Below are 57,671 nucleotides of genomic sequence, written 5' to 3'. Positions count from 1 at the left end.
TTTAATGGCTTTGGATTGTCTTTTAGTAACGTTGTAGCGTTACTTGAGAAGTCATCTGGAATGCGCACTAACATGTAATACTTTCTACCTTCCATTCCTTTCTTTGCTTCTTTTTCACTTACGAACTCCCATTTAAAACTTTTATTATCTTTTAAATTATCAACGAGCCCTTTTCCGACCTCAATTGGTTTCCCATCAAATACTGCGCCTTTATCTAAATTGACTACTGCAACTGGTAAGTCATCTAACTGCTTATACGGATCCCAAAAGGCCCACAAAAACATCCCTGCATATAAAATCGGTACGAATAAGACCGCAATAATTGGAATTAATATTTTTTTATTTTTTATAATTTCCGTGAACTCTTTCCGAAGTAACTGATTCCCTTTCATAATTTCTCCCCTTTTATAAAATGACCAAAATGTTCATATAGTCATTTTTACCCAAACAAAAAGGCTATACTTGTTCATACATATGCCTTATCCCCGAATTTATTACTATGCAACTTTTTCTCATTATGATTATAATTTTTCTATACCCCTCCTTAACTTAAATATATGACCATATTGTTCATTCGGTCATTTTTTTATAAAATTAAAAGGATTATCTTAGTTTGACAATCCTTTTAGTAAATAAAGTTCAAATAACTCTGCAATTTTTTCTTTTTCTAGCGGTTCGTGATTTTTTTCCCAATCAAAAATAAGCGATACATATAGACGAAGCATAATAAATGCTGTAATTTCTGGATCACATTTGCTAATTTCACCTTTTTCAATCGCAATCTTTAAATACGATTGAATAACAGAAACGATTTCCACATCAACTTGTTGCATAACTTCTTGTACTTCTTTCGTTCCCATATCGCGCTCTTCTTGAATTAATTTAATCATGAGCTGATGTTCTTTTCTAAATTCCAAGATGCTATATAATGCTCTATGTACATTTTCAAAAAATGAAACATCTGAACGAATTGCACCTTCTGCAACTTGCTTCATTTCTGTAATTAAATTAGAAATAATTTCACCAAATAGCTCTTCTTTATTTTTGAAAAAAGTATAAATCGTTCCTTTTCCTACATTCGCTAACTTCGCTACTTGATCCATCGTTGTTGCTTTATAACCGAACGCTGAAAAAGACTTTGTTGCAGCTTCAATAATAGAACGTTTTCGATCTATCGCCACATTGTCACCTCCAAAAATGACCAATTGGATAATATAGTCAATCAGTACATCTTTGATATTACCACACGCTTACATTCTATACAAGTTCTCTTTTTATTATTTCCAGTATAAAAGATTTCAGTCAAGTTATATCATACTGTCCATAGTGTATCAAAAAGTATACTTGTATGGAAAGCTAGAATATATTCATAATAATTGCTGGCTAGATCCCACTAGAAATTTAATAAAATAGACAGTGTTCTTAAAACTAAAAGTTTAAGAACACTGTCTATTATTTTGACATAGAAAGTAATATTTTCTCCATTTCTTTCTTAGTTAGCTCATCATCGATTATCTCTTCGTATATCTTTGTATCTCTTGTAAAAATATCATTTACTATGACAATCTGATACTCACTATTCTTTCCTTGTTCTGGTACAAACATTTTGAGCCCTTTTAACTTACCCTCTCCATGAGAAGATTTATTATAGACCATTCCTTTCCCGTCTAAATTATAACTTTCTAGATTCTCTTCTCCAGGCATCATGTAGTGAAGTGGATCCTTATTACCACCTGCATAAATCCTTGATTGGTAAATTGTAAAACCATATTTTCCATTTGTATATTCTGATTTAATAACTAACTCTACATCTCTTCCAAAATATGAATCAGCCCATTCTCTTTTCAACTCATAACCTTCAAGCATATAAGACGGGTGCTTAATTTGAAATGGTACATGTTCGTTTGCTTCTTCTATAGTATATGTTAAAGACTTCTCCACCCTTTCCGAAAGTGGAACTAATTTCTTCTCAATACTAGCTAATCTTTCTTGATCAGCTTTATTCAAACGTTCACGTTTAAATTCCTTTGTATCTCTATCATAATTCTCAGGTACTTTTTTATTAACCATTGCTTTTTTATGAATTTCTTTAGCTTCTTTAAATAATTGAACATACTGCTCAAATTCTTCTTTTGTAAAATTCTTTTCTGCCAAATACAAAAAATCTGTATCCCTTTTATATGACTTTATTGACATACCCCATTCTCTACTTGCATTCTCTGGTGTACCTAATACTGTTTCTATCGCTTTTTCAAAAGCTGCTTTAGATTGCTTTTTTTCTATAACCTTTTCTTCCTGTCTTTCATCTCCCTCAGTTATCTTTGCATTTAATAAAAATCCGCCTGCTATAGCTGCTATAGCAATAATCCCAAGTAAAGAAAGACGATACGATTTCTTTTGAAACTTTTTAATCATAACGATTCTCCTTTTTAGTGTTCGTTTATTTCTACTTAAATTTGCTAGGCTTGGTACTTGATAGGAATAGTGTTCTAAAAGGGTAATAATTGTATGACCGTATGCAATTTGTTCCTCTTTATCTATAAAAGTAAGTGCATATGCATCACAGGCTAATTCTTGATCTTCTCGCATACAAAAATAGGCATACCGAAGAATCGGATTGAACCAATTTAATAGGATTAAACTGTACATAATCCAATTTACAGCTACGTCGTTTCTTTTAATATGAGCTAACTCATGGTAAAAGACATATCGTAATTGTTGCTCATTTAATACTTTCATATGTTTTTTTGATAGTAATACTTTTGGGCGGAAGAAACTAAACACAGTTGGGCTCGCAATCTTTCCCGCTAGACGTAACGAAACTGCCTTCTTCATTTTCATAGATTGCTTACAGCGATTAAACACTGTAGCGACCTGTTCATCCGTAATATCCGGTTGTTTCTTTATGTACGAATATAAACGTCTATTTGTAAGAAACGTTATGACTGCTAATACGATTACCCCAGCTAGCCAAACATACAAAGCAATTTTGTATAAAGAAAATGTAGTCTGTTTTTCCGAACTGACTTTTACTTCCGGTTCGCTAGTTTTTGTCACCATTTTAGAATTTGATTCCAATTCCACTTTTCGGTCGCTTTCTATGTTCACTATATTCTCAGTAGCCGGCATATTTTTTGGAATAACTTCCGATACGCTAGAACGATAGGAAAATAATGAATAAATACTATAAGAGCTATCCGGTGACCATGGTAAAAGGAGTCTTATCATTAATACAATCCACAGCATATATTGCCACCGGGGTGTTAATTTATTTCTAAATAGAACTTTTATACATAAAATAAATCCAACTAATATGCTAGCCATAAGTGACGTTTCTATAAGCCAATCAAAAAAATGAGGAAGGTATACATTTATAAGCGTGTTTATCATTTTTATCGATCCTTCCTCTTATTCTCCTCTGTCTTCTCATCTAAAATGCGTTTTAATTCATTAATATCTTCTGAAGTTAATTTCTCCTCTTTTAAGAAATTAACAAGTAATGGTTTAAAAGCTGCACCGCAAAAACGCTTTAGTAAAGATTTCGTTTCCACTTGCAAATAATTATCTTGTGATACTAACGGATAATAAGCATACATCCGCCCTTTATCTTGATGGTAAGAAACGGCTTCCTTTTGCACTAATCGATTAATTAATGTGCGGATTGTTTTCGGTTTCCAGTCCATTGCATCTTCCAGTTCTTCTATAATTTCATTCGCTGTTTGCGGAGAACTCGACCAAAGTACTTTCATAATTTCTAATTCCGCTTCAGATATTTTAGGTAATTGATTTGTCATCGTATGTTTCACTCCTAAGTATTACATTTGTAATCTATAATTAAGATTACAAATGTAATACTTAATTGTCAACCATATTTTAGAAAAATTAATTTCAGCTAAACCTTACTTCACAACAACAAAATTCCTCTTTTTCAAATAATCAAATAAAAAAACAAGAAAATCTTTACAATTAATAGTAATATAGAAAATAGACAAGTTTATCAAAACAGTGGAGGCTTTTTCAGTCATGATGCGTGCACTTCGTTTAAATATAAAGCAAGCTTTTTGTAATCGTGTTTCTTTAATTATTATGTTTAGTGGACTAGCTCTTATTTTTATTTACCATTATTATTATGTAATTCGTTACATTGGGGATGGAACGGATGCCTTTGTAACAACAGCTTTTAAATGGATTGGATTTCGCGACAATGAAATGGATGTTTATTTATTATTAATGCCCGTTATTGCTAGTTTCCCCTTTAGTACAAGTTACAATTCGGATAAATCAGATGGTTTTAAACCGTTTGTAAGTAAAGGGATTTCTTTGTTCCCTTATTCAGTAACGAAATATATCGTTACATTCTTTTGTGGCGGATTTCTTTATACATTTCCATTCATCTTATCGTTATTATTTTGCAAATTAACCATTCCAGATGGAGAACCGACGGCTGGTTCAGGCATTATAAATGATAATGGGATGTTTGCAAACTTATATTACGAATCTCCCCTCACTTACATTACTGTATATATCGGAATTAATTTTTTATTTGCAGGTTTAATGGCCCTTTTAGGACTTGCAGCATCTGCGTGGTCACAAAAGGACTATATGGCGATTCTTTTCCCATTTGCAGTTGCCTCCATTCCATACGTCCTGCTAAATACGATATTCCCTACAATAGGCGGAGCGCCTTTTCATTTATATGACCCAAAACAACCGTTACATGGCATGTCGCCGTATATTTTAACGATGCAATGCACTTTCTTCCTTCTCGTTAGCTTAATTATGTATATACAAGGAGTAAAACGTGATAGAAAAAAATATAGAAGAAGGTTGCAAAAAAGGGAGCGCTGTAGAAAAGCGTTTCAAACAATTTCAGACTAAATGATTAAACGAATAAGAGCGTAATTCCCTAAGTTAGCATAGAGAATTACGCTCTTATTATCATTACATATAATCATCCTCCACTTTACGGTGTACCTGCCAATCCCCATAAGATAACGAACACCGCAAAATAAATCGCTTTAATACCTATCACTGAACATAATAAAATAATTGCATATTTACTTAATTCTCTTCTTGCACCTATTAAAGTAAAAATAACCGCCAAGCTAAAAGTTATATAAGAAGCTGTTGTATTAATTAAGTTATACGTAATATCTAGATTACTTGTAAGTCCTGTTATATCAGCTACAAACTGAAGCATGACGATTGTACTAAAGAAAATTGCAAGCTGATTCATTAACTTTCCATTTATTCGTGCTTGCATCACTGCCCTCCCGACGACTGAATATTCTATTAATTTTATCATCAGATTACAAAAAAAGGAATCATCTCTTTATACTATTGATTCAGAAACAAAAAAGAACGCTTAGTCACCTAAGCGTTCCCCACTTTAAGAAGCCTTCTTCAAATCAATTTGAGCAAGTACTGGGTCGTGGTCACTTACACGTCCGTGCTCTTTCATTATGTTTGAGTTTAAGTGCACTGGATCTACAATTGTGTGCGGTGCGATGTTGTTTGTTACTAAAATATGATCTAACACTTGTGCATTTCCTTCGTGAATGTACGTGTAACGATTCTCTTTCGGCACTGTGTTTAACATATCTTTTAAGATTGTTCCCTCTAGTGTTTTTAATGGTTTAGAGAATTCGAAATCGTTCATATCACCTAACACAACAACTGGTGCATTCGTATTCTTTTTCTGAATTCCTTGCACAAAATGATTTACTTCTTGTGCTAACTGAATTCGTTTGTCTTCACTTTTTAATACGAGCGGTTGCACTTTTCCAAATGGCGTTGCATCTCCTAGTTTTGAGTTTAAGTGATTTGCAACGACAACAATGTTTTGTCCTTGGAACGTAAATTCTGCCGCTAACGGTTTACGTGTACTTTCAAATAATGGATTTTCGTCTCCAATACGAACAACATTTTTATCAAGTAACTTCGGTACCGTCGCTAATTTCACGCGTGATGGATTATAGAAGAAGCCGACGCGAATATTCGCTCCTGGTGCTCCTCCGTCTTGATTATTGTTTGGAGCGATTTCGACATACTCATACTTCGGTCCACGAATTTCTAGAACTGCATCAATGATACGTTTTGCGCTTAATGACGCATCTGTTGTACCGTCATTAATTGATCCGTTATTATCTTGCATTTCCTCTACACCGATAATATCTGGCATTTTTAAGTTGTATTTAATAGAATACGCTAACGCTTTTACCTTTTCATCTGTTGTTTCTTTTTTATTCGCTGAGAAGTTTTCAATGTTATATGTAGCAACCGTTAACTTATCAAGACGTGGCTGAATATTTGCCCCTACTTGCTTAAATACACCATCCAATACAGCTGGCAATTCTGTTATTGGCGAAATACGGAAAGAACCGTAATCATATCCTACTACCCCTATTATATCTCCAGTGAAAGTATCTCCTACTTTTGCTACATAATCGCGAGGTACTTTTACAGAAAGACGCTCTGGGTTTAATTGATTTTCATCTAATAGAGGTGTGCCATATTGTGTTACTATTTTATCTCCACCATTTTTTACTGTTACATATAAATTTCCGTTTTTCTGAGGTGCAATAATTTTTGGTGTTGGCATCGTAACACGCATACCTTCTATACTTTCATAGAAGTCGATTGCATCTTCATTTGGATCAAATAAACCAAATGCATCATTATCAATAATCTGGTCCGGGATTTTCACACCGTTTTCCCCAAGTACAATCGGTGCCGGCAAAGATTGATCTTTTGCGATTACAGCAACGCGACTCGCCTTAATTTCTGTCGTCGTTAAGTCTGTTTCAAATCGCTCTGCATATCCTGGTCCAACATATTCTTCTACTACTCCATCAACTTGAATAAGATCTCCTACTGCTACATTCGCATCTTTTTTATATACGTACATACCTTCTGAAGTAGCTGGATCATTATCCGGCTGATTATCTTCTATATAAAAGCCGTTTTTATCAAGCGCTGTGACAACGCCTTCCACATTGTTTACTTTCTTCCCGTTGTAAGAAGACATATGTGATTTCCCTTGAATGTCATGAATACGAACCGGTTCATTATTTACGATAATAAATGAAAATGTCGAAATTGCTGAAGAAGTAAGCCCTTCTTTTTCCGCGATTGCTTTCACTACACTATTTTCATTCACTACAATTTGTCCATTATAACGAACACTCTTATTAGTAGGATTAGAGCCATCTAACGTATAGTAGATTGTTGCGCCTTCTGTATTCGTCGTTAATGTTACCGCTGTTCCTCTAGCAACTTCTCCGCCGTTCGGTGAAGCTAATACATCGCTAACACGGTCTTGTCCTTCACCTTGAAACTTATAAGCTGTTACTGATTTTAGACCTGGGTTACTAAAATATAATTCAAGAGTCCCTGTTAAATTAACTTTCTTCCCGATATTTTCAGGATGATCTTTTACATTCACTGCCGTTCTCACATCACCTTTTGGCAACTGAACGGGCATGATTTTGTCTGGATTCGTTTCGTTTGGCGAATCTGCAATTGCTACGTTTGTATCATCAAACTTAGCTGGATCCTTCGTATATTTAGAAGAACTTTGCGTATATCCAACAATATATCCTTCTACTATCCCCTTCGTTTTCCCTTGCTGCTTAAATACTTGAATTGCTTTTTCTACTGACATAGAAGCAGTTTCTTCTGCTTGCGCTAAAGTTCCAGTAAATGAAAGCAATAGCAAGAATGATAAAAAGACACTTAACAATTTCTTCACAGCCATTTTCCTCTCTCTATTTCATATTTTCTCAGCATTTCTATCATAACAAATGATTCGTTATATAGAACTATATTTCGACAAATTTTACAAAAGATTTATTTAATTTACAAGCTTTCAAACTATAATACAAAATAATAATTTTACACCTTCTACAAATGCACTCTATAATGTTAGAGAGAGAAAACAGAAAATATCGACATTTAATTGGCATGTAAAATGGATTCATTTGAATAGGAGTGATTGGATGGAAGTACAAACAGAAACATACCGCGCAGCTATGAATGGAACATTAGAACGTCATTTTTCAGATATGATTGCCGTTATACCAACTAGAATTACAATTGAGCAGTTAAAACAGCGACTAGAAACTATCGCTACTAAAGTTGATGATTTAAAAATTGTTTATAGTGATAAGACAAGCCTTATTGTTGAATTACATATGGGTGAAACAGTCATACCGTATGAACTGCATATTGATGAACCGAACGATCCAGAAGGATATAAAATGTACAATAGACAAGATTCTACAATTGTAGATCGTAATTTTGAAGATGCGGCTTTCGGCACTGAAATTTTCACTCGTACGCTATTTGTAGGCGATGTACTGGACTGCTTTTTCCAGCAGTTACAGTTTTTATGGAATCTCGCCCCAGATTTGTTATTTGTAATCGATTCAAGTGCAGCAATGAAAGTGATATCTAGAAGCTATATTGAATATCACGTTGAAAATGAATTATTACCTGACATTCCTGACTTATACGTTATTCATTCCGTTTATGAAGACGATAAAGACGGTGAGCCTACGCAATATTGGTTTCATACACATGGTCTTTTAAGAGCAGGCGTAACTGAAATAGAGTTAATTATTCCAAATCGCATTTCTTCCTACTACGGCATTAGCGATCTCTTTCAAACATTTGCTAATAATGCCGTTGAGAATGGACAAGTCCCTATGAATGAGCCTATCGTTATCGCACATAGTCAGCAAGGTTCTATACATACAGTCGCTGTTCCGTGGGAAAAAGGATTATCTTATATAGGGCATAAAACGAGTATGGACCAATTATCTTCAATCGAGGATGAAGAAGTGAAACTACAACCAATAGATACACAAAATACATTCTTAGGCGGAATGGATGCCCGAGATGAATACCATCAATCTCCATCCGTTCTCTTATTCAAATTTAATACTTCAGAAAAATATATTGAAAGTTTTTTCAAAGAACACGAGGAAGCTACAGGGCTCATGTTCTATAAAACAAATAGTGAAACCAATCGTATGGCTTACAATGCGAAAAATACTTTCGGGTATTTCAGCAACATTTTTCACATTGAACAATCAAATGAAGATTTTCGTTTCCTTGCTAAGTTTGGTGTCTCCTACGAAGAAGGAAAAAGTGAACATATGTGGTTTGAAATGCAAAACATTACGGAAGATTTCATTCAAGGAATACTCATTAATGAACCATATTTTATAGAAGATATGAGTGAAGGAAATCGTTATCATTTAGATTTTGATAACTTAACAGAGTGGGTTATTTATGCAGGAGATGCCGTTATAAAGCCAAATAGCTTATATATGTTTATTGGCGAATAAGTATTTTATATAACAAACGAAATGCCTTCAATATGATTGAAGGCGTTTCTTATAGTTTATTGTGCGATTAATTCAGCATCTATTACTTTCTCCAAATGAGATAATACACGCTTTGCAGCTTCCTCACCTTGATTAATACAATCTGGAAGTCCAGCACCAGCATAGGAGCTACCTGCCAAGTATATACCAGGCAACTCTTTCTGCATAAATGTTGTGAGCTTTTTCATTCGCTCGTTATGGCCTACTGTATATTGAGGCATCGCTTCTTTCCAGCGGCTTACAATTGTAAACTCTGGATCCTCTGTAATATCCATCGTCTTTCTTAAATCTTCTAGTACGAGCTGAACGAGTTCTTCTTCAGTTTGTTCTACAACCGCTTCATCACCAGCACGTCCAACGTAACAGCGAAGGAGTGTTTTTCCTTCTGGCGTTGTATGTGGCCATTTTTTATGCGTCCACGTACATGCTGTAATCGTGTAATCGCTATTTCGTGATACGACAAATCCTGTACCATTAATATCGCGCTTGATTGCGGACTTTTGGAAAGCAAGTGCGACATTCGCAACGGATGTGGATGGAATATTACGGAAGAAACGAAACTGCTTGTACTGAGCAAACATGGACGGCAATACTTTATGCGAAGTTGCCACTACGATGGCGTCCGCTTCTATTTCTTTTCCGTTACTAAGAGTAATCGTATAACCATCACCCTGTTTTGCAACTTTTTCAATGCGAGTTCCCTTTATTATCGTACCTTCATGCATCTTTGCTTCGAGAGATTCTACGATAGATTCTAAACCTGTTTTCACTGTTTGGAAGATTCCTTTTTTCGGTTCAGCTTTCTCTTCTTTCGGAACGAGCGTACGCATACCGAGTGAAATACTGCGATGTTTCTGCTCAATCTGATACATTTGCGGGAATGTTGACATTAAGCTCATTTCATCAATATCCCCTGCATAAATACCCGATAGTAATGGTTCTATTAAGTTTTCAACCACTTCGTTTCCGAGACGGTGTCTGAAAAATTGACCGAGTGATTGATCAGATACTGGCTTTGACCTCGGCATTAATAGATCAAAACCAGCTCTTAGTTTACCAATTGGGGAGAACAGCCCGGAAAATAGAAACGGCGTAATTTGCGTTGGAATTCCCATCATTGATCCATTCGGCATTTTATGTAACCGATTGTTTACGAGGATAAATGATTGACCGGCCTGATTATTTACAAGTTCATCGCCAAGACCTAATTCTTTCACTAATCTAGCTGCACTTTCTTTTCGTGCTAAGAAAGAATCTGGCCCACGTTCAATTGTAAATCCATCTTTTCGAACGGTTTGAATTTTCCCGCCAAGTTTACCCGATGCTTCTATAAGTAATGTATCGATCGGCAAGTTTTTTTCATGAATATTTTTTTGTAAGTTATACATTGCTGTTAATCCAGTGATGCCTCCGCCGACGATCACAACTTTTTTCCTCAAGCAGGCTCCCCCTTTCTTCTTACAGTACAGATTCTTTTTTCTTTAATACAACATCTGTTAAGCAATCAATAAATGCGTCTGATGCATTTGGCATTTCTGGACGATAATATTTCGCGCCAATTTCATCCGTTACAACTTTACACTCAAAGTCATTGTCATATAAAACTTCTAAATGTTCAGCAACAAATCCAACTGGTGCATATACGAATGAAGTATAACCGTGCTTTTCATTTAGTTCCCTCGTTAAATCTTGTACATCTGGACCAATCCAAGGATCTGGTGTGTTTCCTGCACTTTGCCAGCCTACTGCATAGTTTGCTACTTCAGCTCCGCGCGCGATATAATCAGCTGTTTCACTTAATTGATCTGGATATGGATCGCCCATTGCAATAATTTTCTCTGGTAAGCTATGTGCAGATACGATTAATACTGCTTTTTCACGCTCTGCATCTGACATACCGTTATATATACCTTTCACTGCATCAACCCAGTACTGGATGAATTTCGGCTCTTTATACCAGCTATCAATGCCGTGAATTGTTAAGTTTCCAAGTTTCTCAGCTTCTTCTTGTGCTCGTCCAACGTATGATTTCACGCTAAACGTAGAATAGTGAGGTGCAAGAACAAGTGCGATTGCATCTTGTATTCCGTCGTTATGCATATCTTTCACCGCATCTTCAATAAACGGTTCAATATGTTTTAAACCAAGATACATATGGTACTCTACTTCATCTTGTACTTCATTTAAACGCTGTTCTAACTTCTTAGCTTGCTCTAATGTAATAGTAGCTAAAGGAGAAATACCACCAATTGCACGGTAACGCTCTGTTAAATCTTCCAGCATTTCAGGACTTGGCTTTCTTCCTCTACGAATATGTGTATAGTAACGTTCAATATCTTCTTCTTTATATGGCGTTCCGTATGCCATTACAAGCAAACCAATTTTCTTTTTCATACAGCAATTCTCCTTTACTTCGCTAACTGCCCTTTAGAGTATTCATGAATAAATGTAGTTAAACGTTTTAATGTATCCGGATTTACTTCTGGGAATACACCGTGACCTAAGTTAAAGATATAACCCGGCTGTTTCATCCCTTGATCTAAAATACCTTTTACATGTTCTTCAATAACAGACCATGGTGCAAGTAAGAACGAAGGGTCCATATTTCCTTGTACCGCCTTATGAACGCCGCGTGCACGTGCTTCTTCGATCGGTAAGCGCCAATCTAAGCCAACTACATCAAGCGGTAAGTCGTGCCATTCATTTACTAAGTGTGCAGCTCCTACGCCATGCATAATCATCGGTACACCCATCGTGCGAACTTCTGCAAAAATACGCTCCATTGCTGGTTTAATAAATACGCGGTAATCTGCTACGTTTACTGTTCCAACCCAAGAATCGAAAATTTGAACTGCTTTTGCTCCTGCGTTAATTTGCGCTTTTAAATATGTAATAACCATATCTGCTAGCTTATCCATTAATGCGAACCAAGCTTTCGGCTCTGCATACATAAACGCTTTCGTATTATGGTAGTTACGAGATGGACCACCTTCAATCATATAGCTCGCTAATGTAAATGGAGCTCCTGAAAAACCGATTAACGGTACGTCTAACATTTCTGTCGTTAATAAACGAATTGTATCTAGTATGTACGGTACGTCATCTTCTGGATTGATTTCCCCTAGTTTTTCTACGTCTTGTAAAGAACGGATTGGGTTATCGATAACTGGGCCAATACCAGATTTAATTTCTACATCCACACCAATTGCAGGTAGTGGTGACATAATATCTTTATAAAGAATTGCTGCGTCTACGTTATATTGATCAACCGGCAATTTTGTAACGTAAGCACATAACTCTGGATTGTGTGTAATTTCAAATAAAGAATACTTTTCTTTAATCTTTCTATATTCCGGCTGTGAACGACCTGCTTGACGCATATACCATGCTGGTACATAATCGGTACGTTCCCCCCTACATGCTTTTAAAAATGTCTCATTTATAGTTCTTACCAAGACCCTTGCTCCCTTCCTTACCAATGCTTCGAATACGTTCGATATTTATCTTTTTTTACTATACAGCTTGTAAAAACAAAATGCATAATATTATGTACGTTGTTCATTAAATTGACACAAACATTCGTAAAAACGCTTACTATTTTCACAACATTCTTATTATAACACAGAGAAAAACTATGGTTTAGCTACTTTTGACTTTTCTCCTTCACGATTCGTTTGTGTATTATATGGTACAACGTAAAAGCTCGGTTTTGAAAATATGTTAACGAACTTTTCCTCATATTCCCCAGCGCCATTTACAGTGCTAACATGCGTATGAATTCCGTTCTCCACTCTATAGATTCGGTACATAATTCTGTTATCTGGAAGTGGCGTCCAGCTTAATTTTGCTTTAAATAAACCGAAAGGGCTAAATGATAGTTTCATTTTTACATCTTCAATTTTGCGCAGCCGAATCGGAGCACCGATTGTTTCCACACCTTCAGGCTTCATAAACTTCTCTTTATGTTCTACATTAGCCTTCGTTAAAATTTTCTTAAACAATTTTGTTGCAGACGCACTTTCTCCTTGCAACTGATGCTCCTTATCCGTGCGGTCATAACCAATCCAAACAGCGCCTACTAATTTCGGTGTATAGCCGACGAACCACATATCTCTTGCTCCCTTATCGTCATTTGGCAATGAAGTTGTACCCGTTTTTCCAGCTAACGCACCGTTATATACACCAACTCTCGCTGTTCCTTCCTTCACAACTCCTTCTAACATTTTTGTCATATACCATGCTGTCTGCTTCGAGAAGATTTTCGTCTCTACTTTTGGAGATTCCCCAATGACTGCACCGTGTCTATTTAATACTTTATCAATAACGTACGGCTCGATAATATTTCCATTTGCTAAAAACGAACGATACATTTTTACAAGATCAAATGTTGAAACACCATTTTTCAATCCGCCAAGCGCTGTACTTAAACCAGCATCTGCAATATGGACATTTCCTTTTTCTAAATATTGCTTTCCTTCTTCTACCCCTAACTCATTTAATAAAGAAACTGCCGGTACGTTTGCCGACTCTAAAATCGCATCATACATCGTCATTTCTTTTGAATACTCATGATTATAATTTCGAGGTTCATACCCTTCAAAAGAATTTCTTTCATTCGTTAATAAAGAATACGGATTATACTTTTTCGTTTCTAGTGCTGGTGCATAAACGATAAGTGGTTTTAAAACAGATCCAGGCTGCCTTTTGGCAAAAACACGATTAAATCCTCTCGGGACGTACTTTCTTCCCCCAATCGCCGCTTTAATCCCTCCCGTACGATTATCCATTAATAAAAATGCACCTTGCGCCCCTTCTTCTTTCCCAGGAAAATTCCTTGCATCTTGAAACTGGTTATACGCTACCTTTTGAATTTTTTCATCCATAGGTACGACAAACGTATATCCTCCGCGAAGTACTTCTTGATGAGACAACCCGTATAAACGAGCGGCTTCATCTATGACCATATCAATATACGGCATATATGCAAGCTCATTCTCATCTAAGTTTTTATATAGAGCAATTATCTTCCCTTGATAACGAACGCTTTCTTCTGCAGTCAAATAGCCTTGTTTATGCATAAGTGACAACACGAGATCGCGGCGTTCCTTACTCTTCTCTGCAGAGTAGTACGGTGAATATCCGTTTGGTGACTTCGGAAGACCTGCAAGCATTGCCCCTTCCTCTACTGTTAAATCCTCAACATTTTTATTAAAATACAGCTTTGCTGCTGCTTGAATACCGTAAGCCCCATGACCAAAATAAATATGATTCATATACATTTCAAGAATTTGTTGCTTCGTATATTTTTGCTCTAATTGAAGAGAGATTGCGACTTCCTTCAATTTGCGCGTAAATGTTTTTTCACGAGTTAAAAAGACATTTTTAGCGAGTTGCTGCGTAATGGTACTACCGCCCTCTACCTTTTCTCCAGCTAACGTATCTTTATAAAGAGCACGGAATATAGACGGATAATCAATTCCTTGATGCTCATAAAAACGAGAATCTTCCACCGCAACAAACGCCTGCTGCACATACTTCGGAATTTGCTCGATCGGTACGAGCTCCCTATTTTCTACGTATAATTTCGTAATTTCTTTCCCTTTCTGGTCAACGATACGTGATGAAGAGTGGAAAACGAGCTGCTTTTCATCCATCATATAGCCACCAGCTAACACGATAAGTTTATAGAGTACAATCGCTACTACGAACGTTGCGACGCCACCTAATAAAGTCCACTTTACTTTCTTCATACATCGTCCTTCTTTCCAAATGATGGTACATTTATTATTTGAAAAAGAAGTATCTTTATGTATATAATCTTCGAAGTTTTTTAAGAGAGTTGATATAATAGAAACAAACTATTAAGGGGGCACTAAAATGAAGGCTATTATTTCATACGAAACACCTCTAGAACAAGCACATTTCACTGCAAAAAATGATGAGAAAAATATGTTTTATAAAGAAAATACAGAAGAATCTGTAGAAGGCTCACTTAAGTATGACGTACTAGATGCTGTCGGTGAATTTAAAGGACAACCTGGCTATATCGTTTGTAACAACATTTCTGTCACAGACGAAGGTCGCCCAGTATTCGAAAACCGGTTTAAAAACCGCGCAGGCCTTATTGAAAACGAACCAGGATTCCAAGCAATCCGTGTTCTACGCCCATTAAGTAACGATACATATGTCATCTTAACGATGTGGGAAACAGAGCAAAACTTTAAAGATTGGACAGAATCACGTTCATTCGAAAACGCTCATAAAAAACGCCCCACGCAAGCAGAAGGACAACCTCAGGCTCAAGCGCATCCACATGCAGAACAGCAAAAGAGTATTTTCTCTCGTCCTTCTTTTGTGACTACTTTTGATGTGTTAGTTTAATTAAAAAGTGATACAACACTGACAGTACGTGAAATTATATTAACGATTTTTCGAATATATCTATCATATCTTTGAATATATCAACGATTTTTTCAATTTATCTATCACATCTTGAAATATATCAACGATTCGACTAAAGATATCGATTTAATGACAAAAAGGAAACACCATTACACACCGGTGTTTCCTTTTTCTTTGTACCAATTATATATACGAAGTGAATCTTTTTTTCTCATATGCTTTACTTCATAACCGCGCCCGGCTACCGCTACAAGAGTTGTACATAATTCATCTTTTCTTTGAAAATACGATTGATCATAACCTACTACTTGAACATGTCTTCTTCGCATTATTCCTGTATATTTCGAAAAATTACGATATACAACCGTTAGTTGATTTTCTCTTAATTCATAACCGCCACTTTTATATCTAGCATACGCAAGTAACGAAAACACGATAAATAACGGTAAAATAACAAACAACGCAATATATTGTTTAAAATATATACTCACGCTGGCAATTAGAACTGTGAGTATGATACTTATTAACCAGCCCATAATGAAATAACGACGCAACGCTGTTTTTGGTAAGTGAACGATCTCCGCTTCGATTTCATAAGGTAACTCTAAATATGTGAGCAGATGCTGTACATCTTTTTTCTTCATAAATGGATGCAACATTACTTCGTTACTTGCTGCTCCAATACTTTGAATTGCTTCCACTTCAACAGCACAATAGCCAAACGGCTGGCGAAGCATACCTTCTTTTACAGTAATCGCTTGAATGCGGTGCAATTTTAAGACAAACTCTTTCTTTTCAAATAATCCTTGAACGATACGAATCTCTTCCCCTTTTCGCTCAATTTTAAAGTTTGCATATTTCAACACATATCCAGCCGTGGAAATAATCCACGAAATTGCCATTAAAATTAATGCAATTACAATTAGTTTATAAACACCGTTTCCCATCACATACGCTTCTACTTTACTTGTGAATCCTTCAGGAAGAACAAAATCAAACTTTGTGTAAAGAAGTACTAGTCCAGAGAACACTAGTCCGAACCGACCAGATGTAATCGCTGCGGCTAAAACCTCTTTCGCTGTTAACTGATAAACCGTCTTGCTTTCTTCCTCTTCTATTTCTTCTTTTACAGTAGTTTCTTTCTTATGTAATAAAGAGATTAAATGTTTTGCCTCGTCTTCTTTAATACCAGCCAACATCACTTCTGGTTCATTACCACCACCGGCTACTTCTATATTTAACTTCATAAGTCCGAGCATTTGATAAATGATGTTAGAAGACGTACTAATATTTTGTACACGCTCTTTATTTAAATAGCTTTCCTTCTTTACAAAAACACCGTGCTTTATATGTAAAATATTATTCTCAATCCAGTACACTTTAAAATACCATTTAATTGCTGAAAAAATAGCCATGATGAATAAAACAACCAGAAGGAAAAGATAAAATAAATACCAAGGTTCCACTTGTTCATCAGGTTTAAATAAAACAAGAATAATAAGTGGCAACAAACTCGCAACCCTAATACCTAACAATATCGTGATCGGATGTTGCCTCTTATACATCCTCATCACTCACTTTCGCAAGTTCTCCAATTTGTCTTTTCAGCTGTTCTGCTTCTTCTTTCGTTAAACCTGGGATACTATGAGAAGTTGCGGCTGTTGAAATGTGTAATTCTGCTAAATTATACTTTCTCATAATTGGCCCTTGCTCAATCGTTACGTGCTGCACACGGATCATCGGAATAAGTACGCGTTTTACAACGAACATTCCCTTTTGAATCTCAATCTCTTCTTCATTTAATCTGTAACTATAATAGCGCTGACGTAAATTTGGAAACACAAAATAATCAAGTGGAATAAACATAATGGCTCCTGTTACTAATAGTCCAAACAACCAGCCCCACCAGTTAAAGTTAATCATAAAAAAGAAATACGCAATTACGACTGTTAGTATAACTGCCGCCCCAATTAAAGCGTGAATCCTCCACACTTTCAGCATATTAGAATGAATCTCCCTTTCTAACGGCTGCATCTCATCACTCCAATTCTATGAATTTATTACTTATATATTATCAAAAAATAAGGTTTTATATACATTTTTGTAAATTTATAGTCAAATAAAAATAGTTGAATCAAAAGCATATTAAAGAAAAACATACCCAGTTTTGAAAATTATATATTATAAATATGAATTATATTGAACTAAAATAAACCTTACATGATTCATGCAAGGTTTATCGTTTTATACACAATATATTTCATCATTGTTGAGATATACTAGCATCGCTTTCAATTCGCTTTTCTTTTTGGCTCAGTTTTTTATCTTTAGATTTTTTTAATGTTAAAGTCATGCCAATAAAAATAAAAAGAATTCCTGTTATTTGCATTAAAGTTGGACGGAATCCAGTAAGTACAGTATCTAATAATATTGCCACTGCCGGATCTAAAAAAACTAATATTGAGATTGTTTTTGTAGATAAATGGCGTAAACTATCAAAAAACAGATAATACACTATCCCTGTGTGAATAAAACCAGTAGCTATAATATATGTCCAATTACTTTGAGTGAGGCCACTAAAAGCATCTAAATCTATAAATGGTATTAAAAGAAATATCCCCAAGAATGTTTGTAAAAATGTCATTGCATACGCACTCATTTTATTAATCCCTTTACCAAATAAAGTTGTAAATGCATAAAAGAGAGCTGCAAGAAATCCCCATATCATACCTGAAGACATTAATGAACCGAAAGAGAAGCTTCCATCGATACCAGCAATTAATAAAGCTCCTGCAAAACACACAATTATTGAAATAATAGATATTAATGTTAATTTTTCTTTAAAGACGATACTTCCAATTAACAGTACAATTACTGGTGCAAGATGATAAACTGAGATAGCAATTGTAACTGACATATTTTCAAAGGCTTTAAATAAGAAAACCCAATTAAATACTAAGAAAAAGCCACATATTAAAACTTGAATAACTTCTTTTCGTTCCCATTTATCTTGTTTATATTGCCCTGTAAGCAACCAGCATACACTTAAAAATATTGTCGCAAAAATACACCTTACAAACACTAATTCAAACGAAGGTAAGTTTGTTTGAACTGAAAAAAATCCAACTGATCCAAAGATAACCATTGATGCTATCATCTTTAAAGCCGGTACCGTTTTCTCTTGCTTAAAACTTTTTTGAAGCAAATTAATCCCCCTCCAATAAAAAATCGGTTTATAGTGAGAAAAACACCAGCCTTAAAAAAGGACAGGTGCTTTTCCTCAAAAACACTCAATTACAAGTTTTTCCCAGCGGTCCAACCACCATCAATTACAAAATTAGAACCAGTAATAAAGCGGGCCTGATCAGAAATCAAGTACTCAATACATGAAACAATATCCTGCGGCAACCCCCAAGTATCTAAAGATTGATTACTTTTTATCATAGACATCAAGGCTGTATTACTAAAGTATTCTTCTGTAAGTTCAGTTCTAATAACACCGGGAGAAATACTATTTACTCTTATATTTTGCTTCCCAAATTCCATAGCCATCTGTTTAGTCAATCCGATTAAGGCATGCTTTGATGCCACATAAGCAGCTCGCTCTGGTTCAGCCATTAATCCAGAAACCGATGCTATATTCACAATACAACCTTTTATTTTTGATTCACACCATCGCTTCGCTACTTCCCTAGAAAGGATAAATGGGGCTACTAAATTTACATCAATTACTTTTTTAAACATATCATCGGATAAATTTAAAACGGGTGTTATCTCTCGAATACCAGCAGCATTTATTAATATATCAGGAGAAAGGTTTTCTAAATCTAATTGAGTAAAAAGATTATGAATCGCTTCGCTATTACTTAAATCAATTTGCACTACTTTCAAAGGCATGTCTGTTTTCATATAATCTATTAAATTATTATTATTAATATCAAGCGCTATTACATGAAAGGATTTTTCTAAAAAGTATTTTATACAAGCATGACCTATACCACTATTGGCTCCAGAAATCATAATTATTTTATTCTCTCTCATTTTGTCTCCTTATAAGAAAATGTTACTAATAAAATATCACGAAAAGCCTCAGTACTACATTCTGTTCCAAGTGGCGTTACGGCATGGAAAACCTTTTGTCCAAATACTAAAGTTTCTAAAGGCTCCTTCAAACTTATAAACTGATTAATTTCCCTTGGAGAATTGGCTATTAAATTATCTCCGCCAATAGCTGTATTACTTAAATTCATAAGGTGTAAAAACACTACTGGTTCATCATCTTTATGTAACCAAATAGGTGAACTAAAAGATGGTCTTTCTTTAGTAGCTTTATATCTTACTTGATGTAAACCTATAATTAAATCTTTACTTGTATCTATTATATTTGTTTTAAATGCAAATTCAGTATCGAAACGCACGATATTTTGAATTAAAGGATTATATAAAAAACTATCATTTATGCTATGGAACTGTCTAACTTTACCGCCATCATCATAGTTATATTCTTTAGATTGGAAGTAATCATTACTATTATCTAAAATATAATCTGGTGAATCAACATACTTTATATACCTTGAATAAGATCTAGCACGGCATTCACCGTACGCATCATCTTCCAAATTATAATAATCTAACTGTGCTTGTGTTAATAAACGATGATTCTCTTCCTCTTGTAAAAAGATTTCATTTGAGATTTCAAGGAATCCTTTAGATTCAAATTCATGTACCTTTTCTTCTATGCTAAAGCCACTCATTTTACTAAGAACAAACGTCATTATAAAAACCTCCACACTATTGTATTTTTCTTTCTCACCCTATGTTAGAAATGCAATACGTAACCGAGATTCTTGCTTAATAAAATTAAAAATTATGATATTCAATTAATACACCAAATGAACTATATGTAATCCATTAAAACTATTTCTTAAGCAATATTATATATCCTTTTGATTATTTTTTCTAATTATCTGAAGATTTATCAATATTAGTCTTAATATTCTAAATTAAAGAAATGTATTTTTTGGAAAGAGAAAACTGCGAGTATTGCAATTATTTATGTATATAACTTTTTTTAAAATTATATTTTAAATATAGCTAGTTTTTTATAAATTTTTTGATATAATTACATACGGGAAACGGGAAGAATTTTGTCTTCCCATGTGTTTTTATTTGCATCTAGTTCTTTTGCTAGATGCTTTTTTTATGCTAAAAAAGGTATCCTCAAATACTTTGAGGATACCTTTTCACTTTTATTATCTCTGCTGTTTTCTACCTAATACGAATAATCCAAAACTCATCATTACAAGAAGTGCTCCCATATATGGTTCCACAGGCATTTTCTGCCCTGTCTTCGGTAATTCTTTTTCCGGTTTTTCTGAATTCGGTGTTCCAGGTTTCTCTGGATTTGGTGTTCCAGGTTTTTCTGGATTCGGTGTTCCAGGTTTTTCTGGATTCGGTGTTCCAGGTTTTTCTGGATTCGGTGTTCCAGGCTTTTCTGCATCTGGTGTTCCAGGTTTTTCTGGATCTGGTGTTCCAGGTTTCTCTGGATCTGGTTTTTCTGGACCTGGTGGTGCTAAATGATTCAATTTGTTTAATACTTCTAATTGAACTGCATTTATCATTCCATTTGTAATTTCAAATGGAATTGGATTAGTTAATTTTTCATATCCTTTTGGTGCTTCTACTTCTACTAGTGTGTAGTTACCTACAGATAGATCTGCGATTTTTGCCTTTCCATCTTTATCTGTTGTTACTTTCACTACTACTTTGCCCGCTTCATCATGAACTTCAAACACAGCTCCTGATAAGACTTCCTTGCTTTCAGCGGCCATTTTTGTAATCTCCACTGAACCTTTGTCTAACTTTTCATTCTCTACTTTCAATGATAAGACTTTTGTCATACCTTTTTTAATTTCGAATGATACTGGTTCCGTTAACTTCTTGTAACCTGGTAAGCTCTTCGTCTCTACTAATTTGTATTTTCCTACTGAAAGATCTGAAACTTTTGCTTTTCCTTCTTTATCTGTCGTTACTTCTGTTACTACTTTGCCTTGCTCATCTTGTACTTCGAAGACTACGCCTTCTAATACTTTTTGGCTATCTTTATCTACTTTTGTAATTTCTACATTTCCTACATCCACTAATTCATTTTCTACAGTCAATTGTAATGCTGTAACTCTACCTTTTTCAATTTCGAATGAAACTGGCTTTTCTAGTGGCTTGTATCCTGTCGGTGTTTCTACTTCTACTAACTCATACTTTCCAATAGATAAATCTGAAACGTTTGCTTTTCCTTCTTTATCCGTTGTTACTTTTGCAACTACTTTTCCTTTTGAGTCACGTACTTCAAATACAACATTTTCTAATGGAGCTTTACTGTCTTTATCTATTTTTGTGATTTCTACATTCCCCGTATCTACCATTTCATTTTCTACAGTGAACGTTAAAGATTTTGTCATACCTTTTGTAATTTCAAATGGTACAGGCTTTTCTAATTTTTTGTAGCCTGGTAAACTCTCTACTTCTACTAGCTTGTACTTTCCTACTGATAAATCTGAAACTGTTGCTTTTCCAGCTTTATCTGTCGTTACTTTCGTTACTACCTTGCCTTTGTCGTCTTGAACTTCAAAGACTACACCTGCTAACGGTGCCTTATTATCTTTATCTATTTTTGTAATTTCTACATTTCCCTTATCTACCATTTCATTTTCTATTTTTAATGATAGAACTTCTGTCATTCCTTTTTTGATTTCAAACGATACTGGTTCTGTTAATTGTTTGTAACCTGGTAAGCTTTCTTTCTCTACTAATTTGTACTTTCCTACAGATAAGTCTGAGATTTTTGCTTTACCATTTTTATCTGTTTTTACTTCCGTTACTACTTTGCCTTGCTCATCTTGTACTTCGAAGACTACGCCTTCTAATACTTTTTGACTATCTTTATCTACTTTTGTGATTTCTACTGAACCTTTGTCTAACTGTTCATTCTCTACTTTTAATGATAAGACTTCTGTCATACCCTTTTTAATTTCGAATGATACTGGCTCTGTTAGCTTTTTGTAGCCTGGTAAGCTTTCTGCTTCTACTAGTTTGTAATTTCCTACAGATAGATCTGAAATTTTCGCTTTTCCTTCTTTATCTGTTTTTACTTTCGCTACTACTTTTCCTTTTTCATCTTGCACTTCGAATGTTACGCCTTCTAATGCCTTCTGGCTGTCTTTGTCCACTTTTGTAATATCTACTGAACCTTTATCTAACTGTTCATTCTCTACTTTTAATGATAAAACTTCTGTCATACCTTTTTTAATTTCAAACGATACTGGTTTTGCTAATTTTTTATATCCTGGTAAGCTTTCTACCTCTACTAGCTTATATTTTCCTACTGATAACTCTGAAACGTTTGCTTTTCCATCTTTATCTGTCGTTACTTCTGTTACTACTTTATCTTTTTCATCTTGCACTTCGAATGTTACGCCCGCTAATACTGCGCCACTTTCTTTGTCTACTTTTGTAATCTCTACTGAACCTTTATCTAACAGTTCGTTCTCTACTTTCAGTGATAAGACTTTCGTCATACCTTTTTTGATTTCGAATGATACTGGTTCCGTTAATTTTTTGTAACCTGGTAAGCTCTTCGTCTCTACTAATTTGTACTTTCCTACAGATAAGTCTGAGATTTTTGCTTTACCATTTTTATCTGTTTTTACTTCCGTTACTACTTTGCCTTGCTCATCTTGTACTTCGAAGACTACGCCTTCTAATACTTTTTGACTATCTTTATCTACTTTTGTTACTTCCACATTTCCCTTGTCTAACATTTCGTTTTCTACTGTTAAAGCAAGAGATTTTGTCATGCCTTTTTCAATTTGGAAAGTAATCGGATCTACTAATTGTTTATACCCTTTTGGTGCCTTTACTTCTACTAACTTGTATGTGCCGACTGATAAATTAGTAACTTGTGCTTGTCCTTTTTTATCTGTCGTTATTTTAGCGACTACTTGTCCTGCTGCATCTTGAATCTCAAATACTGCATCAGCTAAAGCATCTTTATTTTCTTTATCTACTTTTGTAATTTCTACATTTCCTGTATCCACTAATTCATTTTCTACTGTTAGCTTTAGCGCTGTTACTCTACCCTTTTCAATTTCGAATGAAATTGGCTTTTCTAGTGGTTTGTATCCTGCCGGTGTTTCTACTTCCACCAACTCATACTTCCCAATAGGTAAATCTGAAACGTTTGCTTTTCCTTCTTTATCCGTCGTTACTTTCGCAACTACTTTTCCTTTTGAATCACGTACTTCAAATACAACATTTTCTAATGGAGCTTTACTATCTTTATCTATTTTTGTTATCTCTACATTCCCTGTATCCACCATTTCATTTTCTACTTTTAATGATAGAACCTCGGTCATGCCTTTTTTGATTTCAAATGATACTAGTTTTTCTAGCTTTTTATAACCAGGTAAACTTTCTACCTCTACTAATTCATACTTTCCTACAGGTAAATCTGAAACATTTGCTTTTCCATCTTTATCTGTCGTTACTTTTGTAACTTCATTACCCTTTTCATCTTGGACGATGAATGTTACTCCCGCTAACGGTGCTTTATTATCTTTATCTATCTTTGTTATCTCTACATTTCCCGTATCTAACATTTCATTTTCTATTTTTAATGATAGAACTTCAGTCATGCCTTTTTTGATTTCAAATAATACTGGATCTGTTAGTTTCTTATAGCCTGGTAAACTTTCTTTCTCTACTAATTTGTACTTTCCTACTGATAGATCTGAGATTTTTACTTTACCATCTTTATCTGTTTTTACTTCCTTTACTACTGTTCCAGCTTCATCTTGCACTTCAAAGACTACGCCTTTTAATGCTTTTTTGTTGTCTTTATCTACTTTTGTAATTTCTACTGAACCTTTATCTAACTGTTCATTTTCTACTTTCAATGATAGGACTGTTGTCATACCTTTTGTAATTTCGAATGATACTGGTTCTGTTAGCTTTTTGTAGCCAGGTAAGCTTTTCGTCTCTACTAATTTGTACTTTCCTACTGATAAATCTGAGATTTTTGCTTTACCATATTTATCTGTTTTTACTTCTGTTACTACTTTTCCTTGCTCATCTTGCACTTCGAAGACTACGCCTTCTAATACTTTTTGACTATCTTTATCTATTTTTGTAATTTCTACTGAGCCTTTGTCTAACTGCTCATTTTCTACTTTTATTGATAAAGCTTTTGTCATACCTTTTGTAATTTCAAATAATACTGGTTCTGTTAGATTTTTGTAACCTGGTAAGCTTTTCGTCTCTACTAATTTGTACTTTCCTACTGATAGATCTGAAACGTTTGCTTTTCCTTCTTTATCTGTTACTACTTTTCTTACTACGCCATCTTTCTCATCTTGGACTTCAAATTCGACACCGGCTAATACTGCCCCGTTTTCTTTGTCCACTTTTGTAATTTCTATATTACCTTTGTCTACCATTGCATTTTCCACTTGTATTGGGAATATGCCGTCCCCTGTTACATTTACTTCGAACTCTGTTTCTTTTAATTGGTAGCCTTCAGGTGCTTTTGTTTCTTTTAAAATATATTTTCCTGGTGCTAATGGTTTAGAGATTGCCTTACCATCTTTATCTGTAACAATATGTTCGACTACTACACCGTCTTTTACTATATCAAACTCTGCATTTGCTAATGGTTTTTCACCATTTTCCGAATCAATTTTCTTTACTTCAATTTGACCCTTTTGCATAGTGTTTTTAATTTCAATTGTTTTTGTTTCTCCAGCTTGAAGTGTAACCTCTACTGGGCTTGTTAATTTTTGATATCCTTCTGGCGCCACTGTTTCATAAACTTTATACGTCCCAGGAGCTAAAGTTTGAGGTACTGAAAAACCTTTTTCGTCCGTTTTCAGTGTTGCAACAACTTCATTTGCACTATTTCGAACTTCAAATTCTGCACCTTTTAACCCTTTATTCGGATTCTCAGAATCTGTTTTATGAATCAATACTGTACCATCTTTTGGAGCTTCAGGCGGTGTAATAGTTACTTCTTTTGATGTTAATGTTTTATCATCAAAATGCAATTCCGCTTTATTAGGAATCTTCTTATCTACGTAAGAAGATAAGTCTGCATTATTTTTAATTTTCGCCTTGATACTAAGATTAATTATCTGGTCTTCATATGACTTATAGTCAAAACTCTCACCAAACGTAAATGTTACTTCACTTCTTTGTTTATCTATATTTAACGTTCCTTTAGAAGTAATATCTTGGCCATTTTGATCATACACTTTTGCCTCTAATACTTCTAAAACATCTTCTAAATCATCACTAATTACCATAGATGTGTATTTAGGAGGATCGTTCGGTATATGTGTACCAACTTGGTATTGAATAACTTGATCCATTTGTGTTAACTGCTCATTCTCTACAAGCTTGCCATTCTCATCAACTATATTTTTTTCAATGCTAGGTGGATTATTGTCACCTGAACCGGATCCTCCCCCACCACTTACAAATACTTGTCCTACTTTTTCTTCAGTTTTAATATTTTTACCTTCTAATTTCACAGTATTTTTATGAGGCTTTGCAGCAGGATTAGTAATCTTTGTTTTATATCTTAAAATATAACCTTTTGAACTGTCTGGAAACTCAATTGTAAATCCAGTCTTCGTTGCATTTATTTTAATGTTAGATAAATCTGCTGGCTTAATATTTGTTGGTGCATAACCATCTTCAAATACAGCCTCTTCTAATACTACGCTGTCTGTAATTAACTCATGCCCAGGTCCTAATGTATCTGTTAATTTAAGATCTTGCATTTCTGTTCCAGTTGCATTTACATATACAAGCCAATCAGCAATCGAAGGATCTTCTTGATTATAAGAACCCCATTTCAATAGATTATCTGTATTGGGCTGTGGCTTCGGTCTCTCTGTCGTATTACTTACATTTACTTCTTTATTGACGATTTGACCATCAACGTTAAATTCTAATGGAATTTCTTTAACACCATCATATGCTTCTAGACCAAAGTAGAATTCTACGAATAAAGAACCTTTAATGTTATTCTTTCCTTCTACGTAATCACCCATAGTACACGTTAATAGACCCTTTTTCATCTCACATGTACCAACTGTTTTTCCTTCAGCATCTTTTAAAGGAAAACTCATATTCATAAGGTCTTTTCGAAACTCTTTTGGCATATCAATTGTGAATTGATCTCCACTTTTTATTTTTTCTTTAGCTGACCACTTCACTTCTACTTTCATACCATCTGAGGCTTGATACGGTTCAGATGTCGTGCCGTCAGTACGGGAAATATTAATTTCGTCCACTGGACTTTTCATCACAGCAGCTTGAATAACTGGAGCCCACACATTCAGCACTGAAAATAATACTAGAAAAACTAATGAAACCATTGAAATATGCCTTTTAGTACTTTTCATTTGCATAGTTCCCTCCTATTTTTTTATATTTATATAACAAAAAAGACCGTCCGGTTGCATCAAAAATGTGCAACCAGACGATCTTAGTAACCAATATGTATTACCGTAGACTCTAAGCTTTGCGGCCTATCCTTTCGAATAGTGTGCTAAAAATATCTTTTATTCTTTTTTTGTTTCATTTTCCTCTTAAACCAAATATTACTATACCGTCTGGACGGTTATAATTCAATACTCTATAAAATTGTTCTATTTTTCTAATAAAAAAAACAATTCACCACTACATTAAATAAGTAATGGTGAATTGTTTTCACATTATATAGTTCGTATATTCTATTTATATGAATTACCAATAAGAGCTTGAATCACTTTTTCTCTTAACTCGGGGCTTAGTCTGCCAACCCCTAAATATTCCGAATACCATAATCCATCTGCTGCTAATCTAATAATTGTTGCACAAACTGAATCTATCTCATCGTTTTCTATATTCTTTTGCAGTTGCTGAAATGATTGTTGTAATGGCTCAAGTAATTCAGGTTTTAACATGAATGCTGCCATCATACTACTAGACAACTCTTCTGTTCTTCTCTCATTACTTAATCTTTCCTCTACAAAAGAGCGAACCCATCTCCCTTTCTTCTCTGAGTCTTCCGCTACTTTATTGTAAATGGCCCCCTCATAATCCTCTACCCCTCTGACTATCATACCTTCTATTAAAGCTTCTTTATTTGAAAAGTGATACAATAATCCACCTTTACTTACACCCGCCTCTTTTGCCACTGCTTCTAAGGTTAATTTAGCAACCCCTTTACATTGCACAATTTGAGAAGCGGCCGCCAAAATCTTTTGCCGCGTTATGCTTATACTCATTCCTTTTTAAAACCCCATTTCTACTAAATTTATATAAATACGAATCTTATTTTTAATATTGTTGATTACTACTAAGTATTTTCTTTATACAACAAAAGCTTCATTACCTTTGAATTTTTAGTTACTTATTCTATTTAAAATTTCCATATCATTCAATATGATAACATTAAATACACAAAGTTGACTATACATCTATACTTTTGTATTTATTCCTAATATATCCATTAGTGAAATTTACTTTATCCCGCAACATGGATAAGTATATTTCATTTATGTTACTCCTTTTATTTTTCCTAAAAATAATTTTACCTATTTTTTAGACAGAGTCCTCAAAAAAGAAAACCACCTCCCCCTAAAGAATATAGGGAACAGATGGTTTATATGTTTTATTAGAAGGTAGTGCCTTCTTTTTTATAATATTCTTTTGAAATCTCTTCATAAAATGCGGCTGATGTCGCGTAGAAATAAGGTGCTAACCATAAGAAACCGATTCCTACAGTAAGAATACTTAAAATGAACCAACCTAAGAAACTTAAGCATAGTAAAAAGTAATCCATTTTATGCCCGTTCATCATACGACGACTTTCAGTAATCGCTTGATTCGCTGTATATTCTGGATGATCATTCAAAATAAAATATGTCATAGAATAAGAAAATGATTTAATAATACCTGGAATAATAAGAAGTAATGTCCATAGAGTCAAGTATACATACATTAATAAATATGTTAAAAACGACTTCATCAACTTACTTCCATCGCTAAACCATCTAAATATATGACCAATGCGAGCATCAGTCCCACGAATTGCATTTAAAACAAGATAATAGGCACCTATTGTTAATGGACCTATAACAAGCATTACAATAATACTTACTGTAAGTGAATCACTTGCTTCTTCCCAACCCCAAAATATCGAGAAAATACCTGTTGTTAGCATTTCAACAGCTCCAATAAGGATTCCAATTAATAAGGTTGCCCCTACCGCTAATCCCCATCTTCCTTTTAATGCATCAAGTGCTTCTCTTTTCAACTGACTTATCATATATAACCTCCTAATATTATTTCCATTTTATTATACCATTTATATCAAAAATCCCACATATTTCCCTAAAACAGAAGCATATTACCTTTTTTCATGCGTATTGATACATGTGTGCTGTAGTTGTACTAATAAATGGATTAAACCACTCTTTTCCCTATAACAAAAAAGCTTGCCCTTCATAATAGGCAAGCTTTCTCTGGTTATTTCTCATTTATTTTCTTCTTATACCAAGCCTGCATTCTCTCCGCATCTTCTACTCTCGTATGCTCTATTTTATAACTAGATGATGCACTAGAAAACTTATACGTACATAAACCTGCCCGGCGCTGGAAATAGGATTGCGTTTTCTCCATTGATTGGACGTGTCTTCTTCTAATAAGTCCTGTATATTTTCCGACGCTACGATAGACAAGTGTAATTTGTTCTCCGTTAACACTGTAACCATTTGTTTTAAATGTTGCGTAGCCAAGTGTAAAGATAAAGATTGCAAGCGGTAGTAATGCCCACATGATGTAATACTTTTCAAAATATATGCTTATTCCAGTAAGCGGGATTGCGAACATAGCGAAAAAGATGAAACTATCAATAAGATAGCGGCGTAATGCTGCTTTTGGTAACGAAGTAATATTTGCATTCAGTTCGTATGGTAATTGTAAATGCGCGAGTAACTGTTGCACTCGATCTTTTCGAATGATAGGATGCAGTGTAACTTTTTCTTCTTTTCCCTCACTTTGAATGACTTCTACTTGCACAGCACAATAACCGAACGGTTGGCGTAAAATGCCTTCTTTTATCGTAATCCCTTGAATACGGTGTAGCTTTAGTACGAGTTCTTTTCTTTCCAGTAGCCCTTGGCAAATACGGACTTCATCATTTTTTCGATTTACTGTGAAGTTACCGTGTTTTAACGCGTAGCCAATTGTAGATATCATCCAAGAAACAACAAGTAAAACAGCTACCATATAAATCCAGCCATATATATCGTGGTCCATTACATATGACGTCACACTATTTTTTATCCATTTCGGAATATACTCATCTACTTGGTGATAAACGAAAAAGATTAAAGAGAATAATACTCCAAATTGACCAGATGTAACAGACGCTATTAAAATCTCTTTCCACGTTAACTTGTACTCTGTCGTTTGCTTTTCCTCTGTAACGATTGCTTTTTCTACTGTATTTTCTGCTGCTTCGTCTAACGTTTTTTCTGCTTTCACTTCTGGAGTTGGCTCATTTAGCAAAGTAATAAGCTCCGTCGCTTCTTCTACCGTAATTCCAGCTAAGCTAACTTCTGCTTCATCGCCTCCGCCAGCTGTTTCAATCTGAATTTTTTTCAAACCGAGTATTTGATATAGTACGTTAGAACTTGTATTAATCGTTTGAACACGTTCTTTATTTAAGTAGCTCTCCTTTTTCACGAAGAGACCTTTTTTCACATGTAATACGTTATTTTCAACCCAATATGTTGTGTAATACCATTTTTCAAACGCTGAAAAGACGGTGAGTAAACCGAATCCTGCGGGAATTAAATACCAAAACGGGAATTTTCCGTTTAAGCTAAACATAAAAATAATGAGTGGTATAAAATCTGTTATTTTTAATTCTAATAACATCGTGATTGGATGCTGCCTCTTATACATCCTCATCACTCACTTTCGCTAATTCTGCGATTTTCGTTTTCAACATTTCAGCTTCATACATCGTTAAACCTGGGATGCTATGAGAAGTTGCTGCTGTTGAAATGTGTAATTCTGCTAATCCGTATTTTCTCATAATTGGTCCTTGTTCAATCGTAACGTGCTGCACACGAATCATCGGTACTAATACACGCTTTACGACGAAAAGACCGTGCTGAATTTCAAGCTCTTCTTCATTTAGTTGGTAGCTGTAATAACGTTGACGTAGTTTCGGGAATAAGAAGTACGAAAATGGCGCGAACACAACTGTTAGCCCAATCATCACATACAAAATCCACGCCCACCAATCAAACTTTATCATGAGAAAAAGGTAAGCTAAAATGACGAGTATACCGATCCCTTCTTCAATTACAGCACGAACTTTCCACACCTTGACCATGTCAGGGTTAATTTCATTTTTCAATGGATCCATGTAACCACTCCAAATCTAGTAATCTAATATACGAATACTCTCAATCTATATTTTACATAACTTTACAGAAAATTAAAATTCAATCTTCTTTCCTCTCTGGAATAAAATATCCAAACCAAAGTAGCCAAATGAAACCGATTAACTTCATCCAACTTCCATCTGCTTGAAAAGCCTCTATCATACCTGGAATTTTATAAACTCCAATGAATCCAAGAAAACCGAGCCACCAGTTTTTTTGCATTTTCATTTTTACTCCTCCTTCATGACGCTTTTCACATTTCGAATCCAAATTTCTTTATATTTTAACTGAAATCCCATGAGCATATAATTGCTCATATTATCGATCACGAGCGCTAGCGTATGAGCATTTTCTTCCGTTGCATGTTGTGACACAACGCCCAGTCTCGCGCCTTTCTTCAATAAATCGTGGAAACCATGTAAGAAATCCTCTTGTATTTCAAATAATCGTTTCTGATACTTTTCATTTCGCGATGCAGTTACGATAAATTCATTGATAACGCGTAGTATTCCTTCTTGCCCTTCATACTCAGAAAGCATATGTAAACCATCTGCGATTAGCTTTTCTGCAAAGTTTTCTTTCGTATACTGCTCTTTATCGAAGTAATTTGCAAAATGATAATCAGAAAAAATCTCTTCAAATAAAAAATCAACTAACGCTTCTTTAGAAGAAAAATGATAATAAATAGCCGGTTTTGAAATACCTACCTCTTTCGCAATCATGGAAAGGCTCATCTTCTCAATGCCGTGCTCTGCCATGAGTTTAAATGATGCCTCTACAATGTTTTGTGATGTTTGTAAATTCTTTGTCATACTGTACCTCACTTATTTTTACTTACCGGTCGGTAAGCAAATTATAAAATGAAACTGAATAATTTGCAAGCTAATAAGAGTTTACACAGGAAGTTCTTGATAAAGTGAAACTTTAATCACCCTCCATAAACAGCGGGATAAAGGCGGCGATGAGGATGGTCACGATAATAAAAGCGGAGTTCCATCCATTATTGTACTCTTTATCATATTGATTGTAGTCGGAGTTGGCTATAGCGGAATTAACTTCTAAAAAAAGCATCCTAAATCACACATTTAGGATGCTTTTTTACTTTCTATTTAGCAATCGCATACGATAACAATTCATCGTCACTTCTCCAAGCCTTTGCAGCAATTGATAGTTCGCATACGCGCCGACCGGGGCACCGATTATGGGTACGAGCTGAAGCATTTTTGCTAAATCGATATAGTCTCGGTACTCTGTTTGGAACTTTTCCCAGTCCATATGATTTTCTTCTTCTGTATCCCATGTTTCGATTGCTTTCCATATTTCTTTTCGGTGGTCGTCACTTGAAAAGGCAAGCTGGAAAACGTGAAGGATAAAAAGGCGCTCTTCTTTGTCGCTCGTATCAAATCCGTACAATGTTGCTGCATCGAATAAAAATTTAATTTTAATGCCGAGTAAAAGCGGAAAGTCAGCAAGACCGAGGAGAATACCACCAGCTCCAGTCCCTGCTCCTTCTGCCGCTGCTATTTTTTTGTACTCATCCATTTTTTTACGAACTTCATCGTCACGTCTTTGCAGTGACCATGTCGTCTCTTTTAGCTTCGGCTTTATAAAGTTTGACCCGGCGCTAATTGTTTGTACCATCATCCGGATCGTCTCTGTTAGCACTTTTTGTACTTTCGCCGGAATGAGCTGTTGTACTTTCATCTGCACTTTCTTAGAGAACCGTGTCATCATAGAAGAATCTTTCATGAATGTAGCTTTCCACTGCTCCAGCTCTTTTATAACCTTTTCTTCATATGTAATCATAGGTTCATTCCCTTCAATTTAAACGCTCAATACGTTTCGCCCCGTATTGATAAACGAAACCGATACTAAATACTATGCTTACGACTAATAAAATTCCCGTCATCATGAAATCTTTCGTCGCAAAGGCGAATATAACTGTAAATACAATGCTGCCGATAATAAGGATTGCATTTAATAAGACAAGAAAATCTTTCTTCTTCTCTTCTCCCCTGACCGGATACAAATCAAGCCAAATCTTCATGCGGTGATGCTTCCATAAAGTTAATAGCTGATAGCCGATTAAGTATAGGAAGATAAAACTTACGATAAATCGCCCATATAAAAATGGAATGAAGTAAAGAATAACTCCTCCAAGAGCGAGCAAACGCACATATAATCCAAAATAGTTACCTGATCTTAAAAACGTTCTCGTATATAAGTATAAATATGTACGCTTTTCGCCGATTATCGACAGAATGAAATCCAGCCATTTTCGGCGAGATACTCTTTCTTTTAATGCTGGTACATCAACGAACATATTCGCAATTCGGTACAGCAGCATCATTTTCTTACCTTCTTCAGAAATTAAATACTCCCAGTTTAGCGGCTTTCCTTTTACCATTTGATGCATGATAGCAAGATATAACACCATGAGCAGAACGATTCCGCCAATGAAAAGAACTGAAGTACGTTCTACAAGGAAATATACAAATAAACCGTTTAGGATAAAACGAATAAACCAATCAGCCCTTTGTATATTTTGATCTGTTAAAAATGACTTTTCCCACGCTACAAATAAATTCCACGCTTTTACAATGACAAATGCGAGGACGATCCAAATGTATCCAGCACCTGTTTGCTTCATTTGTTGGAAGTATAACGGAGCAAGCGCAGCTGCTACGATTGCGATCATGTATAACTGAATCATAAATGTAAAAAGAAATGCCTTGGTGAAGTAAGGTTTTAACTTTTCTTCAACTGGCAGTAAGTAAACGAGATCCGCTTCTTTTAATAACGTTTGAATGGATCCAGCTGTTAACACGAGTCCAATTAATACTGCCATTACGAGCGCAGTTGGAAAGGAAGATGTTAACGTTTGTAACCATTGCTGGTAATAATACGCTCCCGCACCGATGATGAACACGAAAATAAATTTCAAATGATCATTAAATACGTATTTACTATATGTACGAACTTCTTTTAGAAAGTGACGAAATCGTTCTTTCCATAACGCTGTGCTATTCATAATCTTCTTCCTTTGTTAGCGCGATGTAAATATCATCTAACGTTGCACCTGGCATATTAAACTGTGATTGCAGTTCAGCTAATGTTCCCTTCGCTCTTACTTCACCTTGATGCAGAATAATGAACGAATCACAATAACGCTCTGCCGTCGCTAAAATATGTGTGCTCATTAAAATACCGGCTCCACTCTTTTTCATTTGATCCATCATTTGAAGAAGAGATTGAATTGCTAACGGATCTAATCCAACGAAAGGTTCGTCTACTATGTAAAGAGATGGCTCAACTAAAAACGCGCTCATAATCATTACTTTTTGTTTCATCCCTTTTGAGAAATGAGATGGAAACCATTTTAAACGATTTTTCATGCGAAATTCATGTAATAGTTGTCCTACACGTTCTTCATATTGTTTTTCATCGACGCCGTACGCCATCGCTGTTAATTTCAAATGCTCTTCTAACGTTAATTCATCATATAATACCGGCGTTTCTGGAATGAATGAAAAGCTAGAACGGTACGCTGTCATATCATCACGAATTGTTTTCCCATTAATTGTGACAGTTCCTTTTTTCGGTTCCATTAAACCGATAATATGTTTAATCGTCGTACTTTTACCAGCTCCATTTAAACCGATTAAGCCGACAAGTTCGCCTTTATTAACAGAGAACGAAACGTCTTTTAATACAGGTCGTTTCGTATATCCTCCTGTAACATTTTCTACACGCAATAACTCGCTCATACGACACCACTTTCTTCATTAGTATTCATTCTATATTCATCTTACCAAAAATTATGCTGTACTACATAGTATCCATGTACTCAAAAAAAAAATTTAAATTTATTAGCATATATTTTCCCGAAAGCGGACATCATAATTATTGAAGAAGGAACACATTGAAAAAGCAACCACCAATTGATGAGTACAACAACATAGTGAAGTCATCATGAAATGGGGTGTCCATGTTGGACAATGAAATTTACACATAACCAGATTATTTGTTTCATTTTCGAAACGGGGTGTCTCCGAAAGAGCATATACTGTTTTAAAAAATAAACAATTTCATTTTAAAAAAAGATTGCAATTCATTTCACTTGAAAATGGGGTGTCTACGGCAGAAACTTTAGCCGATTTACCGTGCATTTCTTAAATAAATGAGGTGTCTGCGAAACGTAAATTACGATAATGCTTTTTCAATCCCTCTTCAGAAAACAGGAAGCTGAGTCAGCTTCCTGTTTTTCGTGTTTGTTCTCTTATGTAATTATGGTAAAATACGGCTAAGGATATTTGAAAGGATGAGATCAATGAATCATACAGCAGACAATTGTATTTTTTGTAAAATCATTGACGGGCAAATCCCTTGCTCAAAAGTATACGAAGATGAACATGTGCTTGCATTTTTAGATATTAGTCAAGTAACAAAAGGACATACTCTTGTTATTCCGAAAGTTCACAAACAAGACATTTTTGCGTTAACGCCAGAAATCGCATCACACATTTTTTCTGTCGTTCCAAAAATCTCAAATGCGATTAAAGCAGAGTTTAATCCAGTTGGCTTTAACCTACTTAACAATAACGGTGAAAAAGCTGGACAAACTGTGTTCCACTTCCACCTTCATTTAATTCCACGCTACGGTGAAAAAGATGGTTTCGGTGCTGTTTGGAAATCACACCAAAATGAATACACTATGGAAAATTTACAAAACATCGCAAGTACAATTGCAAATAGTGTGAAATAATGACACTATAAGAAGGCGTAATACATAACAAGCCACTTCCCTGAAGTCATCAAATTCCGCATGGCTTGTTTCTTCACTTAAAATGCTCAGGGATGATTGTTTGTGCCTAGCACATATAAGAAAGATATGCATATTTTTTCACATCATGAATACGAACAAAAAATAAGGAGGTCTCCTTTTATGTCAAAAGCTAAATCCTTTATTACAGGTGTTATTTGCGGGGGAGCAGTTGCTGGACTAGCCGTTCTTTTCTCAACTCCTTCTTCTGGTAAAGACATGCGCGGCAAGTTAAAAGAAAAAGGAAATGATATTAAAAAGACTTTAGCTGATATTACAGCTGATACGAAATTATTAAAGCGTCAAATTGTTGAAACTGCTTCAGAAGGTAAAGAAGTGTTTCAAGAACTAAAAGATGACATGCAAGACACGCTTTCTAACTGGAAACAAGATATTTCTCAAAACAAGCGCCATATTGAGAAAGAAATTTTGGACATCCAAAAGTCAATTGAGAAACTGCAAGAAGCTGTTCCAGAAAAAGCGTAAACAAATTCCTGCTTAGTTTTTTGCATATAACAAATATTTTTTATATAAATTGACCTTGACACGGCATATCGTATAGATATGCCGTGTTTTTATGCATTTACAATATATGTTATCAATTAACATGTAAGGACAACGCATGTATTCACGACTCATAAAACGCTTCCATAGTTATGCATGATTTGTATAGAATGTCATTTTGTTAAAAAATTTTCACAATTCTTACAAAAAGACTTTATTAATTTTTATTTTACTGGCATAATAGATAGTAATGAAAAAGAATGTTAAAGTGGGTGAGTAAATGAAAAGTGGAGAAAAAGATTACTCGGTAAAAGAAGCGATGATTTTCAGCCAACGCATTGCTCAATTATCGAAAGCGTTATGGAAATGTGTAGAGAAAGATTGGCAGCAGTGGATTAAACCTTACGATTTAAATATTAATGAACATCATATTTTAACAATCGCTTATCATTTAAAAGGGGCTTCTATTTCTGAGATTGCTAAGTTTGGAGTTATGCACGTATCAACAGCGTTTAACTTCTCGAAAAAGCTGGAAGAACGCGGCTATCTTGTATTCTCAAAAAAGGAAGATGATAAACGAAATACGTACATTGAAATTACAGACAAAGGGGAAGAATTACTACTTCGCTTAATGGAAGAGTATGATCCTGAAAATAATTCAGTGTTTAATGGGGCTCTTGCACTTCGTAATTTTTATGGGAAGTTCCCAGAAAATATCGAACTGATTGCAATCCTGCGTAATATTTACGGACAAGACTTTATCGATATTTTTGAGAAATCATTAGAAGATATTGAAGAGAACTTTACAGAATCCGATCAAAAGTTAGTTAAGAAATAATCTATTTATTTTTTCGCAATCATGCTTAAGAATTCATTCATAAGCGGCTTAAATAAACCTTGTTTTGCTAGCGCTTCCGCAGTTTCGTGTACTTCGAGCTGATGTGGAAGCGCTTTTTCAAATTGATTTAACAGCGCATCGAACAAAAGAAGCCCTTCTGCTTTCTCCACTACATATTGCTCGTTCAGTTTTTCACAAAGATTTAGTATACGTTCAATATCTTTTTTACGAGCTTTTTTCTTTATGATCAAAGAATAAAATGGACACTTCTCTTCATCAATCATTTTAAATAGTAGGTCTACGTAGTATTCAGCTTGTTCTAATCTTCTAACAACGTCCATTTTCTCCCTCACTTTCTAACACAAAGTCTTCTATTTCTGAATTTTGTAACACGAACAAAATATCGTGTGATACAATATATGTATATGTATTTTAGCCAAAAGGAGGTCTCGCCTCATGACACTTATAACAGTTGTTTTTGTCGCATTCGCACTTCTTGTTATATTTTACACGAATTTCATGACACATACACTGTGTGAACGAAAACAAATAGCTGCGAGCCGCCAGCCCAGTGTCTTTCGGGTTATTAATGTATGTATAACAATTTTATTAATTTCTAGTTATATAGAAATTATATTTCATGGAAAGTGAGGAAGGAAAGCCCCTTCCTCATTTTTTTCCTCTATAAGCAAATTATACCTACTATAACCAATAAAATAAACAGTACAAGTAATAAAATAAGTTGAGAATTCATCCCCATCCCCTCCTCTATTCTGTATATGCGGCATACGCCCAATATGGCACACTTTCAAAATCTGACACGTACTGGTTAATTTTTCTTTATCAATATGAAAACGCGTCGAAATATGATATATTAAATTTTGTACATATTGCTTATACTATAGAACAAAACATTCATCAAAACTTTATCCTCAGCCACGGTAAGCCCTGTTAAGCGCGCTTTACCAATACAAAAAAGCAAAAGTATCAGTGAGACTTAATCGGGCTCTTATGAATTTAAAATTCATCGGTGTAGGATAAATTAAAAATACATAATAGTAGGAGTGTTTATCGAATGAAGAAAGCTATGCTTGCCTTAGCCGCAACAAGTGTAATCGCATTATCAGCATGTGGAACATCATCATCAGACAAAATCGTTACATCTAAAGCTGGTGACATTACAAAAGAAGAATTCTACGATCAAATGAAGACACAAGCTGGTAAACAAGTACTAAACAACATGGTTATGGAAAAAGTACTTATTAAAAACTACAAAGTTGAAGACAAAGATGTAGACAAAAAGTTCGATGAAATGAAAAAACAATACGGTGATCAATTCGATACACTAATGAAACAACAAGGTATTAAAGAAGAAACTATCAAAACTGGTGTGCGTGCTCAATTAGCTCAAGAAAAAGCGGTTGAACAATCGATTACTGATAAAGATGTAAAAGCAAAATTCGAGGATTATAAAAAAGAAATTAAAGCAAGTCATATCCTTGTAAAAGATGAAGAAACTGCTAAAAAAGTGAAAGATGAACTTGCTCAAGGTAAATCTTTCGAAGAATTAGCAAAACAATACTCTGAAGATACAGGTTCAAAAGAAAAAGGTGGCGACTTAGGATTCTTCGGACCAGGGAAAATGGTAAAAGAATTTGAAGAAGCAGCTCAAAAGTTGAAAAAAGATGAAGTAAGCGAACCTGTAAAAACACAATTCGGTTACCATATTATCAAAGTAACTGATAATCACGCAGATGCAACTTTCGATAAATCAAAAGCTGATATTAAAAAATCACTAGCTCAAGAAAAAACGCAAGATGCTCAATTTATGAATGACTTAATGATGAAAGAAATCAAAAAAGCTGACGTAAAAGTTGACGATAAAGATTTAAAAGATCTTTTCAAAGAGCAAAAAGCTGACGATAAAAAAGAAGAAAAGAAATAATGAAAAGCTCGGGCTTAGCCCGAGCTTTTTTTATGTCCCCTCTTCTCAGGGTAAATTGTGTACAGATTGGGTAAACGAAATTACATGATTGGCTCTTCGATGCTATAGAAAGGATAACGTTTTTTTATTTTATGGATAGTGTAAAATCTTAGTTAGTTTTACACTATCTTCGTTACCGAAAGTTTATTTTGTCATTCATTTAACTAAAACCATCTTTTATGCATTTCACTTAAAAACATTTCTGTGATTCTAACTCCTGAACTTCCCCCTATAATAGAGTCAATCCCACAATGCGGACAAACTGCTGTGTTATCATCATCCCACCACTCTGTAATTTTTTCTGGATTAAAAATTTCCAAACAATAAAAACAACCACATATAACATCCTTTTCTAAGCGCTTTCTATTACGAGAAGAAAAACGATGTGCTTCCTCAAAATATTTTTCCATCAGTATCCCCCTATTCCTAATTTTCTTCTATGCTCTACCTAGATCCCCCCCTGGCAAAATTGCAATTGTTTCTTAAAGAAAAACAAAAAACCCTCGATTCACGAAGCGTGGAACCGAGGGTTTATCTCATCATTATTGATTAAATTAAAAAACTATGTTAAATTAGTACAGAAACACGTTTTCATAAATGATAACAACGTATTTATCCGTATCTTAATTGTACAACAAAATCTTTCTTCAGTCAACCTCTATTTTTCACTTTTAAAGGAGTGCTTACGTATGAATAAAAAACTTGATTTAGAGCAAAAACGATTGGATACCGTAATCGAAACGATTACGCAGCAAATTGATAAGCTAGAAAACGAAACTGGCAGACGCCGGGCAGAAGTAATCAACATCCGTAAACACTTCTGGGATGACGTTAAAGTGAATACAGATACTTTTGACGATTACCTTGAAACAGTTATTAACTTAAGACAACAAGCTCAGTCACTAGCTGTCACACAAATTACCCATAAACACACCTTTAATCGACTTGCCGCATTAAGACGCATGCATAAAGCACCTTATTTTGGACGAATTGATTTCAAAGAAGAAGGAGAATCTGCTGCGGATCAAATTTATATCGGTGTTGCTACACTTACGGATGCTAGCGGAGAAAACTTTCTTATATATGACTGGCGCGCACCTATTTCGAGTGTATACTACGATTATCCACCAGGGCCAGCTGAATACAGTACACCAGGAGGCGTAATCCACGGTAATGTGGAGAAAAAATTACAATACATTATTCAAAATGGCGAGATTGATTCTATGTTCGATACGAGCCTTACAATTGGCGATGAAATCTTGCAACAAGCACTCGGAAAAGGTACGAACAAACATATGCAAAGTATCGTCGCTACGATTCAGCGTGAGCAAAATGAAATTATCCGTCACGATGAAGGCCGCCTCCTTATCGTTCAAGGAGCTGCTGGTAGTGGTAAAACATCTGCTGCCCTTCAGCGAATCGCCTACTTACTATATAAATATCGCGAATGGCTAAAAGCGGATCAAATTATTCTCTTCTCCCCTAACTCTATGTTCAATAGCTACGTTTCTAACGTACTACCTGAACTCGGTGAAGAAAATATGCAGCAAGTTACATTCCAAGAGTATTTAAATCATAGACTAAGTAAGTCATTTGATGTGGAAGACCCTTATGAGCAATTGGAATATATGTTAACTGAAACGAATAGCCCTACCTATAAAACGAGAAATACGAGCATCCGATTTAAAGCATCCACTCAATTTTTCGAGATGATTAGAGCGTACAGACAATCTCTTGAATCTTCAGGCATGCTATTTAGAGGAATGAAATTTAGAGGGAAACTAATCGCCTCAGCTAAAGAAATTACAGAGCAATTTTATAATACTGACTCCTCCCTCCGCTTCCATAGTCGAATTGAGAAGTTAACGGATTGGCTAAATAAGCAAATAGATGCACTTGAAAAAGCAGAACTGAAAAAGCCTTGGGTAGAAGAAGAAATTGAACTACTTAGTAAAGATGAATATCAAAAGGCTTATAAATACTTGCAGAAAAAAGGCGAGTTTGACGACAACTCCTTTAATGATTTTGAGAAAGAAACGAAAGTACTCGGACGTATGATTGTCCGTAAAAAATTGAAGCCTCTTCGTAAAGGCGTTCAAACATTGCGCTTTATCAATTTTACAGGCATATATAAACAACTTTTCACAGATGCATCATGGGTTACTGGAAAAAAACCGAAAGAATGGGATGACATTTGTTCATTAACAGTAAACATGCTTGATGAAGGAAAGTTATATTACGAGGATGCGACTCCATTTTTACTTTTAAAAGAATTAATTGAAGGCTTCCAAACGAATAGATCGATTAAACATGTACTCGTAGATGAAGCACAAGATTACTCTCCGTTCCAGTTCGAGTTTTTAAAACGTCTCTTCCCTGCCGCAAAAATGACGGTACTCGGGGACTTTAACCAAGCAATATTTGCCCATGCAAGTGAAACAGTTAATTTCAATACACTTACTAACTTATACGGACCAGATGAAACGAACGGTATTAACTTAACTCGTAGCTATCGCTCAACAAAACCGATTATTGAATTTACACGAAATCTCGTACCAGAAGGAAAAGACATTCACGCCTTTGAACGTGACGGCGAGAAACCTATAGTGACGAAAGTAGCTGATTACAGCGAACTTCATGAGCATATTACTGCCAAAGTTACCGAACTACAAAAACAAAATCACAATACGATTGCAATTATATGTAAATCTGCAGCTGAAAGCGCCGCTGCTTACGAAGGACTTAATCATATCGAGAATATTAAACTCGTGAAGAGTAACTCAGCCGAGTATGAGCAAGGCATCGTCGTGATTCCTGCTTATTTAGCGAAAGGTATCGAATTTGATGCTGTTATTATTTACGATGCTTCTGAAGCTGTGTACAGTGATGAAAGCGTACGTAGATTGTTCTACACTGCTTGTACGCGGGCGATGCATGAGTTGCAACTTTATAGCGTTGGCGAGGTTAGCCCTTTTATACTTGGGGCTGATTCGGATAGTTTTGAGCTTATAACGAAAACACCTTGATGATTCAAGGTGTTTTTCTCATTCTAAACGACATATCTTTACGACGATATACACTTAGCACGATTCCCATTATAAATGCGTGAAATAGAGTTGGTACTAATCCATAACTAATAAAAGGTAATGATATAGAAACGCGTGGTAATAATCCTAAAATCATGCCCACGTTATAAATGAAATGGAATACAAAAAGAGTTACTCCACCAACGAGTAGCAATTTACCATATCGATCGTTTATTTTATAAGATATGGTCATTATTCTTACTGCAAAAAGAGAAAGAATCAAGGCAAGAACTAGCGCAAGCACATATCCATAATAGTAAGTCAAACTTGCAAATACAAAATCAGTATGAGTAGCAGGGATAGACTTTATATTTCCATATGTACCAAACCAACCTGCCGATGCCATTGCCTCTTTTAAACGTAAATACCATTGATCATGCTCTGGGTTTAAAAACCCTAAAATTCTAGCTATCCGGTATTCTTTTACGGCAGACCAGGAAAATAAATCCCTAATAATAAAGAAACAAATCGGTAACATTGTAATGAGCCATGCCGTTTTCTTTCCTAGCCTACTCCACCAAAGCATAACAAATACCATCGTGATATAGATGAACAGTGGTAAAAGAGTTGATGTAGTTAGAAATAAATATAAAGAAAATAAATACAACATGAGAAGATGTATAAACTTTAATCTACTGTTATTGAAAAAAGAAGCCCAGGCTAGAAGGAAGAATGGTATTGTCATTAGACAGTCAATTATGATGGAACCAACTTTCATTAATGGCTCACCATTCAAAAAAGCAGTAGGAAAACACTTTATCATTAACAAGATAAGTACACCAATTGTATAAAACAGCCACCCGAGTCTCTCTAACTTCCGATAATCAAATAGCATCATCCCAATCGCTGTTGTAACACCGAGAATTACAAATATCACCTTATTCATTAATAAGTCAGCATGTCCAAGCGCTATAACTGGCAAAAACCCTAGCCCCATCGCAGCCACTAATAAACCAATTAAGAACCAATCAACCTTTGGCTTATGTAGTTTATTAAGTTCCTGGCCAAGCTTGATTGGACTTCCCATTTGTTCAACGGCCTTATCTTCAGCAACTTCCTCACTTAAGCCTTTCTCTATCCACATATTCTTCGTCTGTTTCAAGTGAAAGTCTAGTTCTGTTGCCACCAAGTCCTTTGCTTCTTTTGATTTAATATGGTTCGTAACTTCTTTTAAAAAACGCTCCCCTTTTTTGCTCAATTTTTTCTCACTCCTGTACTAATCCTTTTAATATAAATCGTGCCTTCGTAGCATTCTTCTCTGCCTTTCGCAGCATTTTATTTCCTTTATCATTTAATTGATAATATTTAGCTCCCGCGTGATCCCAGCTAGATTGGATAAAGCGATTTTGTTCTAGACGATGTAATAAAGTGTATAGAGACCCTTCACCACCTTCGAATTTTTGAATCCCTCTCCCTCTTAGCAACTGCATCAATTCATAACCCGTTTTTTCATTCATAAGAAGTTGTAACACCGCTAAAAGGATATCTTCTTCCTTTTCGGACGATTGCTTGATTTTTTCGCGCACCTGCTTCTGGTGCTGATCAGAAAAACTCAAATGTTTAAACGTTGTGTTCTCCATTGATTTTCGCAAGCCTTTTAATCGATCTTCCATTTAATTATCCCTCCAATCCTTTCTTCAAAAGTTCCTTCGCTTTTTTCAGTCTCGTTTTTATCGTATTTTCCTTTACGTCTATTACCATAGCAATCTCTTTAATTGATAATTCTTCATAATAAAATAGATAAATGACTTCTCGATATTTTATCGGTAAATTCATTACTGCAGAAGCCAACCTACTATCCTCAACATTTTGAATAACTGTTTGTTCGACACTTTCTTTTTGACTCTCCATATACGTAAAGTCATCCTCTGTAACGATAACTTTTTTGTTATACCAACTTTTTACATAGTCCTTACATTGATTGATCGCAATTCTCCATAACCACGTTTTCACATTCGATTTCCCTTTATATGTATGAAGAGATTTATAACATTTCACAAATATATCTTGCGTTACATCCTCCGCAACCTCTTTATTATTCACATATGAATACACAAGCTGTAGGACTTCTTGTCCATACTTGTTCATTATTTCATCGATAAGTTCCTCCTTATCTTCTATTTCAAACGCTTCTATCGTTAATTCATCCACATCATTTCCTCCTTCCCATATATTAGACGACGCACTGTATGGAAAAGTTTTATAAATACATAAAAAAATACGGATGGTAATGTCCATACCGTTTTTTTATGAATATTTATTTACTTCTTGTCCCCTGACACTAATGCTCTGCTTAAAAACAGGAATTTTCATCCATATGTCTTGTTCCCTATTTTAAAACATAATACAATTAAAATGTAACTTAATAAGCTATAACTAGTAGGTGTGGCAATCATCTCTTCCATTTTGAAAAAAGGGGGAGGTGATAATATGATCGCGATGTTTGTAATTAAATTAGTGTATGGTATCCTAACCGGAGCTGGCGTTGTCATCGGTAGAAGATACGTCGGTCCGTGGCTAATTTCTGTATACAAAAAAGCGAGAACCACCCTGCTTCGTGGAAAAGGTAAGGGCGGTTCTCGGCTAAAACGTTAATGTAATTGTCTTATAACCGCACCTACTACCACCACAATAGCAAGTTAGGTTACACAAGGCAGAAGTTTCTCAGGCTTCTGTCTTTTTTATTTTATGCAAAATTCACACTAAATACTCTATCATCATTGTAACACATTTTATTTATTTTTAGTCAAGAGAAAAAACACCTCCTGAATCCGCTTAATAAGTATAAAAATTCAAAAAAATCAAACTATCTATCCCCTTAAGTATATAGGGAATAGATGGTTTAGTTTTTTTAACATGTGTTCCATTTTCATAGCTCACTTCAAATCACTGTGATTTTCACTTTATTCTTCTAAATACCCAATCGCGGCTAGTGCCTGTAAGTATTCTTGAAACAAGGGGTTTTCAATATTGCATTCTTCTTTTTCTAAGCCCATAAGAACTGTAAGTTTATTGTACATCATCTCTGAATGACCTAATAAGTTGAAGTAATTAATGTATGTGCCATCCGCACTTGCTAAAAAGATAACAATTAATTTACCTTCTTGGATTTCTTTATTGAAAAGATCTTGCTCATCGAAATCTGTATTTTGTTCAGATTGATTAAGTTGTATCATTTCAGCAAAATCTTTTTTTTCCGCATCACTAAACAACCCCATCAAAACAGCCTTTTCCTCGATCTTATAACACTTTACTATTTCTTTAAATTCGATATTTGGATCTAGATAAATGGAACCAATTTTATTTTTTTTGATTTCTGTAGCTCTATACTCACTTTTCAAAATTGTATCAATTTCGTCTATCGAAAATTTATTTGGGATGTTTCTCATTTTGTATTTTTCATAAAGTTTATTTATCATACACTACTCCTTTTTAATAGAATGAATGACCACCTGTTCTATTATGGATATGGAAGTGGAAATAATAACCTTCAGCTGACGTTTTTCCTTTGTCACGCTCAGGGCCAATTGGTGTTCTCCCGTTTCCAGCGTCTTTTGCAACAGTTGCGGCTAAAGCATAAGATTTTGACCAAACATTATTATTCTTTTTATCACTTGATTTCATTCTTGAAACTGCAGTTGCTTTAGAGATTGGTCCGCCAATATATAAATCACCTTTTGTTAAAACAGCAGCATAGTGATCATATTTTTTCTTTCGTAATTCTGCAGCAACTTTCCCCACTACCGTATATGTAGCACCTGCAATAATTACAGCAGCACCAATCGCGATTAAATGCGAAACAAGCCCTTGACCAATTACGCCTGCAAGCGGTAATAAGAACACTATAGAAGCATGTGCTTCCATAGAATCTACTTCAAAAGATTCGTTTGTTTTTATATCGGTAAATGTCGCTTTAAACACTTCCTCAGTAGCCTCTTCAACGTCAACTCTATATTCTTTTTCAACTTCATTTCCGTTTGCATCTTTTTCCATTGATTTCACTGTAAATGTGTTATCTGTTTTATCCCAAGCCGCTGAAACTGTTGCATCACCTTCTACCGTTTCAACTTCTGTTTGTACTTCTACTTTCTCACTATTATTCTCAAGTACTTCAATATTCTCGTCTTGAACCCAATCTTCAGCTAAAACTTTACCATTTGGAATGATTCCAATGCTTAAAACAAAGATTAACATTAATGATACTATCTTTTTAATCATAATTCTCCACCCCTACTATAATTTTATAAATCCATTGCCAATTTGATTACTGCCACCAATGTCCACAGTATTTTTTTCTAAAATTTTATACACTTCTTTAGGGAACTTTACTTTGCTAGATGACAGTTTAAATGTTTCCTTATTCGCAAGAATTAAAGATACAATTCCTGTTACGTGAGCCGTTGCTAGAGATGTTCCATTTTCAATCGAATAACCATTAGAAGTTGTAGTGGTTATGACATTCACACCTGGGGCTGCAAAATCAATTTTCCCATTCCTTGCAGCAAAACTTGCAACTTTATAAGCGTGATTTACTGCTGTTACTGAAATAACATCTTTATAATTAGCTGGATATTCAACTTTTCCGCCATAATTATTACCTGCAGCTGCAATAACAATTATCCCTTTTTGAATCGCCTTCTCAATCACCCTCTCAAGTTCAGGATGGTTAGAAGACATACCAAAGCTAATGTTTAACACATCAACATTGTTTTCAACGGACCAATTAATACCTTGAACTAAATTATCAATCTTTCCTTTTCCATCATCATTAAGAACTTTAACATCATAGAGTTCCACTAGCGATGCTGCAACGCCAGTGATTCCAATTTTGTTATTATGTGCTGCGATAATACCCGCCACAGTCGTTCCATGGCCTAAAACATCAATTACTGGATGTTGCGGCTCAATTACATTGTATTCTTTAATTACAAGATTTTTTAAATCATCATGTTGTTTTTCTATTCCACTGTCTAATATCGCAACCTTAATCTTACTTTTAGATTCAAATTCATAATATTCAGAATTTAAATTCGAAAGTGCCCATGATCTTACTTGCTCCTTTTTGCTTTTTTCTAGTAAAGCAAGGTTGTCTGATTGATTTATTTTAACCAAACCCGTACGTTGAAAGAAAAAGAAATAGACAGCGCAAATTGCAAAAACACAAACTAAAAAAATCAAAGAATACAAAATTTTCTTCTTAATCACTATCCCCTCCTAACCTTAAATAAATCCTAATATACATATATAACCAAAACAATACTGTTTTTTACTATTTTTTCTTGTTATACTGATACTGAGTTTAGATAAACATTTCACTTAGTAACCTATTCACCAAATGAATTTAATTGAAATAAATGTAAAAAAATAAAATTATCACCAGAAAACCCATCTCTTGATTCACCAGCAAGAGATAGTCACACTCGAAACATCCCCCAATATATTCTCGTAGAGTAGAAAACTGAAACAGATTAAATTTCTTTAGGGCTGGCTTCGCCTCATCAAACCGTACGTGAAGTTTTTCCTCATACGGCTTTCCGATATTCTTCCTTCTTTAGCTTTCCGTTTATTCTAGCTTCCTACTTTCACGAGTATGTATGTTGTTTTCTTTATCAATTCCTTGATACGGCCATGTTTCTTTCTAACATTTCTTTTCTTATTCCAGAAAAGGTTCAACCGTTCTAGGACATACCAGTCTATTTTACATAGCCACCTCTGTCCAATTGAAGATACACTATAATAGTTCTTGAACCCTTGTAGAATTCTATTTAAACCTTTTACCATCTCTTCTAATTGTAAATACAGTTTGTTCCTCGGCTCTGTGTATCTTTTAATGCGTTCTCGCATTTTCTTCATGGCTTTCTGGCTCGGAATATATGCCATCACATACACTTTCTTCCCGCCTTTCACAGGTTTAGGGTATTTTCGATGGTGAAATCCTCGAAAATCAAATCCCTCGTTGCCATCCCACGTATTCACTAGCTTTGACTTTTCTGTATAGATTGTAAGTTCTAACTTATTCATAATGGATTGTAGTATCCGAATACTTTCTAGTGCTTGTTGTTTTGTTTGACATACGATGACAAAGTCATCGGCATATCGAATTAGTTCCCCCAAGTGTTTACACTTCTTTTCCCAAATGGTGTCCATATAGTTTAAATATATATTAGAAAGTAACGGAGATATCACGCCACCTTGTGGTGTACCTACTGTCGTTTCATGAAATTGCGCATATTCCATGATTCCCGCTTCCAGCCATTTTCTAATGAGTTTTAACACTCTTCGGTCACTGATGCTTCTTTCTACAAGCCTTATTAATTTATCATAATTAATGTTATCAAAGTATCCTTGATGTCTACGTCTACTATCCAATGAGATGTTTTACTCGCTTTCCGTATCTTCGATATCGCTTGATGCGCGTTTCGTTTCGGGCGAAATCCATACGAACAGTCTTGAAAATCAGCTTCAAAGATTGGTTCAATGACTAATTTTGTTGCCATTTGTACAACTCTATCTTTGATCGTAGGAATTCCAAGTGGTCTTTGTTTTCCATCCCCCTTTGGAATATAGGTTCTTCTCACAGCTTGTGGATGATATGACTTATTTTTGAGCTCCTTTTACAACTCATTTAGAAAGTTACGTTCTCCATATTGGTGCACAATTTCCTCAATTCTTTGTCCATCCACTCCTCCACTTCCTCTATTCCGTTTTACTCTTCACCATGCTTCAGCTAGTATACCAGGACGATAAATCTTATCATACAACGCATGAAATCTTCGGCTTGAATTTTCTTTGGCACAAAGATATAAAGTCTTCCAAAGTTCTTGAGCTTTTACATCGGTGTAGTTAGCTAGTTTTCCAGCATTCACTCACTCGTACCTCCTTCCAACTTATGAACAAAGTAGAGGTCCTTCCCTACATAACGTTGTGTTGTGGTTATAATATTCAGTACTATGACCTCCTCCGACTCCCTCTTTACAGTCCACCATTTCGCATATGCTTATAGGCTTTCTCTCTCCTTTCTGAAAGAAAGGGCAAAGGAGGGTCTCCCTAGTTCCAGACACTACTTTCTCAACATACCATCCTCCGTACCCCGAGGGATTCCTCGATGCTGTGTTTCCAAGTTCTTCACATCTTCCATGGTTTTCGCCTATATTCACCAGGCTCAGCTTCCCTTTGTCCTATTGCTAGGTTTCTTTTAACGAGGCGGGCAAGGTTCACTTTATGTTACGGTCTGCTGATTCGCTCGCACTTCTAAGTAGAAGTTACTTTGTCACAGGGCTTCAACCTTAGGATTTCTCCACCAGTTGCCTGTCAGCTACGAGGCGACTTGGCTCTTACCTAGGCTGGACTTTCACCAGGAAGCAGTGTCCAGCTTAGCTGGGCACGCAAAATAAAAAGACTCTCTCCATTAATGATAAGAGTCTTTTTAACGCCAAATACTCATAATTTATCCCCTATAATAAAAAAAGAATTGTGCATTTTTATACCTACACAATTCTTTCTTCCAAAAACATATCTATCTATTTTACGCTAACGCAGCTGCCTGTTCTTGTTGATCTACAGGAATTACAGCGTCTGTTAATGCTTTTTCTAGTTCAGCTGTATATTTCATTTGTTCTTCTTTGCTCCAGCCTAGTTTCGCAGCCATGTAGTTGATTACTGCTTCTTTCCACTCATATACCCAGTGGATGTTGAAGAATACAGCGCCTCTGCGGCGTACGAAGAAGTCAACTGGTTTTGCTGTCATTTCGTAATCCATTGCGTATACAAGTGGGATTAGAACGTCAAGCGGCATGTTGTATTCTTTCGCTTCGTCTTTATGTTTTTTCGCTAAGCCAAATAGTACATCAACGTTAGAGCCATAGAATTTCGCGAATTCTTCTGCTTGTGCTTTCGTTAAACCAGATTTCTTACCTTCGTCTGCTTTTTTCGCAACGAATGCTGGGAATCCGTGTGAACCATCTACATGTCCACCAGAGATTGGCATATGTTTCGTATCGCTCTTCGGATATGCGCTATGACCTTCTTTTTGTAGTAAGTTCGTTACGTAATCTACTACCATTTCAGCCATTTTGCGGTATCCTGTTAATTTACCACCTGCGATTGTAATTAAACCAGATTCAGAAGTCCAAATTTCATCTTTACGAGAAATTTCAGATGCATTCTTACCTTCTTCATAAATTAACGGACGTACACCAGCCCAGCTTGATTCAATGTCTTTCTCTGTAATTTTCACACTTGGGAACATGTAGTTAATCGCATTAATGATATATGTGCGATCTTCTGTTGTCATTTGTGGTACAGCTGCATCTTTATCATAGAACGTATCCGTTGTACCTACGTATGTTTTTCCGCCGCGAGGAATCGCGAACACCATACGTTTATCTGGTGTATCGAAGTAAATCGCTTGCCCTAGTGGGAAACGTTTTTGATCAATTACTAAGTGAACACCTTTTGATAACTGAAGTACTTTTCCTTTTTTCGAGTTATCTTTTTCACGAAGTGTATCTACCCAAGGACCAGCTGCGTTTACAATTTTCTTACCGTAAACTTCATATACTTCACCATCTAGTAAATCGATTACACGTACACCGCATACTTTTCCATCTTTATATAAGAAACTGTCTACTTTTGCGTAGTTAACAGCTTTCGCACCATGCTCAATTGCTTCTTTCATTACTTCAATTGTAAGACGCGCATCATCTGTACGATATTCTACGTAGTAACCGCCGCCTTTTAATCCTTCTTTTTTTACAAGAGGCTCTTTATTTAATGTTTCTTCACGGTTAAACATCTTTCTGCGCTCGCTTCGTTTTACACCTGCTAAGAAGTCGTATACACGAAGACCAATTGATGTACTAAATGATCCGAACGTACCGCCTGTATGGAACGGAAGTAACATCCACTCTGGTGTTGTTACATGGGGACCGTTCTCATATACGATCGCACGCTCTTTACCCACCTCTGCTACCATTTTCACTTCAAGTTGTTTTAAATAACGTAGACCACCGTGTACAAGCTTCGTTGAACGACTTGATGTACCTGCTGCAAAGTCCTGCATTTCAAACACAATTGTTGATAACCCGCGTGTTGCTCCATCTAATGCAATACCAGAACCAGTAATACCTCCACCAATTACGATCACATCTAACTCTTGTTTATTTACTCCGTTTAATACGTCTTTACGTTGTTTACTTGAAAATTTCATGGTAATTCCTCCCTTTGATAACGAAAAAAGAGACCACAAACTCCGCTATAGATTTCGCCTCTATAGCGCGTTGTGGTCTCTCCAAATCTCCTACCGAATTATTAACTTGTCACCATTATAACACTGTTTATGATTATTTGAAAGCTTTTGTTGCTTCAATTGCTTTTTTCCATCCAGCATATAGCTCTTCGCTTGTTTTCGCTTCCATCGTTGGTTCAAAGCGTTTGTCCATATGCCACTGTGATTTAATTTCATCTTGGTTTTTCCAATATCCAACCGCAAGACCAGCTAAGTATGCTGCACCTAAAGCTGTCGTTTCGTTGATCACCGGACGCTCTACAGGAACATCTAAAATATCACTTTGGAACTTCATTAAGAAGTTATTTTTAACTGCTCCGCCATCAACGCGTAATGTTTTCAGTTCAATACCTGAATCTGCTTCCATTGCGCATAATACATCTTTCGTTTGGTAAGCTAAAGATTCTAGCGTTGCACGAATGAAATGCTCTTTCGTCGTACCGCGTGTTACACCAAACATAGCGCCGCGTACTTCACTATCCCAGTAAGGTGTTCCTAGTCCAACGAATGCTGGTACAACGTATACACCGTCAGTTGATTCAACGCGAGAAGCATACACTTCACTCTCACTTGCATCTTTAAACATGCGCATTCCGTCGCGTAACCATTGAATTGCAGAACCTGCTACGAAAATACTTCCTTCTAATGCGTAGTTTACTTTACCATCTATTCCCCATGCAATTGTTGTTAATAGACCGTGCTCAGAAGCTACTGCTTTTTCACCTGTGTTCATTAGCATGAAGCAACCAGTTCCGTAAGTATTTTTCGCCATACCTTCACCGAAACAAGCTTGTCCAAATAATGCTGCTTGTTGGTCACCAGCTACACCTGCAATCGGTACATTTTGACCGAAGAAGTGGTAATCAATTGTTTCTCCATATATTTCAGATGATGGACGTACTTCTGGAAGCATACTCTTTGGTACTGTTAACATTTCTAGAAGCTCATCATCCCACTGTAAGTCGTGAATGTTAAACATTAACGTACGTGATGCGTTTGAGTAATCTGTTACGTGTGCTTTACCACCAGATAGTTTCCATACAAGCCATGAATCAATTGTTCCGAATAATAGATCGCCGTTTTCTGCTTTCTCTCTTGCACCTTCAACGTTATCTAGAATCCACTTTACTTTCGTACCAGAGAAGTATGCATCAATTAAAAGACCTGTTTTTTCGCGAACCATTTCGCTATAACCTTTTTCTTTTAACTCATCACAAATTTCAGCTGTTTGGCGAGATTGCCATACGATTGCGTTGTAAATTGGTTTACTAGTTGTTTTATCCCATACAACCGTTGTTTCACGTTGGTTCGTAATACCGATACCAGCGATTTGTTCTGGTTTTACATCTGCTTCGCTTAAGCAAGTTGCGATAACTGCTAAAATAGATCCCCAAATTTCTTGTGCATTATGCTCTACCCAGCCCGGCTTTGGAAAATGTTGTGTAAACTCTTTTTGAGCTGAATGAACAATTTCACCTTTTTTATTGAATAAAATTGCACGTGAGCTTGTTGTTCCTTGGTCTAATGAAAGAATATATTTTTTCATATCGGTTTCCCCCTTATGCTACTTTTCTACTATTTGTATTGCTTCCGCTTTTTTTACTTGTCATATAAGAGATTGCTAGTACAATCACAGTTGCGATAATCACATAAATAAGTGCTGAATTTTGTTTTCCTTCAAATACAACTTGATGGAATAAACCTGCAAGTGATCCACCTAAAATTGGACCTACTACTGGAATCCATGCATACTTCCAGTTTGAACCGCCTTTTCCTGCAATCGGAAGGAAGAAGTGTGCGATACGCGGACCTAAATCACGTGCTGGGTTAATTGCGTATCCTGTTGTCCCACCTAATGATAAACCAATACTTACAATTAAGAAACCTACGATAAATGGATTTAATCCATCTGCAAATTTATTTGCACCAATTGCTAATATACCAAATACTAAAACGAATGTTCCAATCATTTCACTTAAAAGGTTTGCAAATGTGTTCGGAATTGCTGGACCTGTTGCAAATACACCTAACTTTGTTCCTGGATCTTCTGTTTCTTTCCAGTGTGGTAAGTAATGTAAATATACGATAACTGCCCCGATAATTGCCCCAATCATTTGTGCTACGATATAACCTGGTACGTCACTCCATGGGAACGCTCCCTTAAATGCCAGTCCTATCGTTAAAGCTGGATTCAAATGTGCCCCACTAATTGATCCAACCGCATACGCTGCAACCGCTACTGCTAAGCCCCAGCCCATTGTAATAACAATCCAACCTGAATCTTTCGCAAACGATTTCTTTAAACTTACACCAGCACAAACGCCGCCACCAAGTACGATTAACAACGCAGTCCCTATTAACTCTCCTAAAAATGCTGACATAGTATCCCTCCACAATCAATTTAAACGCTTCCAAATGTGATAGAGGTAAAATGAATGGCCATTCGTTTTTGTCAAAAGAAAAAGACCCACAGCTTTGCACGCTTCTATATAAATTTATATAGAAACAATGAAATGTGGATCTCTTCTTTTCTCCGTCACGTTTATTAACTTGTCTATAATGTTAACCTCTTATGAAAGCGGTGTCAACAGAATTTTTTCACATTTTCGTCACTTTTTTTGGTAATGTTTCCATAGTTCGCGTTTTGACGTCGTAATCGCTGTCGCACCAGCGTTTAAAGCTCTTTCCACATCTTCTACAGTACGAATAAAACCACCTGCTAAAATCGGTACACCAGTACGCTCTTTCACTTCAGCGATAATATCCGTCATTGCTCCTGGAAGCACCTCAATATAATCCGGTTTCGTCTTATCTAAAAGATTGCAGCTCTTCTCCATCGCACTCGAATCGATTAAAAAGATGCGTTGTATTGCCACAACACCTTTTTGCTTCGCCTTCATAATAACGCTCGCCTTTGTCGAAAGTAACCCGTACGGTCTAAACTCCTGACATAAATATTCCGTCGCATGCCCATCACTCTGCAAGCCATGAATTAAATCCACATGTAAAAACACCTTTTTACAATATTGCTTCGCAAGTGATATAACACTCTTCAATTGGCCGACATGAATATCTAAAATAACGATATATTCATACGAACTATGTAATAGCTTTTCCAAATCTTTAATTTGCCTCACTGCCGGCAAAATCTTCTGTTCATGAAATTCCATTCTATATGTCCCGATACGATAAACTTAACTAAATCTATACAATTCAATCAAATTTACACAAGTTAGTGCTTCATCGTGTTCTCGCAACCCCGAAGGGACGAGGGGTATAACACTCCACACGAGGCAGTATCGTTACCTCCTATTATCAAGCATTTATTTTACCCATCTTGATAAATTTATCGCAGCATTTACATCCCTATCGTGATAGCTATTGCATGAAGCACAACACCACTCACGTATTTTTAAGCTCCACTGTCCTTCTGGTTGAACTGAATGGTCGTATTTTACGCCGCAATATGAGCAAATCTTGCTTGAAGCGAACCATTTATCAGCTTTTACATACTGAATGCCGTACTTCTCGCACTTGTATGACAAACATTGAAAGAAGAAGTGTAATTTTTGAAATGAAAATGCTTTCGATAGTTTTTTGTTTTTTAACAGGTTTGAAATAGATAAGTCTTCCACAACAATCCTCATTGGTTTGGTTTTCACCAATTTAGCTGTTGCTTGACGGATATGGTTATTTCGGATATTCATAATTTTCCTAGATAACCGCAGGTGCTCAGCTTTCGCTTTTTCATATCCAGCAGATTGAATTTTCACACCTTTTTTAAATCTCCTAGACATATCTCTTTGCGCTGACTTTTTCTTTTTCAAAAGTTTTTTAACCTTGGCGTCTTTGTTTATATTTCGTTCTTTCGTACCATTAGAAGCTACAAACAGCTCTTTTAAACCAACATCCACACCGATTGACTCATTGGTTAGTTCTTGTGATTCAAAGTCTTCTTGGAACCCCACACTAATCCACCAGTGACGACCATCAAAGGTAACTCTTGGATTGGATGGTTTTTTATTCCTTGGTAGTTGTTGGCTTGTTTTCACTTCTCCAATAGACTGAATATGAACGGCTTTCTTTCCTATAACCAGTCTTTCATAATTGGCATAAAATCCTTGGATCAAATCTTTTTTGGATTTATAAGAAGTGTGATAACCATTTTTGTACTTTTTGAACGAATGTTTTCTCGCCGTATCAAAATCTTTTGAAGCCTGTTTGGGCACTTGTGCATTAATGTCTTTTAACCACTCATATCTCTTTTGCTTCTTGATCTTTGTAAATCGTTTCTGTAAAGCTAACTGTGAAACAGATTTTCCAAATAGCTTATAGTATCTATCACTCATTCTTTTACAATAGTTATAAGCGAATCTTGCAGCTCCAGCATGGTTTCTAAGCACTTTTTCTTGTTCAAGCGTTGGAATTAGTCTGACTTTCTTCGCCAATATCATCAGAATGTAACTCCTTTAATGAAAGATTTGTTCTTCTGAATCGTAGCGTGTTCCACCAGCATTCTCCTGAGACTACTCGGATGCAAACCTGTTAATTCTGATACTTGACTAACTCGTAAAAATTTCATTATTATTCTTACCTCATTGAATCCGCCATAGCACATACGTTCGATATATTCAATGAGGTTTGATAGATTTAATTAAATGTATCTCGTTCAACTAAGGGCGCAATTCCTTAGCCAGTTCTCTTATGAACTTCTCATGTTTTCACATGAGCGCAGACTATATGTTTATCTAATTAAAGATAGAGGATTTTTCCACCACCATAGGCTTGTGATGTACTCTCGTCAGTTATACGAGATAGTCGTTGAACGTTCATCTTATCACTTTTGACTTAGATGATTCGAGGCGGAAGACCCATTGTTCTAGTGTTTAGGATTTAACCTTGCACCATCTGATTGATTTTTTCTGCTTTCGCGACATTCACGCTCGCCATTTCTAGCCACGTTGTAGTTCAATCAGCTTTAGGGATTGCCCGCAGTTAACCCTCACTACTAGCCAATCACTTGACTAGCAGGGCTTACTGATATATTTAATTAACTTTGGTTATAAATGGTTAAATAAATCGTAACAGTTAGTTACCCTTCCTATCTATCCTTTATAGTACACAATTTGAGTAGAAAGAACAGCTAGTGCAGAGAAATTATTTCCTCTATCTATATATTTTCTTCAACTTATCGGAACCTATACCACCTATAATCATGAATGCAAGGGGTAAAAGATTCATTACATATGGCGCATCTGCTACAATTGCAATACTTGCTCCAGCAAATTTATTTAGCATCCATACAACGATTTTTGCAATAAGTAAAAATACCCCTATCATAAATAAACTATCAAAAAACACCTTCCATTTTGGATATGCCAATTTCTTACTATCTTCAATTACTTTCTGCGTCAATTCTTCATCACTCCTTAGCAGTTCATCAATCGTAATATCGAACAAATCACTTAAATGAATAATAATTTCAATGCTCGGATAGTTCTTTCCCGTCTCCCATTTCGAAACAGATTGCCTACTTACATGAATTTTTTCAGCCAAATCATTTTGCGACCAATTTCTTTTTTCCCTTTCTTCTTTTAAACGCTCACTAAAAATCATACTGTGTTTATCACCTCTCTATGCCCATTATGCTCAAATAAATGATGAAGAGTAAAGCTAGTTATCGTTGCATCGCCTGTGCAACTTATGCGTTACAGCTTATAATAGTGCTATTTTATATGTATCTTCCCTATACTATGCTCCGATAATAATTTCCCGAACAATAATACAAAGAGCGGATACTAATAAAGTGAAACTTTAATCAGCCCTCACCAATCGTGCTTTTACGGACAGCCCGCCCCCC

50 protein-coding genes, 1 pseudogene and 1 riboswitch (1 of these 52 running past the window's edge) are annotated in these 57,671 nt (G+C 35.5%); of the genes and pseudogenes, 11 read left to right on the top strand and 40 right to left on the bottom strand.

Features of this window, described 5'->3' with window-relative positions:
- The 4 genes from JFU02_RS25030 to JFU02_RS25015 form a co-directional block, all read right to left on the bottom strand.
- Positions 1 to 392: the 5' end (the start) of a YhgE/Pip domain-containing protein gene (locus JFU02_RS25030; RefSeq protein ID WP_201071851.1), read on the bottom strand. It extends 2,422 nt beyond the left edge of the window; only the first 392 of its 2,814 coding nucleotides appear in the window; its start codon is at positions 390 to 392; its stop codon lies off the left edge, out of view.
- A 216-nt stretch (positions 393 to 608) separates the two neighbouring features.
- Positions 609 to 1,181 carry a TetR/AcrR family transcriptional regulator gene (locus JFU02_RS25025; RefSeq protein ID WP_061666655.1) on the bottom strand — a complete coding sequence of 191 codons (573 nt, stop codon included), beginning with the start codon at positions 1,179 to 1,181 and terminating at the stop codon, positions 609 to 611.
- A 271-nt stretch (positions 1,182 to 1,452) separates the two neighbouring features.
- The gene (locus JFU02_RS25020; RefSeq protein ID WP_201071849.1) at positions 1,453 to 3,390 is read right to left on the bottom strand and encodes a M56 family metallopeptidase; all 1,938 of its coding nucleotides are present in this window, start codon (positions 3,388 to 3,390) and stop codon (positions 1,453 to 1,455) included.
- A gap of 2 nt (positions 3,391 to 3,392) precedes the next feature.
- Positions 3,393 to 3,794, bottom strand: a complete 402-nt coding sequence (locus JFU02_RS25015; protein ID WP_061666653.1) for a BlaI/MecI/CopY family transcriptional regulator — start codon at positions 3,792 to 3,794, stop codon at positions 3,393 to 3,395.
- A 229-nt stretch (positions 3,795 to 4,023) separates the two neighbouring features.
- Between JFU02_RS25015 and JFU02_RS25010 the strand changes: the two genes are divergently transcribed.
- On the top strand, positions 4,024 to 4,878 hold the full coding sequence (locus JFU02_RS25010) for a hypothetical protein (protein WP_000984161.1): 855 nt from the start codon (positions 4,024 to 4,026) through the stop codon (positions 4,876 to 4,878).
- An 85-nt stretch (positions 4,879 to 4,963) separates the two neighbouring features.
- On the opposite strand, the gene JFU02_RS25005 is transcribed toward JFU02_RS25010, so the two are convergent.
- Both JFU02_RS25005 and JFU02_RS25000 read right to left on the bottom strand, forming a co-directional pair.
- The gene (locus JFU02_RS25005; protein ID WP_001148895.1) at positions 4,964 to 5,263 is read right to left on the bottom strand and encodes a hypothetical protein; all 300 of its coding nucleotides are present in this window, start codon (positions 5,261 to 5,263) and stop codon (positions 4,964 to 4,966) included.
- A gap of 126 nt (positions 5,264 to 5,389) precedes the next feature.
- On the bottom strand, positions 5,390 to 7,756 hold the full coding sequence (locus tag JFU02_RS25000) for a DUF6359 domain-containing protein (RefSeq protein ID WP_201071838.1): 2,367 nt from the start codon (positions 7,754 to 7,756) through the stop codon (positions 5,390 to 5,392).
- Positions 7,757 to 7,997: 241 nt separating this feature from the next.
- Here JFU02_RS25000 and JFU02_RS24995 point away from each other — a divergent pair, with 241 nt between their 5' ends.
- Entirely contained in the window at positions 7,998 to 9,350 is a 1,353-nt protein-coding gene (locus JFU02_RS24995; protein WP_000453724.1) for a DUF4026 domain-containing protein, read from the top strand.
- A gap of 56 nt (positions 9,351 to 9,406) precedes the next feature.
- Here JFU02_RS24995 and hemY read toward each other — a convergent pair whose 3' ends face one another.
- The 4 genes from hemY to JFU02_RS24975 form a co-directional block, all read right to left on the bottom strand.
- Entirely contained in the window at positions 9,407 to 10,828 is a 1,422-nt protein-coding gene (gene hemY / locus JFU02_RS24990; protein WP_001228105.1) for a protoporphyrinogen oxidase, read from the bottom strand.
- Positions 10,829 to 10,847: 19 nt separating this feature from the next.
- Positions 10,848 to 11,783, bottom strand: coding sequence for a ferrochelatase (gene hemH, locus JFU02_RS24985; RefSeq protein WP_061666651.1), 936 nt, complete (start codon positions 11,781 to 11,783; stop codon positions 10,848 to 10,850).
- A 14-nt stretch (positions 11,784 to 11,797) separates the two neighbouring features.
- A complete protein-coding gene (gene hemE, locus JFU02_RS24980; RefSeq protein WP_000252614.1) occupies positions 11,798 to 12,844 on the bottom strand; it encodes a uroporphyrinogen decarboxylase in 1,047 nt (348 codons plus the stop codon).
- Positions 12,845 to 13,021: 177 nt separating this feature from the next.
- A complete protein-coding gene (locus JFU02_RS24975) occupies positions 13,022 to 15,139 on the bottom strand; it encodes a transglycosylase domain-containing protein (protein ID WP_201071835.1) in 2,118 nt (705 codons plus the stop codon).
- A gap of 127 nt (positions 15,140 to 15,266) precedes the next feature.
- On the opposite strand from JFU02_RS24975, the gene hmoB reads away from it, so the two are divergent.
- The gene (gene hmoB, locus JFU02_RS24970) at positions 15,267 to 15,770 is read left to right on the top strand and encodes a heme-degrading monooxygenase HmoB (protein WP_061666649.1); all 504 of its coding nucleotides are present in this window, start codon (positions 15,267 to 15,269) and stop codon (positions 15,768 to 15,770) included.
- 170 nt (positions 15,771 to 15,940) lie between these two features.
- Here the strand turns inward: hmoB and JFU02_RS24965 are convergent, their stop codons facing one another.
- The 12 genes from JFU02_RS24965 to JFU02_RS24910 all read right to left on the bottom strand — a co-directional run bounded on the left by JFU02_RS24965 (position 15,941) and on the right by JFU02_RS24910 (position 32,103).
- On the bottom strand, positions 15,941 to 17,356 hold the full coding sequence (locus JFU02_RS24965) for a PH domain-containing protein (RefSeq protein ID WP_061666648.1): 1,416 nt from the start codon (positions 17,354 to 17,356) through the stop codon (positions 15,941 to 15,943).
- Entirely contained in the window at positions 17,349 to 17,825 is a 477-nt protein-coding gene (locus JFU02_RS24960) for a PH domain-containing protein (protein ID WP_061666647.1), read from the bottom strand. The genes JFU02_RS24965 and JFU02_RS24960 overlap by 8 nt, the downstream gene beginning before the upstream one ends.
- Before the next feature lie 229 nt (positions 17,826 to 18,054).
- Positions 18,055 to 18,996, bottom strand: a complete 942-nt coding sequence (locus JFU02_RS24955) for a DMT family transporter (protein ID WP_000939628.1) — start codon at positions 18,994 to 18,996, stop codon at positions 18,055 to 18,057.
- A gap of 89 nt (positions 18,997 to 19,085) precedes the next feature.
- Entirely contained in the window at positions 19,086 to 19,832 is a 747-nt protein-coding gene (locus JFU02_RS24950; protein WP_001208944.1) for an SDR family NAD(P)-dependent oxidoreductase, read from the bottom strand.
- Positions 19,829 to 20,566 carry a 2OG-Fe dioxygenase family protein gene (locus tag JFU02_RS24945; protein ID WP_000144818.1) on the bottom strand — a complete coding sequence of 246 codons (738 nt, stop codon included), beginning with the start codon at positions 20,564 to 20,566 and terminating at the stop codon, positions 19,829 to 19,831. Before JFU02_RS24945 ends, JFU02_RS24950 begins: the two co-directional genes overlap by 4 nt.
- Before the next feature lie 477 nt (positions 20,567 to 21,043).
- On the bottom strand, positions 21,044 to 27,256 hold the full coding sequence (locus JFU02_RS24940; protein WP_201071832.1) for a SpaA isopeptide-forming pilin-related protein: 6,213 nt from the start codon (positions 27,254 to 27,256) through the stop codon (positions 21,044 to 21,046).
- A 59-nt stretch (positions 27,257 to 27,315) separates the two neighbouring features.
- Positions 27,316 to 27,408, bottom strand: a riboswitch (cyclic di-GMP riboswitch).
- Positions 27,409 to 27,580: 172 nt separating this feature from the next.
- Positions 27,581 to 28,117, bottom strand: coding sequence for a TetR/AcrR family transcriptional regulator (locus JFU02_RS24935; RefSeq protein ID WP_000028019.1), 537 nt, complete (start codon positions 28,115 to 28,117; stop codon positions 27,581 to 27,583).
- Between the two features lie 389 nt (positions 28,118 to 28,506).
- Positions 28,507 to 29,160: a DUF975 family protein gene (locus JFU02_RS24930; RefSeq protein ID WP_000625402.1), complete on the bottom strand. Its 654-nt coding sequence runs from the start codon at positions 29,158 to 29,160 to the stop codon at positions 28,507 to 28,509.
- A gap of 200 nt (positions 29,161 to 29,360) precedes the next feature.
- Positions 29,361 to 30,803 (bottom strand): PH domain-containing protein, encoded by a 1,443-nt coding sequence (locus JFU02_RS24925; protein WP_097821134.1) that lies wholly within the window; start codon positions 30,801 to 30,803, stop codon positions 29,361 to 29,363.
- The gene (locus JFU02_RS24920; RefSeq protein WP_000371370.1) at positions 30,796 to 31,272 is read right to left on the bottom strand and encodes a PH domain-containing protein; all 477 of its coding nucleotides are present in this window, start codon (positions 31,270 to 31,272) and stop codon (positions 30,796 to 30,798) included. The genes JFU02_RS24925 and JFU02_RS24920 overlap by 8 nt, the downstream gene beginning before the upstream one ends.
- Positions 31,273 to 31,351: 79 nt before the next feature.
- Entirely contained in the window at positions 31,352 to 31,519 is a 168-nt protein-coding gene (locus tag JFU02_RS24915) for a hypothetical protein (RefSeq protein WP_000783816.1), read from the bottom strand.
- A gap of 2 nt (positions 31,520 to 31,521) precedes the next feature.
- Positions 31,522 to 32,103 carry a TetR/AcrR family transcriptional regulator gene (locus JFU02_RS24910; RefSeq protein ID WP_000164835.1) on the bottom strand — a complete coding sequence of 194 codons (582 nt, stop codon included), beginning with the start codon at positions 32,101 to 32,103 and terminating at the stop codon, positions 31,522 to 31,524.
- 115 nt (positions 32,104 to 32,218) lie between these two features.
- Here JFU02_RS24910 and JFU02_RS32655 point away from each other — a divergent pair, with 115 nt between their 5' ends.
- Entirely contained in the window at positions 32,219 to 32,353 is a 135-nt protein-coding gene (locus JFU02_RS32655) for a sporulation protein YjcZ (protein ID WP_097821138.1), read from the top strand.
- 36 nt (positions 32,354 to 32,389) lie between these two features.
- Here the strand turns inward: JFU02_RS32655 and ecsC are convergent, their stop codons facing one another.
- From ecsC to ecsA, 3 genes are read right to left on the bottom strand one after another with little or no spacing between them, the layout of a single operon-like run.
- Complete coding sequence (gene ecsC, locus JFU02_RS24905; protein ID WP_097821135.1) at positions 32,390 to 33,097, bottom strand: ecs operon protein EcsC; 708 nt, start codon at positions 33,095 to 33,097, stop codon at positions 32,390 to 32,392.
- A gap of 13 nt (positions 33,098 to 33,110) precedes the next feature.
- Complete coding sequence (gene ecsB / locus JFU02_RS24900) at positions 33,111 to 34,322, bottom strand: ABC transporter permease EcsB (RefSeq protein ID WP_097821136.1); 1,212 nt, start codon at positions 34,320 to 34,322, stop codon at positions 33,111 to 33,113.
- Positions 34,315 to 35,058 (bottom strand): ABC transporter ATP-binding protein EcsA, encoded by a 744-nt coding sequence (gene ecsA, locus JFU02_RS24895; RefSeq protein WP_001292597.1) that lies wholly within the window; start codon positions 35,056 to 35,058, stop codon positions 34,315 to 34,317. Before ecsA ends, ecsB begins: the two co-directional genes overlap by 8 nt.
- Before the next feature lie 563 nt (positions 35,059 to 35,621).
- Here ecsA and JFU02_RS24890 point away from each other — a divergent pair.
- The 3 genes from JFU02_RS24890 to JFU02_RS24880 all read left to right on the top strand — a co-directional run bounded on the left by JFU02_RS24890 (position 35,622) and on the right by JFU02_RS24880 (position 37,455).
- Positions 35,622 to 36,056 (top strand): HIT family protein, encoded by a 435-nt coding sequence (locus tag JFU02_RS24890; protein ID WP_016082593.1) that lies wholly within the window; start codon positions 35,622 to 35,624, stop codon positions 36,054 to 36,056.
- Between the two features lie 180 nt (positions 36,057 to 36,236).
- The gene (locus JFU02_RS24885) at positions 36,237 to 36,599 is read left to right on the top strand and encodes a YtxH domain-containing protein (protein ID WP_000030302.1); all 363 of its coding nucleotides are present in this window, start codon (positions 36,237 to 36,239) and stop codon (positions 36,597 to 36,599) included.
- A 298-nt stretch (positions 36,600 to 36,897) separates the two neighbouring features.
- The gene (locus tag JFU02_RS24880; protein ID WP_000834924.1) at positions 36,898 to 37,455 is read left to right on the top strand and encodes an HTH-type transcriptional regulator Hpr; all 558 of its coding nucleotides are present in this window, start codon (positions 36,898 to 36,900) and stop codon (positions 37,453 to 37,455) included.
- 5 nt (positions 37,456 to 37,460) lie between these two features.
- Here the strand turns inward: JFU02_RS24880 and JFU02_RS24875 are convergent, their stop codons facing one another.
- Entirely contained in the window at positions 37,461 to 37,796 is a 336-nt protein-coding gene (locus tag JFU02_RS24875; protein WP_000383657.1) for a DUF1878 family protein, read from the bottom strand.
- A gap of 115 nt (positions 37,797 to 37,911) precedes the next feature.
- Here JFU02_RS24875 and JFU02_RS24870 point away from each other — a divergent pair, with 115 nt between their 5' ends.
- Positions 37,912 to 38,106: a hypothetical protein gene (locus JFU02_RS24870; RefSeq protein ID WP_000172691.1), complete on the top strand. Its 195-nt coding sequence runs from the start codon at positions 37,912 to 37,914 to the stop codon at positions 38,104 to 38,106.
- 424 nt (positions 38,107 to 38,530) lie between these two features.
- A complete protein-coding gene (gene prsA / locus JFU02_RS24865) occupies positions 38,531 to 39,400 on the top strand; it encodes a peptidylprolyl isomerase PrsA (RefSeq protein ID WP_086407072.1) in 870 nt (289 codons plus the stop codon).
- 203 nt (positions 39,401 to 39,603) lie between these two features.
- On the opposite strand, the gene JFU02_RS24860 is transcribed toward prsA, so the two are convergent.
- Positions 39,604 to 39,849, bottom strand: coding sequence for a hypothetical protein (locus JFU02_RS24860; protein ID WP_000417116.1), 246 nt, complete (start codon positions 39,847 to 39,849; stop codon positions 39,604 to 39,606).
- A gap of 279 nt (positions 39,850 to 40,128) precedes the next feature.
- On the opposite strand from JFU02_RS24860, the gene helD reads away from it, so the two are divergent.
- Positions 40,129 to 42,465, top strand: a complete 2,337-nt coding sequence (gene helD, locus JFU02_RS24855; protein WP_201071817.1) for an RNA polymerase recycling motor HelD — start codon at positions 40,129 to 40,131, stop codon at positions 42,463 to 42,465.
- Between the two features lie 4 nt (positions 42,466 to 42,469).
- Here helD and JFU02_RS24850 read toward each other — a convergent pair whose 3' ends face one another.
- The 3 genes from JFU02_RS24850 to JFU02_RS24840 are packed head-to-tail and all read right to left on the bottom strand — an operon-like array spanning position 42,470 to position 44,676.
- Positions 42,470 to 43,723, bottom strand: a complete 1,254-nt coding sequence (locus JFU02_RS24850) for an FtsW/RodA/SpoVE family cell cycle protein (protein WP_000037419.1) — start codon at positions 43,721 to 43,723, stop codon at positions 42,470 to 42,472.
- 7 nt (positions 43,724 to 43,730) lie between these two features.
- The gene (locus tag JFU02_RS24845) at positions 43,731 to 44,138 is read right to left on the bottom strand and encodes a PadR family transcriptional regulator (protein ID WP_000390151.1); all 408 of its coding nucleotides are present in this window, start codon (positions 44,136 to 44,138) and stop codon (positions 43,731 to 43,733) included.
- A 4-nt stretch (positions 44,139 to 44,142) separates the two neighbouring features.
- A complete protein-coding gene (locus JFU02_RS24840) occupies positions 44,143 to 44,676 on the bottom strand; it encodes a sigma-70 family RNA polymerase sigma factor (protein ID WP_086407074.1) in 534 nt (177 codons plus the stop codon).
- A gap of 279 nt (positions 44,677 to 44,955) precedes the next feature.
- Here JFU02_RS24840 and JFU02_RS24835 point away from each other — a divergent pair, with 279 nt between their 5' ends.
- Complete coding sequence (locus JFU02_RS24835; protein WP_000561154.1) at positions 44,956 to 45,120, top strand: hypothetical protein; 165 nt, start codon at positions 44,956 to 44,958, stop codon at positions 45,118 to 45,120.
- A 308-nt stretch (positions 45,121 to 45,428) separates the two neighbouring features.
- Here JFU02_RS24835 and JFU02_RS24830 read toward each other — a convergent pair whose 3' ends face one another.
- The 10 genes and pseudogenes from JFU02_RS24830 to JFU02_RS24785 all read right to left on the bottom strand — a co-directional run bounded on the left by JFU02_RS24830 (position 45,429) and on the right by JFU02_RS24785 (position 57,427).
- Entirely contained in the window at positions 45,429 to 45,944 is a 516-nt protein-coding gene (locus JFU02_RS24830) for a hypothetical protein (RefSeq protein WP_000608809.1), read from the bottom strand.
- Positions 45,945 to 45,957: 13 nt separating this feature from the next.
- On the bottom strand, positions 45,958 to 46,743 hold the full coding sequence (locus tag JFU02_RS24825; protein WP_000592051.1) for an SAR2788 family putative toxin: 786 nt from the start codon (positions 46,741 to 46,743) through the stop codon (positions 45,958 to 45,960).
- 15 nt (positions 46,744 to 46,758) lie between these two features.
- Positions 46,759 to 47,730, bottom strand: a complete 972-nt coding sequence (locus JFU02_RS24820) for a S8 family serine peptidase (protein ID WP_201071813.1) — start codon at positions 47,728 to 47,730, stop codon at positions 46,759 to 46,761.
- A gap of 363 nt (positions 47,731 to 48,093) precedes the next feature.
- Positions 48,094 to 49,391: pseudogene (ltrA, locus tag JFU02_RS32820) on the bottom strand (group II intron reverse transcriptase/maturase).
- A 659-nt stretch (positions 49,392 to 50,050) separates the two neighbouring features.
- Positions 50,051 to 51,733 carry an aerobic glycerol-3-phosphate dehydrogenase gene (gene glpD / locus JFU02_RS24810; protein ID WP_000672827.1) on the bottom strand — a complete coding sequence of 561 codons (1,683 nt, stop codon included), beginning with the start codon at positions 51,731 to 51,733 and terminating at the stop codon, positions 50,051 to 50,053.
- Positions 51,734 to 51,866: 133 nt separating this feature from the next.
- Positions 51,867 to 53,357: a glycerol kinase GlpK gene (gene glpK / locus JFU02_RS24805; protein WP_000760014.1), complete on the bottom strand. Its 1,491-nt coding sequence runs from the start codon at positions 53,355 to 53,357 to the stop codon at positions 51,867 to 51,869.
- Between the two features lie 13 nt (positions 53,358 to 53,370).
- Positions 53,371 to 54,192, bottom strand: coding sequence for a glycerol uptake facilitator protein GlpF (glpF, locus tag JFU02_RS24800; protein ID WP_001272200.1), 822 nt, complete (start codon positions 54,190 to 54,192; stop codon positions 53,371 to 53,373).
- A 228-nt stretch (positions 54,193 to 54,420) separates the two neighbouring features.
- A complete protein-coding gene (glpP, locus tag JFU02_RS24795; RefSeq protein WP_000394286.1) occupies positions 54,421 to 54,981 on the bottom strand; it encodes a glycerol uptake operon antiterminator GlpP in 561 nt (186 codons plus the stop codon).
- A 153-nt stretch (positions 54,982 to 55,134) separates the two neighbouring features.
- Entirely contained in the window at positions 55,135 to 56,265 is a 1,131-nt protein-coding gene (locus JFU02_RS24790) for an RNA-guided endonuclease InsQ/TnpB family protein (protein ID WP_201071811.1), read from the bottom strand.
- A 712-nt stretch (positions 56,266 to 56,977) separates the two neighbouring features.
- Positions 56,978 to 57,427: a helix-turn-helix domain-containing protein gene (locus JFU02_RS24785; RefSeq protein WP_000577640.1), complete on the bottom strand. Its 450-nt coding sequence runs from the start codon at positions 57,425 to 57,427 to the stop codon at positions 56,978 to 56,980.
- Between the last annotated feature and the right edge of the window lie 244 nt (positions 57,428 to 57,671).

Source organism: Bacillus sp. TH13, assembly GCF_016651175.1.
In the GTDB taxonomy this organism is placed as follows: Bacteria; Bacillota; Bacilli; order Bacillales; family Bacillaceae_G; genus Bacillus_A; species Bacillus_A thuringiensis_S.
This window is presented reverse-complemented; position numbering and strand designations above follow the sequence as displayed.

What these genes read in the sequence shown, in the direction of transcription:
- JFU02_RS25020 (WP_201071849.1), bottom strand. Translation starts at nt 3,390, where the DNA reads ATGATAAACACGCTTATAAATGTATACCTTCCTCATTTTTTTGATTGG.
- JFU02_RS25015 (WP_061666653.1), bottom strand. Translation starts at nt 3,794, where the DNA reads ATGACAAATCAATTACCTAAAATATCTGAAGCGGAATTAGAAATTATG.
- JFU02_RS25010 (WP_000984161.1), top strand. Translation starts at nt 4,024, where the DNA reads ATGATGCGTGCACTTCGTTTAAATATAAAGCAAGCTTTTTGTAATCGT.
- JFU02_RS25005 (WP_001148895.1), bottom strand. Translation starts at nt 5,263, where the DNA reads ATGCAAGCACGAATAAATGGAAAGTTAATGAATCAGCTTGCAATTTTC.
- JFU02_RS25000 (WP_201071838.1), bottom strand. Translation starts at nt 7,756, where the DNA reads ATGGCTGTGAAGAAATTGTTAAGTGTCTTTTTATCATTCTTGCTATTG.
- JFU02_RS24995 (WP_000453724.1), top strand. Translation starts at nt 7,998, where the DNA reads ATGGAAGTACAAACAGAAACATACCGCGCAGCTATGAATGGAACATTA.
- hemH (WP_061666651.1), bottom strand. Translation starts at nt 11,783, where the DNA reads ATGAAAAAGAAAATTGGTTTGCTTGTAATGGCATACGGAACGCCATAT.
- JFU02_RS24975 (WP_201071835.1), bottom strand. Translation starts at nt 15,139, where the DNA reads ATGAAGAAAGTAAAGTGGACTTTATTAGGTGGCGTCGCAACGTTCGTA.
- hmoB (WP_061666649.1), top strand. Translation starts at nt 15,267, where the DNA reads ATGAAGGCTATTATTTCATACGAAACACCTCTAGAACAAGCACATTTC.
- JFU02_RS24965 (WP_061666648.1), bottom strand. Translation starts at nt 17,356, where the DNA reads ATGTATAAGAGGCAACATCCGATCACGATATTGTTAGGTATTAGGGTT.
- JFU02_RS24960 (WP_061666647.1), bottom strand. Translation starts at nt 17,825, where the DNA reads ATGCAGCCGTTAGAAAGGGAGATTCATTCTAATATGCTGAAAGTGTGG.
- JFU02_RS24950 (WP_001208944.1), bottom strand. Translation starts at nt 19,832, where the DNA reads ATGAGAGAGAATAAAATAATTATGATTTCTGGAGCCAATAGTGGTATA.
- JFU02_RS24945 (WP_000144818.1), bottom strand. Translation starts at nt 20,566, where the DNA reads ATGACGTTTGTTCTTAGTAAAATGAGTGGCTTTAGCATAGAAGAAAAG.
- JFU02_RS24940 (WP_201071832.1), bottom strand. Translation starts at nt 27,256, where the DNA reads ATGCAAATGAAAAGTACTAAAAGGCATATTTCAATGGTTTCATTAGTT.
- JFU02_RS24935 (WP_000028019.1), bottom strand. Translation starts at nt 28,117, where the DNA reads ATGAGTATAAGCATAACGCGGCAAAAGATTTTGGCGGCCGCTTCTCAA.
- JFU02_RS24930 (WP_000625402.1), bottom strand. Translation starts at nt 29,160, where the DNA reads ATGATAAGTCAGTTGAAAAGAGAAGCACTTGATGCATTAAAAGGAAGA.
- JFU02_RS24925 (WP_097821134.1), bottom strand. Translation starts at nt 30,803, where the DNA reads ATGTATAAGAGGCAGCATCCAATCACGATGTTATTAGAATTAAAAATA.
- JFU02_RS24920 (WP_000371370.1), bottom strand. Translation starts at nt 31,272, where the DNA reads ATGGATCCATTGAAAAATGAAATTAACCCTGACATGGTCAAGGTGTGG.
- JFU02_RS24915 (WP_000783816.1), bottom strand. Translation starts at nt 31,519, where the DNA reads ATGAAAATGCAAAAAAACTGGTGGCTCGGTTTTCTTGGATTCATTGGA.
- JFU02_RS24910 (WP_000164835.1), bottom strand. Translation starts at nt 32,103, where the DNA reads ATGACAAAGAATTTACAAACATCACAAAACATTGTAGAGGCATCATTT.
- ecsC (WP_097821135.1), bottom strand. Translation starts at nt 33,097, where the DNA reads ATGATTACATATGAAGAAAAGGTTATAAAAGAGCTGGAGCAGTGGAAA.
- ecsB (WP_097821136.1), bottom strand. Translation starts at nt 34,322, where the DNA reads ATGAATAGCACAGCGTTATGGAAAGAACGATTTCGTCACTTTCTAAAA.
- ecsA (WP_001292597.1), bottom strand. Translation starts at nt 35,058, where the DNA reads ATGAGCGAGTTATTGCGTGTAGAAAATGTTACAGGAGGATATACGAAA.
- JFU02_RS24890 (WP_016082593.1), top strand. Translation starts at nt 35,622, where the DNA reads ATGAATCATACAGCAGACAATTGTATTTTTTGTAAAATCATTGACGGG.
- JFU02_RS24885 (WP_000030302.1), top strand. Translation starts at nt 36,237, where the DNA reads ATGTCAAAAGCTAAATCCTTTATTACAGGTGTTATTTGCGGGGGAGCA.
- JFU02_RS24880 (WP_000834924.1), top strand. Translation starts at nt 36,898, where the DNA reads ATGAAAAGTGGAGAAAAAGATTACTCGGTAAAAGAAGCGATGATTTTC.
- JFU02_RS24875 (WP_000383657.1), bottom strand. Translation starts at nt 37,796, where the DNA reads ATGGACGTTGTTAGAAGATTAGAACAAGCTGAATACTACGTAGACCTA.
- JFU02_RS24870 (WP_000172691.1), top strand. Translation starts at nt 37,912, where the DNA reads ATGACACTTATAACAGTTGTTTTTGTCGCATTCGCACTTCTTGTTATA.
- prsA (WP_086407072.1), top strand. Translation starts at nt 38,531, where the DNA reads ATGAAGAAAGCTATGCTTGCCTTAGCCGCAACAAGTGTAATCGCATTA.
- JFU02_RS24860 (WP_000417116.1), bottom strand. Translation starts at nt 39,849, where the DNA reads ATGGAAAAATATTTTGAGGAAGCACATCGTTTTTCTTCTCGTAATAGA.
- helD (WP_201071817.1), top strand. Translation starts at nt 40,129, where the DNA reads ATGAATAAAAAACTTGATTTAGAGCAAAAACGATTGGATACCGTAATC.
- JFU02_RS24845 (WP_000390151.1), bottom strand. Translation starts at nt 44,138, where the DNA reads ATGGAAGATCGATTAAAAGGCTTGCGAAAATCAATGGAGAACACAACG.
- JFU02_RS24835 (WP_000561154.1), top strand. Translation starts at nt 44,956, where the DNA reads ATGATCGCGATGTTTGTAATTAAATTAGTGTATGGTATCCTAACCGGA.
- JFU02_RS24830 (WP_000608809.1), bottom strand. Translation starts at nt 45,944, where the DNA reads ATGATAAATAAACTTTATGAAAAATACAAAATGAGAAACATCCCAAAT.
- JFU02_RS24825 (WP_000592051.1), bottom strand. Translation starts at nt 46,743, where the DNA reads ATGATTAAAAAGATAGTATCATTAATGTTAATCTTTGTTTTAAGCATT.
- glpD (WP_000672827.1), bottom strand. Translation starts at nt 51,733, where the DNA reads ATGAAATTTTCAAGTAAACAACGTAAAGACGTATTAAACGGAGTAAAT.
- glpK (WP_000760014.1), bottom strand. Translation starts at nt 53,357, where the DNA reads ATGAAAAAATATATTCTTTCATTAGACCAAGGAACAACAAGCTCACGT.
- glpF (WP_001272200.1), bottom strand. Translation starts at nt 54,192, where the DNA reads ATGTCAGCATTTTTAGGAGAGTTAATAGGGACTGCGTTGTTAATCGTA.
- glpP (WP_000394286.1), bottom strand. Translation starts at nt 54,981, where the DNA reads ATGGAATTTCATGAACAGAAGATTTTGCCGGCAGTGAGGCAAATTAAA.
- JFU02_RS24790 (WP_201071811.1), bottom strand. Translation starts at nt 56,265, where the DNA reads ATGATATTGGCGAAGAAAGTCAGACTAATTCCAACGCTTGAACAAGAA.
- JFU02_RS24785 (WP_000577640.1), bottom strand. Translation starts at nt 57,427, where the DNA reads ATGATTTTTAGTGAGCGTTTAAAAGAAGAAAGGGAAAAAAGAAATTGG.